Source organism: Pseudopedobacter beijingensis, assembly GCF_042678145.1.
Taxonomy (GTDB): Bacteria; Bacteroidota; Bacteroidia; order Sphingobacteriales; family Sphingobacteriaceae; genus Pseudopedobacter; species Pseudopedobacter beijingensis.
Window position 1 is genome coordinate 57,672 of sequence record NZ_JBHUDG010000048.1, and the last position, 57,671, is coordinate 115,342.

A 57,671-nucleotide genomic window follows, 5' to 3' on the forward strand; every position below is an offset into this window, starting at 1 on the left:
AAAATTTGCCGTGAAGAACATGTTCCTGTACTGATACATGTTACAGAAATGACCCAGCCTCAGGGACATTCTACTTCCGGATCTCACGAAAGATATAAATCAAAAGAAAGACTGGAGTGGGAAAGAGAGTACGATTGTATCGCACAGATGAGAAAATGGATGCTCGAATCAGCTATCGGTACAGAGGAAGAGCTTACAGGATTAGAAGAGGAGATTAAACGGGAAGTCAAAGTAATTATTAGAGAGGCTTGGGTTGAGTTTATTGAAGAGGTAAAAAAAGAACGTAACCGTGCCATAGATTTATTGGAAGATTTAGGGCAGGAAATCCCTGAGATCAAAAAAATAGCTTTGATCTTTAAATCCGAAATAGAACCCTTACGAAAAGAAATATTTAATGCAGTACGTAAAGCTCTGCGAGTAGCTAGAAGCCATGAGTCTCAGGCTAAAGAAAATCTGAAGAGCTGGTACGAAGAGCAAAAACAAATCAATACAGAGCGTTATAACTCTGGACTTTTTTCAAACACAGCCAATTCTCCTTTAAAGGTAGAACAGGTGAAGCCTGAATATTCTGAAAGTTCTAAAATGGTGGACGGTAAGGATGTTTTGAATGCTTGTTTTGAAGCAAACTTCGAGAAAAATCCATTGCTGGTAGCCTTTGGAGAAGATTTAGGGCTTATTGGTGATGTTAATCAGGGATTTGCCGGGTTACAGGCAAAGTTTGGAGAAATTCGTATATCCGATACGGGCATACGTGAAATGACCATTATGGGGCAAGGATTGGGATTAGCCTTAAGAGGATTCCGCCCAATTGCCGAAATTCAATACCTGGATTATCTTTTATTTGGCTTAAATGTTTTAAGTGATGATTTGGCTACGCTAAGTTACCGTACAAAAATTGGACAGATTGCCCCTATGATTGTTCGTACAAGAGGACATAGGTTAGAAGGTATTTGGCACTCGGGCTCACCCATGGGCATGATGTTGGGGTCTTTAAGGGGGGTGCATTTATGTGTGCCCCGAAATATGACACAGGCAGCAGGTATGTATAATACTTTATTGAAGGGCGATGAACCTGCGGTATTGGTAGAATCTTTAAATGGTTATCGTTTAAAAGAGAAACTACCTGATAATATAGGCGAATTTACTGTGTCTTTAGGTGAGGTGGAAGTTTTATCTGAAGGGAAAGACGTTACCCTGGTTTCGTATGGCTCTGTATTGAAACAGGTAATGGAAGCCGTAGAAGAATTAAAAGCAATGAACATTCATGTAGAGGTTTTAGATGCACAAACATTGATGCCTTTTGATATGGCAATGGATTGTGCTAAATCTCTTGAAAAAACGAATAAATTATTAGTAGTGGATGAGGATGTACCGGGAGGAGCTTCTGCTTATATTTTGCAAGATATTCTGGAAAGGCAAAAAGGTTATTATTTGTTAGATGCACAACCCCAAACGTTGACAGCTAAAAGCCATCGTACCTCATATGGTTCTGATGGCGATTATTTTGGCAAGCCAAGTACAGATGATATTATAGAAGCCGTTTATCAAATGATGAGCGAATCTAATCCTTCTCAATTCCCTCCATTGTAAAAATAAGTTGGTGCTATAGCTTTTAAAAACTATAGTACCAACCTATATTTAACCAGCCTAAATGAGTACTGGTTTTTTGAGTTACTTCTTCCATTCTGTAATCAATACCAGCCTCTACTTTATTGCTGTCGTTGATATAATAACCTAAAGAAGTTAAAGCTCTGATTTCTGTATCAAAAGTTTTTTTCTGTAAAGTTCCAAGTATCTCGCTGCTGAATTTCAGGTAAAACTCTTTAGGGTCAATGCTTTGTCCCTGTAAAGACTTATCAGTGCTTATTCGGTATCTAATTCTAAATCTGGGGTCGCTATGAGCAGAAAATGTTTGATCTGTTCTAAATCTATGTCCCAATCTTACCTTGTTTATATTTTGTATGATGGAGTATTGCTGTATCATTCTATGAGTAGTCTCTCCATCCTTTAACCTAATCAAATAGCCCAGGCCAACAGCATTTAAAGAATTTATTTTCTTAGATAGTACTAATTCTAGATCGCTGCGTTCATAATCGTATCCAAACAACATTTTTTCATTCGTTTGGCCCTGATAGAATATCTGTCTGGTTTCTAACTTCGCGTTCAGTTTATAGTTTTTTTGCAAAGACACATCGCTATTCAATTGCGATAGTATGCCTAGTTTATAGTCGTTTTGCGCCATAACCTGCTGCACCATAAAAAAGGCGCATATAACTAACGAAAAATAAATCTTCATTTTAAAAAATAAGGTTATTGGGGTTTCTTTGGATAATGGTGTATTCTTTTAATAACTCTCCTTTTGAGCTGAACAAAAATTCATAAAACTCAACTTGGGATTGATGCTTTCCTCTAACCTCAATTTCAAAGTTTGTTGTGAATTTTAAATCAGATACTTTTACTTTATCAATCAGCTTTTTTGTGGTGGTTTCGTCTGCCAACCATTGTACCTGTACCTTTTTTATAGAAAAAGAAGTGAATCTTTCCTTTAAATGGTTTTCTATTTTTAGACGGGCTTGATCAGGAATCTGATTAAAGCTGATAATATATTCTGTATCCAGGAGAGTCCCGTCTGTATTAAATTTTATGCTGTATAAATACCCTCCAAACCTTAGTTTTGCTTCTAAAAAATAGGTAGAGTTACCTTCTTCTTTATACCATTTTACCTTGGTGTCGGGAAAACATTCCTGTATAAAATCTACAGCCTGTTTGGGGACCATAGAGGCTTTTATCCGGTATTCCTTTTCTATCTTTTGCTGTGCAGAAGTTTGCAAACTCAAGGTTAAAGCAACCAGCAGGCAAAAGATTTTTATAGAGGTATTCATGTTAGCTTATTGCGAATCGTATATTATAACTTTTTCGAAAAAAATCTTGAATTGATCAAGAAAGGCCAAATGTATAGCGTGTGTTTGGTAAACATCGTGTCCTGCCAAATCATCAAATGTAGTTAATAACGAAAAAGTATAGGTATTGTCAACTACAGCTCTTTCAATAGGGGCCGGCACTCCGATATGTATAGATGTGACAGTTTCTATATTTTTTAAAGATTCTAGGCCTTTTCTGAAGGCTGTTCTTTGTTCTCCCGAAGTTTCGGGTTTAAGCCAAAATAATACGTGATGTGTTAGCATGTCTTTAAATTGTAATTTGATATTTCAAAGATAACTATTCTGCATGCAACAATAATGGTTAATTGTCATGACATTATACTAAGCGTTTTAGATACTTTTTATATTGCTTAGATAAGGTTATATTTATGGGAAATCTATTATTGAAGATTAATTGTTATTGGTGATATGATTAGCTTTAATGGTTTTTTAGAGTATTTAGCAACGGTTATTTCTAATGCTTTTTTATTTTACGATAGATTTAATCGTTTTAATTTTCCAACCGAGTATTCTTATCAGATAGCGTGTAAGGATTTTATACGTTAAGCCCCGGTTTTCCAAGATCGGGGGAAGTTCAGATTTTTAGAGAGGTATATAGGTGGCGTACTTACGTATAGCTACGGATTTAATGTGCTTTCAATTGTTTAATCATTTAAAATAATCAAAATTGTTATGGAAAACGTAGAATTGAAATTATCCAAAGGTGTTTACAGTATGTTGAAGGACTATTTGAAGTCTAACGTAAACAAGATGTCTGATTTTAACAAGCAAAAATTAACCAATGAACTAGGTGTTGCAGAGGTGCTTACAGAAAAAAGTATTCCGGAAGGCTTCGTTTCTGTGAATACGAAGTTGAAGGTGGTAGAAGAAGAGTCGGGAAAGGAGCTTGAATTTACGCTGGTAGAACCCAAAAAAGCGAAACAAAGCATTAATAAAATATCGGTATTATCTCCAATAGGAGTAGCACTTTTAGGATATAAAGTAGGAGATAAGGTTTCCTGGGAAATGCCGGATGGTATTAGAAATTATGCTATAAAAGAAGCCTCTTTTGTGAATTAACAGGCGGTAGGTTAATTTTTACAGAAAGAAGTAAGCGGAGTCGAAATGCATGATGAATAATATAGCAACTTCGACTTCGCTTATTTTATTTTAGTGATGGTGTTTTATTTTAATCCAGCTTTTTAAGTTCGCTCATTACAAAATTAGCGAGCTCACGAATGTAAGAGGCACTAAAATTAAATTCAATTCCGGCGGTTTGATATATTTCTTTAATAGATTTTGTGTAACCTAATTTTAAAGCATTCATATAATTCTCTAAACCTTGTTCCGGTTTTTCTTTATAATTTTTCCAGACTGCAATAGCGCCTAATTGAGCAATTCCGTATTCGATATAATAAAACGGTACTTCAAAAATATGTAACTGTTTTTGCCATAGGTTAGAAAAAGCTTCTTCATAGTCCGTCCAATCAACAAAGTTAGCTCCAAATTCAGAGAAAATCCTTCTCCATGCCGTTGTTCTTTCTTCAGAAGTATGTTCAGGGTTTTCGTAAATCCAATGTTGAAACTTATCTACTACAGCCACCCAGGGCAGAGTTTTTAAAATATCTTTTAATTGATACTGTTTAGCTCTTTTCAGATCTTCTGCGTTGTCAAAAAACTCATCCCAATAATCCATAGAAATTAATTCCATAGACATAGACGCCAGTTCTGCAACTTCCGAAGGGCAGTGTTTGAAATCATTAAGCTCCAGATTGGCAGTTAAAAAAGTATGCACCGCGTGGCCACCTTCGTGAACCATCGTTGTTAAATCACGGAAAGATCCTGCCGAGTTCATAAAAATAAACGGAGCTCCTGTTTCTGCTAACGGGTAGTTGTAACCGCCGGGAGCTTTGCCTTTTCTGCTTTCAACGTCAAATAAGTTGTTAGCCTTCATAATTTCCAGCCTTTCGCCCAGATACGGATTTAATTTACGAAAACAGTTTATAGATTTATTTATCAGTTCCTCACCGTTTTCAAAAGGTCGTAAAGCCGGTTTACCAGACGTGTCTACTTCTGTGTCCCATGGTCTTAAAGCATCAAGATTTAAAGCTTTTTTTCGTTCATCAGCTTGAGCTGCCAAAATAGGAACTATTTCCAATTGTACAGCTTTATGAAAATCAAAACAATCTTGTACCGTATAGTCAAACCTGCCCAAAGCAGCAAACATATAATCTCTGAAATTAGAAAAACCAGCATTAACAGCTACCTCATGTCTCAGTGTTTTGAGTTTGTTGAACAAGCTATCCAGTTCATTTTTGTCCTGAAGTCGTCTTATTGTAATACTCTCCCAGGCTGTTTTCCTCTTCTCTCTGTCTAAATCCTTTAAAAAGTTAGCGGCTTGTTCCAGAGTATATTCTTTGTCGTTGATAATAACAGACATTGCGCCAGTAATTCCCTGATATTTCTGTTGCTCAACCTGTATTTGTGTCTGTAAAGGAATATTCTCTTCCCTGAAAAGTTCCAAAGCTTTTTTTACACCTCTCAAATAAATAAAATACTTGCTTTGATCCAGTGCTTCAAGATAAGCGGAAGAAATTAGTTTTTTATTCAGTTCGTTTTGAAGAGGGGCAATCTTAGGCTCTATCTCCGTAGCAAAATATTGAAAACTTTTTACCAGTTCTTCGTTTGCCGTATCACAAGTCATTTTAATATATCTCCAGGCAAAATCCTCTTCTAAAGTAGCCTCAAGTTCACTTCTGTCTTGCAACCATTTTTCAAGTTCGGTAACAGAATTTAAAGGTCTGTTTACCAGTTCGGTAAATAAAGGTTCAAGATTTTCCCATTTAATTTCAATATTATGGGGAACAAAGGTTTTCTCTTTTTTCTTTATTATCATAATGATCTTATAAAAACGTCTAATAAAAAGCAAATGGCAAAGGCAACTGAAGCAATTCCATTAGTAGTCATAAATGCAAAATTCACTCTGGAAAGGTCGTTGGGTTTTACCAATCTATGCTGGTAGATTAACATACTGATGAATATAACCAGGCCAATATAATATATCCACGAAAGTGGAGTAATAAATACCGGAATAATTACAAATAGGGCTGACAGTACATGTAATATATTACTGACCCGAAGTGCATTTTTTGTTCCCAGATAGGAAGGAATCGAGTGTAGTTTAAGGTTCCGGTCAAAATCTTCGTCCTGAAGCGCATAAATAATGTCGAAACCACTTACCCAACACAATACTGCACAAGAAAATAGTACCGGAAGTATATTAAACTCTCCCGTAATTACCAAATAAGCGCCAATAGGAGCTAAGGAGAGACCTAATCCTAAAACTAAATGGCATAAAGCTGTAAATCTTTTGGTGGCACTGTAACCTAAAACAACTAACAGGGCAATTGGCGATAGCCAAAAGCATAGTTTATTAATAAACCAGGTAGCGGTTATAAATAGAACACAATTTATAATGGTAAAGATGAGGGCATTTGTTGCCGAAATTTTACCTGCAGGTATTTCTCTAACTTTGGTTCTGGGGTTAAGGGCATCAATATCCCTATCCAGATACCTGTTAAAAGCCATAGCTGCATTTCTGGCAAAAACCATACATAACACCATTAACAGTAGTTTTTGCCACGAGAATGAATGATCTGTTGTGCTTATTGCCAAAAAGAATCCAATAAATGCAAAAGGCATAGCAAATATGGTATGCGAAAAAGTGACTAACGATAAGTATTTTTTCATGTTAACTTAAGGGTGCTGTTCGTTTATCTTTAATCCGGCTTCGGGAATTTGAAAATGCGTATTTATTTCTGCTATAAGACCAAGTACTTTTTCTCTTCCAAATTTAGTTTCAGCAGAAGTCAGAATCATCTCTGGAACATCTTCAAAGTATTTAAGCAGCTCTTTTTTAAAGGTCGCCATGTTTTGTTGAGATTTAACAACGCCCTGCTTGTCTGACTTGGTGAAAACCAGGATAAAAGGAATCCCTTTTTCTCCAAGATTACAACAGAACTCTACGTCTATTTTCTGAGGCGGCAATCTGCTGTCTATCAATACAAAAACACATTGTAGGCTTTCTCTTTTCTCAAGATAGTTCTTAATAAATTTAGCCCATTGTACTCTGTTGGTTTTAGAACTTTGAGCATATCCATATCCGGGGAGATCTACCAGATACCATTCGTTATTAATTAAAAAATGGTTGATAAGCTGTGTTTTTCCCGGTTTTTGAGAGGTTTTGGCCAACCCCTTTACTTCAGTGAGCATATTGATCAAAGAAGATTTGCCAACGTTAGACCTGCCAATAAAGGCATATTCCGGTAATACACAAGGTGGTAATTTACTTATTTGCGTATTGCTGACTGTAAACTCTGCAGATTTGATAATCATCCTGCAAAGATAAGGTTTTAATAATTTATGGATATGGTTAAAACAAAAACATGAAATACGTGTAATTATACTAACTTAGCTATTTTTTAAACAATCTTTTTATGAGAAAAACAATTATTACAAGCGTATTTATGTTAGGATCTTTATTGGCGGTCGCACAAAATAAAGATGAAGTTAAAGAAGGGTGGAGCAAAAAAGGAAATATATCTCTGCTATTCAATCAATCAGCATTCAATAATTGGATTGCAGGGGGCGAGAATAATGTTTCTGGAACCCTGGGATTGAATTATGATTTCAATTATAAAAGAGGCCAGAATACGTGGGATAATAAAATTATTGGAGCCTACGGATTGGTAAGAACTAAAAATTCGGAATTTGCTAAAAAAACCGATGACCGTTTGGAATTAAACTCTTTGTATGGTAGACAAGCTTCTGGTAACTGGTATTATTCAGGGGTTTTAAACTTTAAAACACAGTTTGCAGAAGGCTACAACTACGGTACAGATAATAATGGTAAGGAAATCAGAACATCTTATACCAATTTCTTTTCTCCGGCTTACTTAACTTTTGGTCCCGGTATGCTGTGGAAAAAAAGTGATAATTTAAAAGTGAATTTAGCCCCTGCTACTTCTAGAATGGTGTTTGTTGATAAAAACAGAACATTGCCAAACGCCAAATATTTTGGGGTAGAAGAAGGTAAAGGAATGAGATATGAATTAGGTTTTTATACCTCAGCCTATTATAAATTAAATTTGATGGAGAATGTTTCTATGGAAAATATTCTTAGCCTTTATGCAGATTACCTGGATAAACCACAAAACGTAGATATTGATTATCAACTTAATTTAGTAATGAAAATCAATAAATATTTGTCAACTAATTTAGCCTTCCAAACTGTTTATGATGATAATGCTTTTGCAGGATTTCAGATCAGACAGGTATTTGGGGTAGGTGTTAACGTTGGTTTTTAGTATTTAAATATTAAATCAGGTTATTCAAAAGCCGCATCAATCCAGGTTGATGCGGCTTTTACTATTAAGAAGGTAATTGTTGAGAACTATTGTTAAGTAGAAAAGAGTCCTTGGTTTTTTTTTAAAGCGACATAAAATATCTGAGCGATATTTACAAAAGCATAACCGTAAATTGTTTTATCTTTGCTCACAATCATGGCAGAAAACATCACTCCTTATAAAAATCAGCAAGCTGCAAAAAAAGAGCAGGTAGCAAACATGTTCGATAATATTTCCAAGACATACGATTTTCTCAACCATTTTATGTCTCTGGGAATAGATATAATATGGCGGAAAAAGGCAATAAAAGAACTCAAAGAATTACAGCCTAAACTGATGCTGGATGTAGCAACAGGTACCGGAGACTTTGCTTTTGAAGCCATAGATGTATTGAAGCCAGAAAAAATAATAGGAGTCGATATTTCAGAAGGCATGTTGGAAGTAGCCAAACAAAAAATACAAAAAAGGCAAAAGCAGGATGTGTATGAGGTAAGAATGGGCGATTCGGAAAAGCTACTATTTGATAACGATACCTTTGATGCAATTACCGTAGCTTTTGGTGTAAGAAACTTTGAGCACCTTGAAAAAGGTATAGCAGATATGTATCGTGTTCTTAAACCCGGAGGAAAATTGGTCGTTCTCGAATTTTCAAAACCAACTGTTTTTCCTATAAAACAAGGTTATAATTTCTATTTCCATTATATATTACCTTTAATAGGACGGTTCTTTTCCAAAGATTCAAGCGCTTATACTTATTTACCAGAATCAGTAGAAGCTTTTCCAGACGGAACAAGGTTTACAGATCTGTTAGAAAAAGTAGGTTTTAAAAACAACAAATTTAGACCATTAACGTTTGGTATTTGTTCCATCTATACGGGAATTAAATGATCAAAACTGTAGCGCTGTTTCTAATAACGTTTATGCTTTCCGTGCCGGCATTTTCTCAGGGAAATTGGGGTGGAGGTGTAGATGATGAAACATTGCACTTTGGTTTTGCATTCCAGTACGTAAATGCCGAATACAAGATTATTAAAGTACCAAATTGGAACGCACCTATTGAGAATATAGATAGCCCGGGTAATTTTGAGAGTTTTACAGCTATAAAATCTCCTCCTAATCCTGGTTTTGGCCTAGGTTTTGTCTCTGATTTATACCTTAACAAAAACATGAACCTGAGGTTTACACCAACATTGGTGTTTGGAGACAGATTTATCAGGTATCGTTTCAACCGTACTTTAGATAATAAATTTGAAGATGTTGTTGAAGAACAAGATGGCACTTCGTGGGTTGAAAAAACCGTGAAATCAACCATGGTAGAATTTCCTTTATTGTTAAAGCTTAAGTCCGACAGACGAAATAATTTCAGAGCCTATTTAATAGGAGGTCTTAAATACGGGATAGATATTGCCTCAGAGCAAAAAACAAATGATGAAAAAAAAACTTATTTCAACAAAATGCTTAAAAACCATAAGAATTTTATGTCTTATGAGATGGGCATAGGTTTTGATCTTTATTTTGAGTTTTTTAAACTCTCACCAGAAATTAAGCTAAGTAATTCTTTTAAGAGCATAGTAGAAAGAAATGATACACCCTACTCCAATGCCCTGGAGAAGCTTTTTTTAAGAAATCTTATTATTAGTCTCTATTTCGAATAGGACATATATTAAAATAAGGTGCCTTATTTTAATAAACTATTCTTATTTTTTTGATGTTTAAAAAACCATCAACTAAAAATAAATTTCTAATTTCGTATATACATGGTAAAACAAAACAAAATTGCGTTAATAACCGGTGCAACAGCAGGAATAGGTGAAGCTTGTGCACATACTTTTGCCCAAAATGGCTATAATCTAATTCTTACCGGACGTAGACAAGAAAGATTAAATGCCCTTAAAGTAAATTTACAGGAAAAGTATAACGTAGAAGTTTGTACCTTGTGTTTTGATATCAGGCATAAAGAACAGGTTATCGAAAACTTGAATTCTCTTGCTGCGGAATGGCAAAAAGTAAATGTTTTGATTAATAATGCTGGCTTAAGTCAGGGATTAGAACCTATACAAGACGGGGATTTTTCAGATTGGGATACCATGATAGATACCAATTTGAAAGGGCTGTTATATGTTTCCAAGATAATTTCTAACTGGATGATTTTAAATAAAAAGGGACATATTGTAAATTTAGGATCTATAGCAGCGAAAGAGGTTTATGCTAATGGAAATGTGTATTGTGCAACAAAACACGCAGTAGATGCTTTAAGTAAAGCTATGCGTATAGATTTACTTCCGCATGGAATAAAAGTTACGGCAATACATCCGGGAGCAGTAGAAACTGAGTTTTCGGTCGTAAGGTTTCATGGGGATGAAGAAAAAGCTGCGAAAGTTTACGAAGGTTTTGAGCCACTTGTCGCTCAGGATATAGCCGAAACGATATGGTTTGTAGTCAGCAGGCCCAAACATGTAAATATAAATGATTTGTTGATTATGCCTGCATCACAGGCGGCCATCAATTACCATATAAAAGAGAAGAAATAATTAAATTGTTCACTAAACCCCTATAAGAAATGTCGTTAGAGAACACTATCAACCAAGATATAAAAACGGCCATGCTGGCTAAGAAAGAAGCTGATCTGCGAGCACTTAGAGCAATCAAATCGGCTCTGTTATTGGCTAAAACAGAAAAAGGAGCTGCAGAAGAGCTGACAGAAGAAGCAGGAATAAAGGTGCTTCAAAAGCTGGTAAAACAAAGAAAAGAATCTGCTGATATTTATAAACAGCAAAACAGAGAAGATCTTTACCAGATAGAAGCAGAAGAAGTAGAAGTTATAGAGAGATATTTGCCGAAACAAATGTCATACGATGAATTAGGAAGTTATTTAAAAGATCTGATGACCCGGTTAAATGTTACTTCTATAAAAGAAATAGGCAAAGTAATGGGTATTGCATCCAAAGAACTGGCAGGGAAAGCCGATGGTAAAGCTATATCCGAAATGATTAAAAGTATGCTGAACTAGAGATTGATACGTATAAGAATATCAGTTTAAAACAAGGCAATTAATTTTATCAGCTGCCCAAACAACAAGCATACTGTTGTTGTTTTTTAGGTAATAAAGTAAGCCCATAAGGTATTTATGATTTAGAAATAAATCATAAAAAAGTATTTTTATGGGGAAATAATTAGGTTTTTATACTCAAATTAAAAATAGACTATTAATTTAGCATTCAATATAGACGATTTATATTTTATATGGAGTTTACGCTAAGAGAAGAAAATGGATTTCAATATATAGAAGAGGGGGAGGGAGAGGTTCTGTTGTTACTCCATGGTTTAATGGGAGCGCTCAGTAATTGGGAGTGGGTTATTAACGAATGTAAGCATAACTATAAAGTAGTTATACCCATGTTACCTATTTACGATATGCCGCTACTAAATACAGGTGTTAAAGGACTCGCTAATTTTTTAAACAAGTTTATTAAGTTTAAAAAGTTCGAGAAAGTTACCCTATTGGGAAACTCGTTAGGCGGCCACGTAGCACTTATATTTACAGTACACCATCAGGAAAAAGTAAAAGCAATGCTACTTACGGGAAGTTCCGGGCTATACGAGAATTCTTTTGGAGGATCATTTCCTAAAAGAGAAAACTACCAATTCATCAAAGAAAAGGTAGAGTTTACTTTTTACGATCCTGCCACTGCAACAAAAGAGTTGGTAGACGATGTGTTTGCAACTGTAAATGACAGAGGAAAGGTTATTAAAATATTAGCGATGGCTAAATCAGCTATCAGGCATAATATGGCAAAAGACCTGCATAAAATCAAAATTCCCGTTTCTTTGGTATGGGGTAAGAATGATAAGGTAACACCGCCAGAAGTGGCAGAAGAGTTTAACGAACTACTTCCAAATTCAGAATTAACCTGGATAGACCATTGTGGGCATGCACCAATGATGGAGAAACCAGAAGAATTTATTGTAATCCTGAATAAATTTTTAGAGAAAATTAAAGACAAATGATAGCAGCAGAACTGGTTGCCAATACGATTTTACCTTTAAAGCCTTCAGACTCAGTTCAGAAAGCAGATAATCGTATGGCCGAGTTTTGCGTTACCCATTTACCCATTGTACAAAAACACCAGTTTATAGGTGTAATCTCAGAAGAAGATATTATGCAGGTAACAGATACTTCTGTAGAGGTGGGTGCCGTAAAATTATCTTTAATGAATGCTTTTGTTTACGAAGATCAACATGTGTATGATGTTATCAGAGCATTTTATGAACAAAAGCTGAGTATATTACCTGTATTAAGTTCTGATATGGAATATCTGGGACTGGTATCTCAGCAAGTATTAACAGAAAGTTTTGCTAAGATAGCATCAGTCGCAGAGCGTGGAGCAGTAATAGTGCTTGAAATTGGAAATAGAGATAATTCACTATCACATATAGCACAGATTGTAGAATCCAATAATGCGCAGATACTAAGTTCTTATATAAGTAGTATACCCGATTCTACAAAATTGGAAATCACCTTGAAAATAAACAAAGTAGAGATAAGCCATATAGTAGCTTCGTTCTTAAGATACGATTATACAATAAAAGCGACCTATAATTTCCTGGATAAGGATAATGGAGTAAAAGATCGTTACGATTCATTAATGAATTATCTTAGTTTTGATTAATAACAACAATCAGAAAAGCCTAAGCTAAAAATCATCAGAAATGACAATTGGTATTTACGGAAGACAATTTAATAACTCAGTTATACCCTATGTACAACAAGTTTTGGATTGTCTGGTTGAATATGATGACCTAGAAGTTCTCGTTTATGAAAGCTTCTTCGAGTTCATCAAAGATAAGTTATACTTCCCAAAGCAGTTTGGTACGTTTAATAGCCATGTGGAGCTAAAAAACAATGTAGATGTGATGATTAGTCTGGGAGGAGACGGGACTATGCTGGATACCGTAACGCTGGTACGTGATTCGGGAGTGCCAATGATTGGAATAAACTTTGGACGTTTAGGATTTCTGGCCAGCGTAAACAAAGAAGGTATAAAGTCTGCATTAAATACACTCGTAAATCGTCAATATAGCTTAGATGTTCGGAGATTGTTAAAAGTAGAAACCGAATCTAATTTATTTGGCGAACTAAACTTTGCTCTGAACGATTTTACCATACATAAACGTGATAACTCAGCAATGATGTTGACGCACTGCTATCTGGATGGCGAATTTTTGAACTCCTATTGGGCAGACGGATTAATTGTAGCAACACCAACAGGTTCAACAGCCTATTCATTAAGTTGCGGCGGACCAATTATGTTTCCGCGTTCAGGTAACTTTGTCATAACACCTATATCACCACATAACCTCAACGTGCGTCCGGTCATTCTCTCAGATGCACATGTATTAACCTTTGAAGTAGAAAGCAGAAGTTCAAAATATATAACCACCTGCGATTCAAGAACAGAAGTTATAGACTCTAATATAAGCTTAACGGTAAAAAGAGCAGATTTTGATATAAATCTTATACGTTTAAACAATGAAAGTTATTTGTCAACGTTAAGAAACAAATTGCTATGGGGAATTGATACCAGAAATTACTAGGAATGTTTTTAGCAAGCTAAAGAATTTCTATATTGGTAATTAATGCTGCCAATGCGAAAAAACTGCTTCTTGTTTGAAAGAATGAATTATCCATATCTGGTATTAATACTCTTCTGTACATTAATGACAGGAAAGGTGTATTCCCAAAATTGGGAAGCAGGGATTTCTGTTGGAGGAAGTGGCTATACGGGAGACCTCAATCCTACAGGGTATCTAAAACATTCGGGTATGGGATTTGGAGCACATGTTAAACGGAATTTTGACGGATACTGGGCGCTTAAATTAGCGGTAACGGGAGGTAAGATAGCTGCAGATGATCTTAAATCAAAATATGAGGATCAAAAGAACAGAGGGCTTAATTTTAGTTCTCCCATAACAGAAGGTAGCTTACAACTGGAGTTTAATTTCTTTGATTTTGGGATAGACTGGGGACAAAAAAGAGTAACCCCCTTTATTTATTCAGGGATTTCATATTTTGGATTTAACCCTAAAGCTACTTATGGCGGAAAAACGTATGAACTTAAAATATACGGAACAGAAGTAGATGATAGTCAGTTTGTGGCTGGAAATAATACCTATAAAACAACGGCATTTGCTGTCCCTGTAGGAGCAGGAGTGAAATTCAGATTAAATAACCATCTGAATGTTTCTGCAGATTTTGGGTTTAGAACTGCATTTACAGATTATTTAGATGATGTAAGTATGGATTATCCAGTAATAGACCCAAATAAAAATACATTTAACGGTACAAGAGCTGCACTATCAGACCCAACAGGCTACAGTAATAGCAAACAGACAGATGTGAAAATACAAAGAGGAGACTACAGACCAAGAGATACTTATTTTTTTTCGATGATTACCCTCTCTTATGTATTCAGAAATAAAGATTGTCCATTTTAATATAAAAAACAATCAGGTATGAACTATATATTTTTCTATTTGATAAAGAAAAAAACAAAGTAATTTCTACCTTCGCAATTAAAATAATTTTTGTTGCTATTTTAATGGTTTATAATGCAATAAGAGTTTAAAAAGAGGATAAGCTAAATTAATTGCTATTTTCCTAAGTAATAGCTGGTGTTGATTAAAAATGAGTTTTAAAGAACAGATAAATATCTCTAAACTGCCCAGGCATATAGCCGTAATTATGGATGGTAATGGCAGATGGGCAAAAGAGAAAGGTAAATTAAGGGTTTTTGGACACAAAAATGGAGTGGTTGCCGTAAGGGAAACAGTAGAAGCAGCTGCAGAACTTGGTGTAGAAAACCTCACATTATATGCTTTTTCAACCGAAAATTGGAATAGACCAAAACTAGAAGTCAGTGCGTTAATGGAACTTTTGGTTTCTACCATATCCAAAGAAACCAAAACATTAATGAAAAATAATGTCCGTTTGAATGCAATAGGCGATCTGAAGGCATTGCCCAGAAGATGTTACGAAGAGCTTCAGGAAGCGATGAATACCACAGCGGGTAATACCAGGTTAACATTAACATTAGCCTTGTCCTATAGTTCCAGATGGGAAATAACAGATGCTGTGAAGAAAATAACAGAAGAGGTTAAAGCAGGCAAATTAGATACTCAGGATATTAACGAAAAACTCTTTAGCAGCTATTTGTCTACCGGGGATTTACCAGACCCCGAGCTCATGATAAGAACCAGTGGAGAACACAGAATAAGTAACTATCTTTTATGGCAGTTGGCTTATGCCGAACTTTACTTTACCTCTACGTTATGGCCTGATTTCAGGAAAGAAGATTTATATGAAGCTATAGTGAACTATCAGCAAAGAGAACGCCGTTTTGGGCTAACCAGCGAACAGGTTGGTTGAAAAATACTTTTAACAAAAATTAACAAAGAATAAAGCTACTTTAGCTCTTATTAAATAGATAATGAAGAAATTACTTTTAGCACTTATACTAATTTCAGGGAGTTTAACCAGCTTCTCGCAGTTGAGAAATTCGAGATCTTTTCAAAATCAGCAAGGAGACGACGAGATAGATTACCTTAGCCCAAAAGAATATGTAATAGGTGGAATAAAAATGAATGGATTAAAAAATCTTGACGAATCCATCCTTTTAACCATTTCCAGACTTTCGGTAGGAGATAGAATTCTTGTACCCGGTGATGCTACTTCTGCGGCGGTAAAAAATCTATGGGATCAGCAACTGTTTGAAGATGTGGAGTTAGCTATATCAAAGGTTTCAGGAGATACGGTTTATTTCGAGTTCAATTTAAAAGAGATTCCACGCGTATCAAAAGTTAATATATTAGGATTGTCTAAAAGTGAGACAACAGATATTAAAGAAAAATTAGATAAGCAAAAAAGTAAGGTAGTTAACGAGAACCTGAACAAAACCATTACAGAAATTGTAAAGAAACATTTTTTTGAAAAAGGGTTTTTGAATACAGAAGTAAATATTACCTATGCTGCGGATACAACAGATGCCAATAGCAAAATTGTAAATGTAAAAGTAGATAAAAACAGTAAGGTAAAAGTACATGCCATCCATATAGAAGGAAACAAAGAGTTTACCACCGCCCGCCTTAAAAAGTTTATGAAAAAAACCAAAGAGCAAAAATGGTATAAGCTTTTTGGTTCAGGTAAATTTACCAACGAAAAATACGAAGGCGATAAAGAGAAAATGGTAGCCAAAATGAGAGATAAAGGCTATCGCGAAGCAGAAATAGTTTTTGATACCATTAGAAAATATAGCGATAAATCTATTGAAATAGATATGAAGGTACATGAAGGGCCAAAATACTATTTCGGTAATATTACCTTTGTTGGAAATGCTAAGTATCCAACAACACTATTAAATCAGATTCTGAGGATAGAAAAAGGAGACGTATTTAGCGAAGAAAAGCTTGAAAAAACATTAAGAAGCAGCCCATCCAGTGATGATGTATCTTCATTATATTTAAATGATGGTTACTTGACTTTTAACGTAGACCCTGTACAAACCAGAATCTATAAAGATACCATTGATTTAGAAATCAGGATTTTCGAAGGGCCGCAATACACTATCAACAAAATTATCTTAAAAGGGAACGAGCTGACTAACGATAAAGTAGTGTTAAGAGAGTTAAGAACCAAACCAGGGCAGAAATTCTCAAAAGATGCATTAATCCGTTCGCAAAGACAAATTACACAGTTAGGAAACTTTGATGAACAAAAGGTAGATATTAAACCTATTCCTAACCCTAACGATGGAACGGTAGATATACAATATACTGTAGCTGAAAAGCCATCAGATCAGATAGAACTCTCAGGTGGTTTTGGAGGTGGTAGGGTAATAGGAACCCTAGGGTTAACCTTTAATAACTTCTCTGCCAGAAATCTGTTCAATCTGAAAGCATACAAACCACTTCCAAAAGGAGACGGGCAAAAATTAAGTATCAGAGGGCAAACAAATGGTAAATATTATCAATCTTACAGTTTCTCTTTCTCAGAACCATGGTTAGGTGGTAAAAAACCAATTTATCTTGGAGTAAGCGCATTTACCTCATTACAAAGTAACGGTTTATCAAACTCAAATATTAATCAGCAAAAAATCAGGTTAAACGGAGTAACCTTCAGTTTAGGAAAGCAATTGAAATGGCCGGATGATTATTTTAGAATAGATTATTCAGCAAACCTGCAACAATTCAGATTGAAAAACTACGTAGGATATTTGTTTGAGAATGGAGATTCTTACGACTTAAGCTTATCTCAGGTGTTTTCAAGAAACTCGGTAGATGCACCTATTTATCCGACATCAGGTTCACACTTGCGTTTTACCGTACAGGCTACCTTACCTTATTCAGAATTTAACGGGAAAAACTATAATAACTTACCAACCTCTGAGAAATATAAATTCTCAGAATACCATAAGTGGAAATTTGATTCACAGTTCTACCAAAAAATCTATGGCAAGCTAATCCTTAAAGCACAGGCACAGTTTGGTTTCATAGGTTTCTATAACAAAGCAGTAGGACCGGCACCGTTCGGAAGGTTTAAATTAGGAGGAGACGGTATGCAGGGATTCGATTTCCTTCAAGGGTCAGAAATTATTGGCTTAAGAGGTTATGCTAATAATGCCGTAGTACCAGAAGGAGCTAAAACAACAGCAGGTAGTCCAATCTACAATAAGTATGTAATGGAGGTAAGATATCCGATTACACTTTCAGAATCAGCTCAGATTTATGGTCTGGTATTTGCCGAAGGAGGTAATACATGGAATAAGTTTAGCGAATTTAATCCGTTTAATATAAAAAGATCAGTAGGTGTTGGAGCTAGAATTTTCTTACCTATATTTGGATTGTTAGGAATAGATTACGGTTATGGATTTGATAGAATACCGGGACAAGCAGACGGAGGAAAGCAAGCTTTTACATTTAGTATAGCACAACAAATGGGAGGATTTTAATTTTTCTATCTATGAAAAAAATTATAATAATATTTGCATTATTTGCTATATCTAATGTAGTTTTAGCACAGCGTTTGGCTTATGTAGATTCGGAGTACATTATGAAACATATTCCCGAGTACGCATCGGCACAGAAACAATTAGATAATTTGTCTGTGCAATGGCAAAAAGACATCGAACGTAAGTTTAAAGATGTAGAAGCAATGCAGAAAACCTATGAAGCGGATAAGGTGCTTCTGACGGATGATATGAAAAAAAGAAGGGAGGAAGAAATTAATGCCAAAGAAAGTGAAGCAAGCGAATTACAACAAAAGAAGTTTGGCTATGAGGGAGATTTGTTTAAGGAAAAGATAAGATTGATAAAGCCCGTTCAGGATCGTATAGCTAAAGCCATACAGGAATATGCAGCCCGGGAAAGCTTAGATATAATTTTAGACAAGGCAAGTGTAACGTTTTTGTTTGCCCGTCCGAATTATGATAGAAGCAACGATATTATTACAAGAATGGGATATAAGCCCGGAACATTTGCTAAATAGTAAAAAATATTTTAAACTCGTAAAATAAAAAATAGAAATAGACACAATGAAAAAACTATTCAAGATTGCATTAGTAGCAGGATGTATGTTATTTGTGGGAAATGTTGCAAGCGCACAACAAAAAATAGCTCATATTAACTCTGCAGACTTAATTAAAGCTATGCCAGAAGTCGCTAATGCTGATAAACAACTAGAGGCATATAAAAATACTTTGGATAACGATGGTAAAACCATGTATACAGAGTATCAAAATAAAGTTCAGGATTACCAATCGAAAGAAAAAACCTTAAGCGATGCTATGAAGGAAATGAAGATTAAGGAAATCCAGGATCTTGAAAAAAGAATTCAGGAATTTCAGCAAAAAGCTGGCGATGATTTCGAAAAGAAAAGAGGCGAACTTTATGATCCTATTTTGAAAAAAGCAGAAGACGCTGTAAAAGCAGTTGCTAAAGAAAAAGGATATGCTTACGTATTAGACGTAACACAACCAGGTGTAGTTTACTTTGATGGCGGGATCAATATCCTAACAGACGTAAAAGCAAAATTAGGATTGAAATAATCATTCACACTGATAATAAAAATGAAGGGCAACGCATTATTTGCGTTGCCCTTCATTTTTATATAGCCCCTCAACATTCTTAGGCATAAGGGTAATAATTCCATTATCCTGATGATTTGACCGGCTTATTATGTGGTGCTAAATATGAACTCTTATCTTTGGAGGAGATGCCTAAAAACCTGACGAATAATAGTCCACTCAGGTTAAAATGTCTAACTATTATGTCATCATATTGACGGTAGCGGTGATATCTTAAGGGTATCTTTTTAAACCGCTTTTGACTCCACTGCATTCAATCAGAGTAGCGTTTATTAATATTCGATTTCCCTTGTGTTTGTCTAAAAGACTTGCCCTTTGTAATTTTGGTTTTTTTACTGTTCCATTAGCTTTTTATACCCCCATCATTTTTTATAGTCTATCTATCCGTTATTGATTAATTATATAGTTATTACTGTATACTTTTTTAAAGAGATATATTAGTGTAATAATAGAGGGTTTGTAGCGGGTTCATAGAGGTAGAGCTCTATAAAATCACTGTTTTAGCACTACTATATTTAACGTTAAATACTATGATTGATATTCTTATAGAGAACCTTTCAAAGTGTAGAATCCTGCACTTTCAGGAATGAGGTATATGCTGGCTAAAATGTACCCAATATCTCTCTGGAAAAGAGGTTGGTCTTTAGAGGTAAGTTGATGAAAGCTCTTCTTTGAGTAGTCATACGTGAAAAAAATAATGTCCAATGGGACAGTGTAATATTTTTTGTTGTGATCTACGTTTTTGAGGACGAGTAAGTTTGGTTTGATAAGGTGGTTCGAAAAATAAAACAATCTACCAAACGGATTACATCACGATCCTTTGGGAAGTAGGTGAGACATTTTAATATAGGGAAGAAATGAGGAATAATTCCCCGTCATCTTAACAACTTCAGTAGGAAAGATCTCCGTGTTTAGAAGCATAGACTGCTAATGTCTGTATTTAAATTCCTGCTAATTAACGTGGAGATTTTTCCTTTCCCTGAACAGTTTCATAATTTATCTAAATGACGAGTAGAGAACACTTACTTTTTCATTACTTTTTCTGTAATCGTATCATCATTGCCACTAAAGTGTAGTAAATAGATTCCTGCAGGATAATTACCCAAAGAGACTTTTATACTGCTTTCATCCGGTTTTATCTGCACCTGCTGTAATACTTTCCCACTTAAATCTGTTACGGTTAATAGGTCGTATTTACCGTTGTAGAAAGAGATGTTTACCACATCATCTGTAGGGTTGGGGTAAAGCTGAAGGCTCAAAGCGGTAAGCTCAAAGCTTACTATCCTTATGCCTAATTCTGTTTCTTTATTATCCAAATCTATTTGTACCAGTTTGTAATAATTGTTGCCGTTAAGCGGATTTTCATCATCGTAGTCATAGTTTTTTACCGCAGATGAATTTCCTGCTCCGGCTATTCTGGTAATTTCAGTGAACTGTTTGCTATCAGTGCTTCGGTAAATGATAAATTCTTTGTTATTGGCTTCCTGTGCAGTTTGCCATATTAATTTAGTTCTGTTTCCTTGTGCTGTTGCGGTAAAATCTGTAAGTATAACAGGTAAGGTGCCGTTTACTACCAGGGTTTGCTGTACACTGACAGCAGGTTCATAATCTCCATTCCCACTCTGAGATGCCGTAATAACAGCACTACCGGCTCCTATAAGGCTAATCGTATGATCACTTATGTTTATTACCTCAGTGTCGTTGCTGGTATAGCTTACTGTCAAACCGCTGCTGGCTGTGGCTGTCAAATCAAAATCAGTATCGTTTATACTTTTTGCTGGTAGCGCAGAGAAGTTAATGCTCTGAGGCAACAATCCCTGATATTCATAAGCTCCTATATCTATGGTTCCGCCATTGCTGTAATTGTATACTCGTGGGTTATCAGCAAGATCTTTGTCGTTATTAGGATTACCACCGTTTTGAGTATAATATACATTGCTGCCTTTAGCTATAGCGGGGCTACTTATCTTTAAGCTGTAATCGCCATCGGTGGTTGGGTTTTCTGCTATTGCAGGTTTATAATCTACAAATATGTCGGAAGCCAATAAACCTGTATAGTCTCCAGGAATATTACTGTCATCACCTCTTCCAATCAGGTTGTTGCCGGATTCGCTAAGGCCGTTGGATCCTAAATTTACAATATCCCCTCCTTTGTTACCCCAGATAATACTGTTGGTCAGAACAGGTAAAGAAGAAGAGTCACCAGAAGAAGTATTGTATATTCCGCCACCACCATCTTCCTTTGTCTGGTTTCCGCTAAGAGTGATATTGGTTAATACGGGTGAGGAATTGCTGTTATATATTCCTCCACCATTAGTAGTTGCTGTATTTCCAGTGATGGCGACATTCGTTAGTTTTGGGAAAGAAGTTATATTGGCTATCCCACCACCAAATTTGGCATTATTTCCTTTTATGGCGACGTTGGTGAGTAAGGGAGAAGAATTATCGTTGTATATCCCACCCCCAGCTATATCAGCTGTGTTATTATAGATTGCTACATTAATCAATTCTGGATTGGAATCAGCATTGTATATCCCGCCTCCTGAAAACTTAGCAGTATTCGCGCTAAAGATTACATTGAACAAAATTGGAGATGAAAAATGATTATACATTCCTCCACCTTGATTATGTGAAATTGTTTTTCCATTAATGGCTATCGAGCCTAAACCATCTGCCATACCGTGTGTAATGGTAAAACCGTTTAAAAGAGCAGTACCTACATTATCTACCGAAAGTACCACATGGAAGACCGGGGTTCCGTTAGGAGTTTCACCCTTTAAGATAGTTGTGTTGTTTTGCCAGTCACGATTTGCTATAGTAGGCTCTCCTGTATCAGGGAAACCACCATAAAGCTGTACGTTCTTTACCATCAGAAAGGTGGCATTTTTATCTTGTACAATATTGTTGGTTGTGGGATTAATACTTGGTTTGTACTCACCTTTGGCTACGTATATTTTTAAGGGATTACTACTATTCCAGAGGTTGTTGTGTTTGTTGTCCTCTGCCCATTGCAGGGCCGGGGCAAGGTCGGAGAGGGCATTTACCCAGCTGTCGCCGGAACCATTACCATCTTGTATGTTTTGGTTGACATAAAGAATATTTCCGGCGTCGGGCATAATAGGAAGTGTAGGTGCGCCCTGATACTCGTAAGCTCCCAAATCTACAACTTCACCAAATAAGCGCTTATTGCCGGACAAATCCCTTCCCCATGCTGGGGCTTCGGGGGAAGGTGCGGGGGTTGAGAATTTATCTCTCAGAGCTTCCCATAGTAGGAAATTGCTGCCGGCATTAAGAGCCGGACTTGTAGACTTAAGTGTAAAATCATTATTAGCCGGATTTGTAAATATATCGCGAGCTGTTATACCTATAGCATCGATATTTCCGTTTGCCGTGGTGCTTTTGTCTTTTATAAGGCAGTTTTGCGCACTATAGCTATTATCAACTATAATATCCCAAATAATACTGTTCTTAAGGCTAGGATTTCCATATCCGAAAAGACCTGAGGAACCAGAACCATTATTAACCATAGTGACATTGGTGAGAATTAAAGAACTTGTATAGTAAAGTCCTCCACCAGACTCATCAGCTGTATTTCCGTTGATTAGAACATTAGTGAGGGAAGGATTACCACCATGATTACGTATCCCGCCACCAATCTTACTAGCCTTATTTTCTCTTATAATAGCATTGGTGAACTTTGAAGAAGACCAAAGACAAGAAATTCCTGCACCATTAAGCGCCCTATTCCCGCTTATAATCACATTGGTAAAGGTAGGAGAAGAAGAATAATTCAAGATCCCTCCACCATTAATTGCAGATATCTTTTTGTCGTTAACGGTTATCTCTTGTGCGCTGGAGCCATTCGCATTGCCACCTGTGACGGTAAAGCCGTCTACAAGAGCCGTACCTACATCACCTGCAGAAACTATTACATGAAAGGCTTCGGATCCGTTAGGTGTTCGGCCTTTTAGGATAGTTTTGTGGATCTCCCAGTCACGATTTTCTATAGTAGGCTCTCCGCTATTTGGGAAACCTCCGTAAAGCTGTACGTTTTTTACCATCAGAAAGGTGGCATATTTTCCTTGTGCAGTGTTGTTTGTTCCGGGATGAATACTTGGCCTGTACTCGCCTTTGGCTACGTATATTTTCAGGGGGTTATTGTTATTCCAGAGGTTGTTATCTTTATTTGTCTGCGCCCATTGTAAAGCGATGGCTAAATCTGTCGCATTGCTCCATGATGAGCCATTACCGGTGGCGTTTTCTTTTACATATACAATGCTGTTGGTAGGTACTATTTGTGCCCTTGCTGAAAATAAGGTTAAAAGAATGTATAAAAAAACATTTAAAATCTTTTTAGGTCGGAGTGTTTTCATAATTAATTTGTAATTGATACAGGATGTTGGTTTTAGTTTTGTTGCAGCAGTAATGATGCTTTTAATACACCCGGCTGCAATGATACAAAGGTAGTTTACCGGGATCATCGGATACCTATACTAAAGTATAGTTTTGTATTTTTAAGAGAATTATAAAGCGTAGCTTGGTATTTAGAATCAAGTGTCAAACTAGGTGGATTAAAAGTCTCACCCTAGATAGTCGGAGTAAGCTCTGAATTTCGTTGAGGGTTTCTTATAGGTATATAGAGATTCTGAAACAAGTTCAGAATGATGGTTTTATGGATTTTGATGCAACTTCGAACGTATGGGGGATAATCTCTTACGAGCTGTATGTAGCCGCGTTATGCTTTTGGCCTTTAGCTTTCAACGTTGCTTTTTATTCAATATTCAATACTGAAAATTCAGCATTATCTTTGTTCTCTATGGTTAAACTAAATTGTTTTAAGAAAATCATCGATACAGCCTAACTATCTCTAGCCATACTGTTTGGGAAAAAACATTAGCTTTGTAAACTATTAGTTACAAACCTAACGATGATATGACCGGTAGTTTTCGCCGTATCTTTTTGTTTTCTTTACTGTGTATGGGAATGGTATTTTCTATCCCAGTCCGATCAGATACTATGTCGGTAGATATTCTTAGTAAATTATCATTTGCTCCAATGGCCGGTCACAAAGAGTTGATGACTGCCCGGGATAATAAAGGTAATACCTGGGTAAAGGGAACAATTCCCCCCTCTTTATTAAATAGTTCTGTTATTCTGCATGTTCCAACAATACATATTGTAGATTACGATGTGTATGTTAATAAAGAAAACCGCTTTGTGCAGCTATTTAAGAATGTAAGTAGCACAGGTGCCGAACTTCGTGGTCGTTATCCATTGTATTACTTTAAAGCGAATGCTCCGGTTTATTATCTTAATATAAAAAGGGGGCATATTAATAAGCTAGATGTCCGTATTAATCAACCTCAGCAATTTATAAAACAAGAATCGGCTAATCTTGTGTGGAACAGCTTGTATTACGGACTGTCTGCAATGGCTGTTGTTTTTAATTTTATTCTTTATCTGATATTTAAGGACAAGCGTTTTATGATATACTCTTTTTTACAGATAAGCTTGTTTCTAATCTTTTTGTATGAGGACGGTATGTTTTACTACTTCTTAGGAGAAGAATGGGTGAAACCTTATTTTTTACTTTGGAACATTGCTATATGTGCTATACTTTCCGGAGTTTTCTCTTATTATTTTCTGGATTTGAAGAACAAGGTTCCCAATTTTAGAAAAATTGCGTTTCCTGTTATTGGAGCTATATTTTGTATGGTATTGATTTATATATGGACAGATATCCGGTTGTTTCGTAACCTGGCAAGTGTGCTTTTTTACTTATTACCCGGCATTTGTCTTTATCATGCTGTTAAAATTTTTAAAGAAGATGTATATGCCAGGTTTTTGGTACTTACCTTTGGTTTTATACTACTTGTGGGGGCTTTTTATACTTTAGGGAAGTTTATTAATTCTGGTTTTCTATCGCTTTTTGGAATTAATACGTTTAGGTTCGCAAGCGCATTGGAAATTTTCGGGATTAGTTTTGCGCTTATCTTTAAGGTAAAAGGCTTACAGGAGGAGAATGAGAAGTATAGAAATGAATTGAATACATATCTTCAGGAATTAGAACATCATCACCGCTCGGTAATAGTTGTAGGCAACGGGAATGAAGATCGTGTACAAGAGCAAAGTAAAAAAGGGTTAACTGAAGAACTTAGAATACAATATGAGCTGACCGAGAGAGAAATAGAGGTGTTACTTTGTATTTGGGAAGGATTAACAAATCAGGAAATTGCAGATAAACTGTTCATTACCGTAAGTACTACTAAATATCATATAAGCAACCTGTATCTCAAGCTTGATGTAAAAAACCGAAATCAGGTACAGGTATTGCGTAATGGTATTCTGTCCTAAAGTATAAAAATACTGTATAATAAAATAATAAGAGACTATCTCCTAGATTTGTATCAAGAAAATCTAGGAGATAGCCTCCGTATTAAGTTTTTTATTTTCTTATTACTTTCTTTATAACAGAACCTTCATTGCCACTAAAGTGTAGTAAATAGATTCCTGCAGGATAATTACCCAAAGAAACTTTCATACTGCTTTCATCCGGTTTTATCTGCACCTGCTGTAATACTTTCCCACTTAAATCTGTTACGGTTAACAGGTTGTATTTACTGTTGCTGAAAGAGATATTTACAACATCATCTGTAGGGTTGGGGTAAAGCTGAAGGCTCAAAGCGGTAAGCTCAAAGCTTACTATCCTTATGTCTAATTCGGTTTCTTTATTATCCAAATCTATTTGTACCAGTTTGTAATAATTGTTGCCGTTAAGCGGATTTTCATCATCGTAGTAATAGTTTTTTACCGCAGATGAATTTCCTGCTCCGGCTATTCTGGTAATTTCTGTGAAATGTTGTCCGTCATTGCTGCGATAAACGATAAACTCTTTGTTATTGCTCTCCGATGCGGTTTGCCATATTAATTTTGTTCTGTTTCCTTGTGCTGTTGCGGTAAAATCTGTTAAAGAAATAGGCATTGTACCGGTATTTAGCAATACTGATACATTTTCGTTTTGGTAATTGGCTGTAGCCATGTCGTTTTTACCGTCTCCGTTGAAATCGGCAATGATTATGGAATAAGGCTGGCCATTGGGAGTTACAGAAGGCTGAGTGGTGAAATTACCATTACCATCGTTTAATAAGACAGAGATTTTGTCATCTTCAACGTTACTCACTACAATATCGGCTTTGCCGTCTCCGTTCAGGTCTCCAATTGCCGGGGTTGTTGGGTAGCTACCCACATTATAGACTAATTGAGGGGCAAATGTTCCACCGCCATTGTTTAGGAATATGGATATGGTTTTATCATTTCGATTGCTCACTACCACATCATTCAGACCATCGCTATTCAAATCACCAACGGTTACATAATGAGCATAATCACCGGTTGGATAGGTGGTTTGAGGAGCAAATGTGCCATTTCCATTATTCAGCAGTACAGAAATGTTATTAAAATGGCCATTGGTTGCTATAATATCTGTATAGCCATCGTTGTTAAGATCTCCAACAGCCAGTTGCCTGCCACCGTTTACCGGATAGTTGGCAGGGGGGAGGAGGTCACCGTTGCCTTTATTTAATAATACTGATATTTGGGAATTACCATTATCAGCAATAATTACATCACCGTTGCCATCGTTATTGATGTCACTGATGCGTACCCCTATTAGGGTGCCGCTAACAGAATAGGAGGTTGAAGGGGTAAAAGCTCCGGATCCATCATTTAATAATATAAGCAGTTTATTGTTAAGTCGGTCTACTCCTACCATATCCGGGTGACCATCACCATTCAGATCCCCCGAATGGATATCATCTATCGAATTGCCGGATAGGTATAGTGTAGGAGCTCCATAAGTTCCGTCTCCATTGTTCAGCAGAATGAGGATGCCATTGTTGGGTGTTTCAGACCAATCTTGGTTTCCTACCGCCAAATCAGCATGGCCATCGCCATTGAAGTCGTTTGAAACGATATAACAGGAAAAACCATTTGTAGGATAATTGGTCTCTGTAAATAAAACCTGTGCCGATGCTGAAGATATTGTTAGCATGAAGATAATAAGATACAGGGATATGTTTGTCAATTTTTCAGGTCGGAGTGTTTTCATCATATGTGTTTTTATCAAAATATTGTGACAAATTTAGATGTATCAACTCTTACCTAACCTATACTTTTAGTCTAGTTCTGGCAAAAAAACGGTATGTAAACGGGGGAATTTTAAGTTTTCTTACCGGGCTTTATCAAAGTCTGTAATCCGTTAGTGGCAACTAATCAAAAAAATATTAGGTTTGTGTCTTTAAATTATCTTTGTAACTTCTAACTATGCCATTTTCCTTTATACGCTGGCTTATCTGCCTTTTCTGCATTTTTTTGTTGGGAGGAAAACTTTATGCACACTCTATAGATAAAACAATTTCTGCTACCATTTCTGATTTGAAATTTAGCTCTATTTATGGCAAAGAAGGGTTGTTGACAGCGGAGGATAAACAAGGTAACACCTGGATAAAAGGGAATATTCCGTTGTCTTTATTGCCCGGACCAGTGATATTTCAAATCTCAAATATGCAGATAGTTGACTATGATATGTATTTGCAGCAAGACGGACAGCTTATACAGCAGCAAAGAAATATAGATCTTAAAGGACATTCAATTCAGACACGTTATCCGGTTTTTTATTTTACAGCCACAGACAGCGTATATTATCTTAATATAAAAAAGCAGCCTATTCAGCGTATAGAGATTACAGTAGATGAACCGGGGAGATTTGTGAAGCAGGCGAATATTAATTTTATGGTTAATAGCCTGTACTACGGCTTAGCTATTATGTCCATTATCTTTAACGTAGTGCTTTACCTTATTTTTCGGGATAAACGTTTCTGGCTTTATTCTTTGCTGCAATTGTCTTTATTTCTGATCTTTTTCTACCAGGATGGCATGTTTTACTTTTTCACGAAAGGCAAGTGGGTCAGTCCTCATTTTTTACTCTGGAATATTGCCATCTGTGCTGTGCTTTCCGGAATATTTGCTTATTATTTTCTTGATCTGAAAAAGAAGGTACCTCGTTTTAGACAAATAGCCATACCTATTATTGTTGCTATTTTTTGCACAGTATTGGTGTACACGTGGACAGATATACAACTATTTCGTAACCTGGCCAGTGTGCTCTTTTATTTGCTGCCTGTTGTTTGTATATATCATGGTATACGGATGTTTAGAGAAGACGTTTATGCCCGGTTTTTAATACTAAGTTTTGGCTTTATTGCTCTTGTATCGGTTTTTTATACTTTAAACAATTATATTGATTCTCCCTTTCTGTCATTCTTTGACATGGATATGATTCGTTTTGCGAGTACGCTCGAAATAATCAGTATCAGTTTTGCTATTATTTATAAGGTGAGAACTCTGCAGGATGAGAATGAAAGATATAGAGAGGAACTGAATAGATATCTTCTCGAGCTGGAAGAACTTAAGAATGTCGGACATGCCTTTCAAAAAAATGACAGTAAAAAGCAAAGAATTGGCAATACGGAAATTATGCAGGAATTGAAACTGCAATACAACCTCACAGAAAGGGAAACAGAAGTACTGATGTGTATCTTTAATAGGTTGACCAATCAGGAAATCTCAGAAAAATTATTTATTTCGTTAAGTACTACAAAATATCACGTTGGTAATCTTTATTTGAAATTGGATGTTAAAAATCGTAAGGAGATACAGCAGGTGTTTTGTAACCAGGTTTGATGTTGAAAGGTAATCTATATAGCTATCATAAAAACAAATTGCGATTAAATGATAAAGAATTGAAAAATAAATAGGAATTTCGACACAGATTAGACTAAATAAAAATTATGAGCAGCCCACAACCAATAGGCGTTTTTGATTCAGGTATAGGAGGTTTAACAGTGGCAAGTGCCATCAGAAAAGTTCTTCCTAACGAAAAAATCATCTATTTTGGAGATACAGCTCATATGCCCTATGGAGATAAATCTCCGGAAGCAATAAAATACTATAGTCTTAAAATTGGTAAGTTTCTTCAGGAAAAAGGGTGTAAAGTAATTGTGATAGCTTGTAATACAGCTTCTTCATTAGGTTACGATGATTTAAAACAGTTTTTAGGAGACAGCGTACCTGTATTTAACGTAATAGATCCGGTAGTGAAATCAGTAGCCGAAAGTAGCGGTTATGAGAAAGTAGGGGTTATTGGTACCAAAGCTACTATAGGTTCGGGTGTTTATGCCCGAAAAATTAATGAGCTAAATCCCGAATTGAAAGTAAGGTCTCTGGCTACGCCATTATTGGCCCCCATGATAGAAGAAGGTTTCTTTGAAAATAATATCAGTCAGGCCGTAATTAATTCGTATCTATCCGCTCCCAAGCTTAAAAATATAAATGCTTTGATATTGGCCTGTACACATTATCCATTAATCAAAAAAGAAATAGAGAGTTTTTATGGTAATCAGGTAGATATCCTGAATACTGCATCAATAGTAGCAGATGATGTTAAAATGCGGTTGGAGCAATTGCAACTAACCAATAAAGAAACAGTGCCGTATAAAGACGAGTTCTATGTTTCTGATCTGACACCATCGTTTGAGTTGAGTACTAAACTTTTTTTTGGAGATAAAATTGATTTAATTCAAAAAAACATTTGGGATAAATAGCTTATTTAAAGCCAAAATAATTAAGTTTGCACAAAAGACGACTAATTTACTAGGAATTGAATTTTTACATCACATATATCATCGTTGGAGTAATCATTTTTGGTTTTATAGCCGTGTTTGCCTTATATGGAGGAGTTTATGGCGAGCGTAAAATCTCTGCTTTTATACAGGATAGGCTGGGGCCTATGGAAACAGGTAAATATGGTTTGTTACAAACAGTAGCCGATATCCTTAAACTTATCCAGAAAGAAGCAATTTATCCTACAGCAGTAGATAAGATATTGTTTATGGCTGCACCGGTTGTTATTTTCGTTGCAGTATTTCTTGGTTTTGTAGCTATGCCCTGGGCTCCGGATCTGGTTCCAATGGCCAGTAATATTGGGGTTTTTTATGTGTTTGCTATTATTTCTATAGAAGCATTAGGGATATTGATGGCTGGATGGGGGTCCAATAATAAATATAGTTTATTAGGGGCTGTACGTTCAGTAGCTCAGATAGTTTCTTACGAAATACCTATTGGTTTTGCCATTATATCTGCCGTAATGATGGCTCAGACGCTAGATTTACAGTTAATAGGAATTAATCAGGGCATTCTGGCAGAAGATACTATCAAGTTTTTTGGTTTTTGGGATGTATCAGATATAGGAGGCATTTTTGCATGGAATGTTTTTCAGGCACCCCATTTAATTGTGGCTTTTGTTATTTATTTCATTGCTTCGCTGGCAGAATGTAACCGGGCGCCTTTTGATATTCCGGAAGCAGAATCAGAGTTAGTGGCAGGTTTCCATACCGAATACAGTGGCGTGGGCTTTGCTTTTATATTTTTAGCAGAATATGCTATGATGTTTCTGGTATCTATGCTGGCAGCTACTCTGTTTTTGGGAGCATGGAATACGCCTCTACCTAATATCGGAGGATTAAGACTGGCAGATTATACTACCGGTGCCGTATGGGGGATTTTCTGGATTTTATCCAAATCTCTTTTATTAGTAGCGGTACAGATGTGGGTAAGATGGACTTTACCACGTTTCAGGGTAGATCAGTTGATGGAGTTTTGCTGGAAAATATTAACTCCACTCGCATTTTTGTGTTTGGTTATATCAGGTTTATGGAGGCTTTTATTATTCTGATATGATTGTAAAAAAAGCATATAATGGATTGAAGACTTCCTGGAAAGGGTTGCTTATTACTTTGAAGCACTTTTTTGGAGCAAGAAAATCCAAAAAACTTCCGGGAATTCAGGATCCTGATTATTTTGCAGAAGATACAGGTGTGGTAACCCTGCAATATCCGCATCAGAAATTGCCCATTCCGGAGGTCGGAAGATACCAGCTTCATGTCGAAATAGATGATTGTATAGTATGTGATTTATGCGCCAAAATATGTCCTGTAAATTGTATAGAGATAGAATCAATCAAAGCTACAGATGTTATAGGAAAAACTTCTGACGGCTCTGTAAAAAGGTTATATGCGCCCAAGTTTGATATTGACATGGCTAAATGTATGTATTGCGGGCTGTGTACCACAGTATGTCCAACAGAATGCATTACCATGACTAACCAATACGATAAAACTGTATGGCAAGTAGCAGACCTGAATTATGAGTTTGCCACCATGACAGAGGAAGAAGCAGAACAAAAAAGATTAGAGTTAGAAAAGCAGCAGGAAGAAAGAAGATTGGCGAAATTGGCTGCTGCAACAAAAAAAGAAGAGGATAAATAATTTATAGAATTGCGAAATATTAAGGAGCAGGGAAATTGTGAGCTATAGAATAAGCTCTTTGTCTCTTTAACATTCGCTAAGTAATACAAATGGAACAGATTGTATTTTACATATTGGCAGGGGTAGCATTGTTAAGTGCCCTGTATGTGGTTACCGGTCAAAACCTGGTACGGTCTGTATTTATGTTTTTTGTGACTTTGTTTGCCGTAGCAGGCTTGTATGTTTTTGCACTGGCAGATTTTGTAGCATTAACACAAATAGTGATATATGTAGGGGGAGTTTTGGTGATGTTACTATTTGTATTTATGCTTTCCACCAAAAATTCCTTAGAAGGTTTGAGTAGCCTGAAAAAAGATAAATTATCTGAAAATAGATTGCCAGCTACGGTGCTTTGCCTGGCTTTGGCGGGAATTTTAATATATGCTATACTGTCTGTTGATTTTGGTTCGTTAAGCTGGATACAATCAGCTATAGCCAGTGGCGATGTTAAACAACCAACAGATAACAATATCACCAACATAGGTGTTAACCTTATGAGCAGGTATTTACTACCGTTCGAGGTAATATCTATATTTTTAATGATGGTTTTAATAGGTGCAGCCCATTTAGCAAGAAAGGAAAATAATTTATGATAACATTATACCATTTCTTAATTGTAGGGGCGCTTCTTTTTACCATGGGGATGTATGCTGTTATCACCAGAAAAAATGCCATTCAAGTACTTATTGGTGTAGAATTAATGCTGAATGCCTCGATCCTGAATATGGTTGCTTTTGGCAAATTTGATAAAATACATAATACAGGGCAGCTTTTTGCATTGTTTATTATTGTTTTAGCGGCGGCTTCTGTAGCAGTAGGTCTGGTTATTATTTTAAATTTTTACAATAGGGCAAAAACAATTGACCCTAATAAAGCAAATACTTTAAGAGGATAATGGGAGACTTTTTAAATATTTCTGAACAACAGATAGTTTTTCTGGTCTTAGCCACCATATTGGCACCTTTGGCAGCTTTTGTTTTTTCTTTTTCATTCAGAAAAATTGCCATATTATCTTCTGTAATAGGTATATCCATTAGTTTAATTGCTTCCCTTATTCTTTTTTTAGGAGTTTGGAATACTGGTATTACCCATCACTTTACACAGCAATGGATTAATTTCTCGGGATTTAGAATAGATGCTGGTCTATTGGTAAACAAGCTTACCGTTATTATGCTGTTGCTGGTCAGCTTTATTGCTTTATTGGTAAACATATATTCTGTAGAATATATGCGCTATGATAAAGATAAACCTAAATATTTTGCCTATTTAAGTTTGTTCTGTTTTGCTATGCTGGCTCTGGTTTCGGCAGATAACCTGTTCCTTATTTATGCTTTTTGGGAATTGGTGGGTTTTGCTTCCTATTTATTAATAGGATTTTGGTTTACCAGGGAAACTGCGGCTCAGGCAAATAAAAAAGCTTTTATTATGAACCGTATTGGTGATGTGGGCTTTTTGGTAGGTATACTTATTGTATACAGTCAGTTCAGAACCTTAGATATCAATACGCTTTTTGGAGAAGGTAACTTAATAGCATCGTCTTTTATACATCAGTCCAGTTGGGTAACGCCATTTGCATCTATGCCAGATTATTGGTCAACTATAGCCGGTTTATGTTTTTTTGCCGGAGCCATAGCCAAGTCAGCGCAATTCCCGTTGCACACTTGGTTGCCAGATGCTATGGAAGGGCCAACGGCAGTATCTTCACTCATACACGCAGCAACAATGGTAGCGGCAGGTGTATTTCTGTTAATCAGGATAGAACCTTTGTTTAATCAGACAGTTTTGGTTACCATAGCGGCAATAGGTTTATTTACCGCATTTATGGCTGCAACCATAGCCCTTACTCAGAATGATATAAAAAGGGTACTTGCATTCTCTACCATTTCGCAATTAGGATTTATGATGCTGGGTATTGGTGTAGGGGATAGTGCGGCAGCATTATTCCATTTGGTTACCCATGCGTTTTTTAAATGTTTATTATTCTTATCTGCAGGAATCGTGATACACGAAATGCAGCATATTAAAGAGAAGCTGACTTTAGATTTTGATGCACAGGATATGAACAATATGGGGGGATTGAGGAAAAAAATGCCGCTGACATTTATTGTTTTTCTGCTTGCAGCTTTAGCTCTTGCCGGATTGCCTTTAACATCCGGGTACCTGTCTAAAGATACCATCTTATTAAGTGTTTTTGATTGGGGTAATGCTAAAGGCGGTATTTATTGGATATTTCCCCTATTTATTTCTATCACCTCATGGTTAACCTCTTTCTATATTTTTAGGGTAATATTCAAAGTATTTTATGGCGAATTCAGATTGCCGAAATTGCTGAATACAGCTATTCAGGTTCCAATTCATGATCCCTCTAATTGGATGAAAATTCCTGTAACTATATTGGCGGTTTTTTCTTTGTCTTTTTTCTTTGCCATTAACCCCCTAAATCCAGAAGAAGCATGGATTTATAAAGCATTTGCCAACCATCACGGTCAGGAAAGCATTTTTCATGTACTGGTACCGGTTTACATTAATATACTTAGTATAATCTTAATATATCTGGCTTATAGAGCCTATGCGCAAGGGAAATTGAAAATTGGTATGGAAGGCACATGGTTATATCGTTTTTCGTACAACCAATGGTATTTCAATCAGTTTTATCAAGTGACTTTTGTAGAGCTAACTATGATGAAGGCCAGGTTTTGGTACTGGTTTGATAAAACTTTAGTAGACGGATTTGTGAATCAATTAGGACGATTAACACTGACACTTTCTCTTATAGCAGATTGGGTCGACAGAAATATAGTAGATGGTTTGGTAAACTTCTCTGCACTAATAGTAGAGCGGTTGGGCATTTGGTTCAGGGCAGTACATAATGGCAAAATTCAGCATTATGTAGTATGGATGCTCTTGGTTTTTATTACGTTCTTCATTTTTCAAATGATATTTTAAAATGGGTTTATTATCAGTCATTGTTTTTCTTCCATTATTTTTAGGTATTGTTATTCTGGCATTACCTAAAAAAACCGAAAAAAGTTTTAAATATATTTCGATAGCAGTATCGTTATTGCAGTTGATTTTAGCTACCTACGCCTATTTCCATTTCAATGCGGAGGCTGCAGGAGTAAATCAGATAAATACTTATCAATGGGTAGAAAAAGCCGATTGGATCCGATTGAACGCAGGAAACTTTGGTACGCTGCAAATAGATTATTTTATAGGTGTAGACGGTTTTTCTATTGCACTGGTTTGGTTAACGGCCTTAGTGATGCTTATAGCCAGTTTATCATCATGGGAAATTACAAAAAACCAAAAAGGTTACTATGCTTTGTTATTGCTGTTGAATACAGCAACGGTGGGCGTGTTTTGTGCGTTAGATATTTTCCTGTTCTATGTTTTTTACGAGCTCATGTTGCTTCCTTTATACTTTTTGATAGGAATGTGGGGAGGGCCCAGAAGAGAATATGCTGCCATTAAATTCTTTTTATACACCCTTATAGGGTCTGTATTTATGCTTTTGGTAATTGCCGGATTGTATTTTTCAGTTATAGACCCTGAAACCGGGAACCACACTTTTAATATGGTGTATATGATGGATCAGGCGAATTATCAGGCAGATTCCATTTTCTCGTTGGTGGCTAATGCTCAAATTTTTGGTGTACCTGCCAGAATGCTTGCATTTATTGTGGTATTTATTGCATTTGCCATTAAAGTACCGGTATTCCCTTTCCATACCTGGTTACCCGACGCTCACGTAGAAGCACCAACTCCTATTTCCATAGTACTTGCAGGAATTTTGTTGAAAGTAGGAGGGTATGGAATTATCAGAATTGCTTATAGTATATTTCCAGAAGTAGCTGTATCCATGTCGTTTTGGGTAGGCCTTTTAGGTGTTATCTCCATTCTTTATGGAGCTATGGTTGCTTTAGCACAGACAGATTTGAAACGCCTTATAGCCTATTCATCAGTATCGCACATGGGGTTTGTGTTATTGGGTTTAGCTTCTTTAACGCCAGAGGGAATTAGCGGCGCAATGATGCAAATGATTTCTCACGGATTTTTATCCGTAATGATGTTCTTTGCCGTAGGCGTTATTTATTCCAGAGTTCATGATAGGTATATTTATAACTTTAGAGGATTGGCTTCGCACATGCCCAAATTAACCTTCTTTGTAACTATCGCTTTCTTTGCATCTTTGGGCTTACCCGGTTTCTCTGCCTTTATAGCGGAGGTATTTACGCTAATAGGAGCGTTTAAATCTGAAAGTGTCAATGGTTTTATTCCAAGGTGGATGGCCGTTGGTGGAGCTTTAGGTATTTTACTGGGAGCAGCTTATTTACTTTGGACGCTACAAAGAATGTTCTTCGGGTCGTTGCGTTTAAAAGAAGAGTCATGGTATAAAGCTTTAACAGATATTAATGTGAGGGAGATTTTAACCTTTACACCATTAGCAGTTTTAGCACTTTTATTGGGTTTAATGCCCTCATTGGTTTTTGATGTAATCAACTCATCGGTAAACCAGTTTATTACAATGTTCAGATAATGATGCAGGCTTTCGATATATCAGTATTAATTCAAAATATACTAGACTCCGTACCGTTTCTATTACCGGAGTTTGCTCTGGTATTGGGTTTTTTGAGTGTTATACTTGTAGATCTGTTTATCAAAAAGTCAGAGAAAATTGTGCTGACCTTAACGTTCTTAGCCCTACTTTTTTCATTAATAACATTAGTTTTTCAGTATCCCCAAATTCCCGAACAAGGTCTAAACCTGTTCAATAATATGTTTTTGCTAAGTAAGAAATCTGTTCTTCTGAAAGGTTTGACATTATTGGGAGGCTTGCTGTCTTTAGTTTTTTTTAATCAGGATGCAAGGTTAAAAATACATAAAAAAGGAATTAACGACTTTTATTCTATTTATCTGGCGTCAGTATTATCTGCATTGATACTCATCTCGGCCTCCAATCTATTAATGGCATTTATTGCTATAGAAATGCTTTCATTAAGCTCATACCTTATTGTATCGTATACCGCAGAACAATCCAGACAAATGGAATCAGGGTTAAAATACATGTTGTTTGGAGTGACCAGTTCTGCCATTATGTTGTACGGTATTAGTTTTTTATATGGGTTTAGCGGATCTATAAGTCTGGCAGACCAAAGTATAGCCAATGGTTTAGTAGAAGTTTCTTCAACAGCAAGATTGCTGGTACTCATGTTTTTTGTAGCAGGAATAGCATTTAAATTATCGGCAGTTCCATTTCATTTCTGGGCACCCGATGTATATGAAGCAGCACCAACTTCGGTAACATCATACCTGTCTACCATACCAAAGGTAGCTGTTTTTGGCTGGCTGTTGAGTATTAATAACATGCTCCATTTAAGCAATAGCTATTATTTAGAGATTATTTTTGCACTCTCCTTATTTACATTGATTGTGGGGAATGTAATGGCGGTATTTCAAAAAGATATCAAAAGACTATTGTCATACTCTGCCATAGGTCATTCTGGTTTTATTTTAATGATATTTGTGCTTCCCGAAGCAGATGTTTTCCATTCTTTGTTTTATTATTTGTTAGTGTATGTGGTTACCAATATAGGTGCATTTGCAGTGGTAAATAATTATGAATGTATTTATGGAATAGCTACTTTAGAAAATATTAAGGGAAAAGGGAAAAATACTGTTGTGGCTTCTGCCGTATTTGTGGTTTTTCTGGTTTCCTTAATAGGTTTGCCACCAACCGGAGGTTTTGTCGCTAAGTTTATTGTATTCTCGGAACTTATTAGTCAGTTAAACCATAAATATTATGCAGTTTTATTGATAGTAGCAGTTTTAACTACGGTTATATCTTTGTTTTACTACTTTAAAATACCGTTGAATCTTTTCTTGAGGAAAAGTGAAACAGAAGATATCCCTGTGTCAGTAAATAAACAATTACTGATTTTACCTGTACTGCTTGGTATTGTAGTTTTAATATTAGGTTTATTCCCTGCATGGATTAAATTTTTCTAATGACTTTGTTTTTTTGCAATAGAAAAATAACTGAAGCTAACTTAAAACAATTCTTTTGGATTAATTTCCAGTGCTTCTGCTATTTTTAAAATAGTAGTTAGTTTCGGGTTTATTTTACCGGTTTCTATTCTGTATATCTGAGAAAGTTCTATTTCAGCAATATTAGCAAGCATTTCCATAGAAAGCTTTCTCTCTTTTCTTATCAGTCTAACCTTGTTACCAAAGGATTTAATTGCATCTTTTTCGCTAGATATAGGCATACTCAAAGTTGGAGTAGCTTTATATATAATTTTTAGGCATTTATGCCTAAAAATTATATATTTGTTTTTTATTCTTATTTAAAAAACCATAACCAAATGAAGAGAAACTATAACTTAAAGATTAAAAAATCAATCTTTGCAGCTTTATTAGCTGTATTAACTTTAAATGCTTGTCAAAAGGAAGCGTCAGAAGGACCTCAGGGAGAAAAAGGAGAACAGGGTATTGCTGGTGCAGACGGTTCAACGCTTTTAAGTGGAAATGGTGAGCCCACCGTTTCGCTAGGTAAAACAGGCGATTATTACCTGGATAAAACTGCAGTAACTATTTATGGACCGAAAACTTCGGCAGGTTGGGGAGAAGCTACCAGTCTGAAAGGAGGTACAGATGGCAAAGACGGAGCAAATGGCACCAATGGAAAAGATGGTTCTAAAATTTTGAGTGGGACAGATGTTCCTGCTCTATCTTTAGGTGCAGAAGGAGATTTCTATTTTGATACACAAAATGTTGCCATTTATGGGCCTAAAACCTCAACAGGGTGGGGAAATCCGGTAAGTTTAAAAGCTCAAGCTAATGGGGTTACGGTGTTGTTGTATAAAAATCATGCTTTTCAAAGTGTGGTGAGGAATGAGTATGGAAATTTTGAAGTAGAATCTATAATACCTATAGATGCCAAATATCATGAGGTATGTGAAAACGGAATGGTTATAGCTCAAGTCAGAAAATCGGATGATGCAAATGCGGGTTGGGGTAATGGTCTATATTACGAATATTCGACTGATAACAGTTTGTATTTATATTATGATATATCGATAGACGATTTTAATAAAATAAAAAATCAAATCAAGGTTTCAGGGAGTTTTTATCAGAATATATCGGAATCAGAAGTTAAAGCATTTAAAATAGACATTAAAATTATTCTCATTCCCGCAACAACGGTAGAAGTTATGTCCTCCAAAAAGATAAATACTAAAGATTTAAAAGCAGTGTCTAAGTATTTGGGGTTATAAAAGGCCTCACCCTGTGAGTGTTTATTGCAAAGGCAAATTACTACTGTCCCTCTCCGAAAGAGAGGGACGTTTTTGTTTCTGTGGTAATATGTTTTATGAGGGGGAATTTGTTTTTCTTGTTGGAAAGGTAAAAGCACAGCTCTTTGTTTCCCTCTCTTTTGGAGAGAAAAGTACAAAAGCAGACCCGCTCGCAGGTGAGGCTCCTACCGTATCTCCCTCTGTCACATTCCTCTTACAAACAAATGTGACGATTCTGACGTTTTTCCTTTTGCAATTATAATGTAATTCCTAATTTTGTGAGCTTATTAACAAGCTTCAATGAGCGATTCTATAAAACACGAGTGCGGCATAGCATTTATACGCCTACTAAAACCATTATCATATTATCAGGAAAAATATGGAACATCGTTATATGGCCTAAATAAGCTGTATTTATTGATGGAAAAGCAACATAACCGTGGGCAGGATGGAGCGGGTATTGCTACTATTAAGTTAAATGTTAAGCCAGGTCATAGGTATATCAGTCGTTACCGTTCTATGGAAAGGAACGCTGTACAGGATATCTTTACCTATGTAATGAAGAAATTTAGTGCAGTAGAGAAGGAAAATCCCGAATTATTGAAAGATGCACAATGGCTGAAAGATAACATTAGTTTTACGGGAGAAGTATTGTTAGGACATCTGCGTTACGGAACGCATGGAAAAAACAGTATAGAAGCCTGTCACCCGTTTTTACGCCAAAATAACTGGATGTCGCGTAATCTGGTTGTAGCAGGAAACTTTAACATGACCAATGTTGACGAACTGTTACAGCAATTGTATGACCTTGGTCAGCATCCTAAAGAACAAGCCGATACTGTAACTGTATTAGAGAAAATCGGACACTTTTTGGATAATGAAAATCAGGAGCTGTTCGATAAATTTAAGAAAGAAGGATACGATAACGTAGAAATATCTCAAAAAATAGCAGACAATCTGGATGTACTTAAAATCTTGAGACGCTCTGCAAAAACATGGGACGGAGGTTATACCATGTCTGGTATCTTTGGCCATGGCGATGCTTTTGTGATGAGAGATCCGGCGGGTATTCGTCCAGCGTTTTATTATCAGGACGATGAGGTGTTGGTAGCAGCATCAGAACGTCCGGCAATACAAACCGCATTCAACGTTAAAATTGGACAGGTAAAAGAAATTAAACCGGGACATGCTTTAATCATTAAAAAAGACGGAACTATTACCGAAGAAATGTTTCGCGAACCTTTAGAGAAAAAAGCCTGTTCTTTCGAAAGGATTTATTTCTCGAGAGGCAGTGATGCTTCCATCTATCAGGAAAGAAAAAATCTTGGTAAACTATTAACTCCAACCATTTTAGATCATGTAAACCATGATTTGGAAAAAACGGTATTTACCTATATCCCTAATACGGCAGAAGTTTCTTTTTACGGTTTAATGGAAGGCTTACATGCCTACAACCGTCACAGACAAAAAGAAGCATTGTTAAATAACGGTAATTTAACAGAAGAAGAACTGGATAAAATCCTTAATCTGGCACCCAGGGTAGAAAAACTGGCTATTAAAGATGCTAAACTGCGCACATTTATTACGCAGGATGCCGATCGTGGCGATATGGTGTCTCACGTTTACGATACTACTTATGGATTAATCAGAAGAGATATAGATACTTTGGTGGCTATAGACGACTCCATTGTGCGAGGAACTACATTAAAACAAAGTATTTTGAGGATTTTTGACAGGTTAGGTCCGGTTAAAATTATCATCGTTTCATCAGCACCTCAAATTCGTTATCCAGATTGTTATGGTATAGATATGAGCCGAATGGGCGAGTTTATAGCTTTTGAAGCAGCCATTACCATGTTGCGTGAAAGAGGTATGGGACATGTTATAGAAGAAGTTTATGAGAAGTGTAAAGCGCAGGTAGGGTTAGATAAAAGTGAGATAGTAAACTATGTGAAAGATATTTATGCTCCTTTTACAGATGAAGAAATCTCTCGTAAAATTGCCGAAATAATTACACCTAAAGGAATGGGGGCTAAAGTAGAACTCATTTATCAAACTTTGGATAACTTACATCAGGCCTGTCCGGATCATAAAGGAGATTGGTATTTCTCTGGAGATTATCCGACACCGGGTGGAAATAGAGTAGTCAATAAAGCATTTATGAACTGGGTTGAAGGAAAGAACGCCAGAGCATACATGTAGTAAAAATATCGTAATCAGAAAAATAGAAAAGCCGGTAAGCGAAAGTTTATCGGTTTTTTCTTTTGAAAGGACCAGATTAAAAAACTGTAATCTTTAAGAGAGATTAATTCATTGTTCCTCCTCGTAATGAACAAAATAGGAGTGTCATTGTAAGCCTGTGAAGCAATCTTTACCAGAAAAATGGTTATTAATCGGACTCAGACTAATAGAATTGCCTTCAGAAACGTGTAGGTTTAATTTCTATATTTTTAGCAATAGTTTCTAAAAGTTCAATAAGAGTTTTTACGCTATTTTCAGGGAAATACTTTTTAACTTTTCTCTGGATGTCACTACCCGGAGTTCGTTCAGGAGCTGATTGGTAACAATGAGTTGTATGTCTCCATTTATAATGTGCTGTTTAATTCTAGTTAAGCGTTTTCCAATCAGAAAGCTAATCCAAACATTTGTGTCAAAAATAACTCTAATGGTCTTTTTGCTTGTCATAAACCTCTTGTCTTACACTCTCACTTTCGGCATCTATAATGTTTAAATCTAGTTCATCATTTTTAAATACTTTTAACAATTGTGAAAGTTTTGAATCTATGATTTCTTTTTCCAGTTCTTTTGTTAGTTTAATTTTTTGTTGTTTAGATAATTGCTTCACCATTGAGAGAATCTGGTCGAATGATACATCTATTTGTAAGGCTGTTTTAATCTTAATTATAAATTGTTGTACTTGTTTAAATTTACAAAAAAAAGAATAAATACCTACAAGGTATCCTTCTGATTACATTTTTAGAAAGCAGTTTTTAAATTAAAGATTGAGTAAAGATAAGGTTGTAGATGAGTCTGAAAGCGAAAATGATAATAATAGTGCCCGCAATGCGATTGAGTCTTTGAATAGATTTTTCTGTAATTCTATAGCGCAGCCTATAGGCGAAATAGGCTTTTAATACATCCATTCCAAAAAGCGTTAACAAGATGGAGCCAAAGAAAGGAAGGAGCTCTGCATGCTTAACAGATCCGTTTAAAGAATAGATACCACTGGTAACACTAATCCAGTATAATAGAATAAAAGGATTAAATATACACATGAAAAAGCCCTTTAAGAAGTAACCCAGACTTTTCTTAGGGCAGGTAATCTCCTGATAGTTTATTTTTACCTTCTTAAAAAGGTAAAAACTACCGATGCCCAGTAAAATTAAGCTTCCTGTAATACCTATGGGAATCCGGTATTGATTTTCGAAATTTAAAAAAGAAGATCCAAATAAAGTAATAAACAGATATATGGCATCAGAAACTACTATACCTAAGGCCAAAAAAACACCAGCTCTAAATCCTTTTTCTATACTTATCTTGATAAGTGCAAAGAAAGCTGGTCCGGTTAAAAACGACAGCACAATTCCTAGCCCAATTCCGGAAAAAATAAGTTTTAGCATCTAAAATTCAATTTTCTTTTAATAACGCTTTATGCGAATATGCAATTTTTAGATAGAAAAATCATAGATATTATTGTGTTTCTTGAAAAATGAGGGCTTATAAACCATTCTTTTGACATTCATATTGGTTTATGAATAATTAGTATTTACCGGGTTACGAAAATAAAAGCCAATAAAAACATTAACTTCGCCCCATATTCATGCGCTTTAAAAAACACGTTGATGTCTTTAAGTTTTAATCAAATATTCATGAATCTGGCAACAGATTTAGCCCAAAAATCGCATTGCGTTAAAAACCATGTAGGAGCTGTTTTAACAAAAGATACCCGTATTATTTCTATCGGTTACAACGGACCGCCAGCCGGAACCCACAATTGTGACGAAGAGTGGCCGGAAGAGGGCTGTCCGCGAGATTCAAAAAATAGTTGTTCGCTAGCTCTGCATGCCGAAGAGAACGCTATTTTATATGCCGTAAAAAATGGGGCGCAAATACAAGGTTCAACATTATATACCACATTGTCGCCCTGCATAGCCTGCGCCAGGCTAGTTTATGCTTCCGGAATAAAGCAGGTATATTATAAATACTCCTATGCAGAATACAAAGGATTGGTATGTGATGAAGGAGTCGATTTCCTGAATAAGTTTGGTGTAAGTTGCGAAAAGCTACAAGAAGACTAACGATAGTCTTTTATAAGATGGTAGTAAAAACCAATACCTTCTTTATACTCTTGGGTGCTAATACGTTCGTTTACGCCGTGTAAGCCTTCTAAGTCTTTAAATGGGACAAAACGAAATACCTGAGGTGTAATCTCTCCGAAATATCTGCCGTCTGTAGCGCCAATCATTAAAAATGGAGCGACTATAATATCCTTTTTATAGGCAGCAATAGTTTTTTGTAAATATTTAAAAGTAGGATGCTCTACATCTGCAATTTGTTTAGGGCTTGTTTTATTGGGGCGTATTTCAATACTGATTGCAGGATTAGAGACAACATTACGTAAATGATCCAGAATAGCTTCGTCAGAAGTATGGGGTAAGGTTCTTAAATTAACAGTTGCAGTGGCTTCTCCCGGAATCAGGTTCTCTTTTACACCTGAATGAAACTGAGTAAAGGCATTTGTTGTTCTGATAGATGCATTCCCGGCAGGTGTTTTACTATATATACTCTTAATTAAGGTAGAGAAAACCCATCTGTTTGCCATAGCCATTTTATCTGTAAAAGGCATTTCCGGACCAACATAGTCTAAAAAAGAATTAACTACAGTGCCCAGTTCAGCAGGGAAAGGATGCCTTTTGATTTTAACAATAGCTTCTGCCAGCCCATCAATAGCCGTATTTCTTTCAGGCATAGAAGAATGACCACCTTCCATATTTAATTTCAGATCAACAGTTACATAGCCCTTTTCTGCAATACCAATAACAGCAGCAGTTTTCTTAAGATTAGGTATTTTGGTGTTCGTAATCATTCCACCCTCATCCAATACCATTTCAGGAGTAATATTTCGTTGCTTAAATACCTCTACTATTTTTTTTGCACCGTACTTTCCATTAATCTCTTCATCATGGCCAAACGCCAGATAAATATCCTTTTCAGGCACAAACCCATTGGCTAACAAAAGTTCTGTACTTTCAAGAATAGCCATTAAACTCCCTTTATCATCTATAGCACCTCTGCCATAAACAAAACCATCAATAAGGTTACCGCTAAATGGATCTGTTTTCCATTCGTTGCGGGTAGCATCTTCAACAGGTACCACATCCTGATGTGCCATTAATACAATAGGATTACCCATAGATTTACCCTTCCAATGAAGCAGTAGACTCAACTGGTTTATTTTTTCGACTTTAAGTTTTTCAAACACCAAAGGAAAGGTGTTTTTTAGAAAATCATGAAATTTAAAAAACGCTGAACTATCTGTTTTTAGCGAATCATCATAAGAAATTGTTTTAAAACGAATAGCTTGTTGCAAGTGAGAAATTACACTATCGCTAATTGCTATCTGTTCGAAACTCTCTGCCGATACTTGTTTGCTTTTAAAGGTGAATGTATTGAAAAGGCAAACTCCTATAAAGGCAATAAGCACAAAACCGAAAAATTTAAAGAGGTTTTTCATGGTTTAAATTGAATTGAATACAAAATATAAAAATACGAGCGTAATATCTAATGAATATTTAAAAAACATCTGCCCAAATGTGCCGTTAATTATTTACTTTTGCGGATGCAAGATAAAATTCTGATTCTAGACTTTGGTTCACAGTATACCCAACTGATAGCTCGCAGGGTAAGAGAACTTAACGTTTATTGTGAAATCCACCCATTCAATAAAATTCCGGCAATTGATCAATATACTAAAGGAGTAATATTATCAGGAAGTCCGTGTTCAGTAAGACAAGAAGATGCACCGCAGGTAGACTTTGCTCAATTTCATGGGAAATTACCATTATTGGGAGTTTGTTACGGCGCACAATATATAGCTCAGCATTCGGGCGGCAGTGTAGCCCCATCCGAAATCAGGGAATATGGAAGAGCAAACCTGGATTATATACATACCAATAATGCCTTATTGAAAGGTTTGGCAGAGAAGTCTCAGGTTTGGATGTCGCATGGCGATACCATTAAATCTGTAGCAGATAATTTTGAAATTATTGCCAGTACAGATACAGTAAAAGTTGCAGCTTATCGCATAAAAGGTACAGATACTTACGGAATACAATTCCACCCGGAAGTAACCCATTCACTAGATGGTAAGCAATTATTGCAGAATTTTATCGTTGATATTTGTAAATGTAACCAGGATTGGACTCCGCATGCTTTCGCAGATGAGACTATAGCAGACCTAAAACAACAATTAGGTAATGATAAAGTTGTTTTAGCATTGTCTGGAGGTGTAGATTCATCAGTAGCCGCATTACTTTTACATAAAGCAATTGGAAACAATTTGTACTGTGTTTTTGTTGATAATGGGTTGTTGCGTAAGAACGAGTTCGAATCTGTACTGGAATCCTATAAAACACTAGGCTTAAATGTTAAAGGTGTTGATGCTAAAGATCAGTTTTATGCAGCATTAAAAGGTTTAACAGATCCAGAGAAAAAGAGAAAAGCAATTGGAGGTAAGTTTATTGATATCTTTGATGCAGAAGCTCATTTGATTCAGGATGTAAAATGGTTAGCACAAGGAACAATTTATCCGGATGTTATAGAATCAGTTTCTGTAAATGGCGGGCCTTCGGCAACTATTAAATCGCACCATAACGTAGGTGGACTACCAGATTTTATGAAATTAAAAGTGGTAGAACCTTTAAGATCTTTATTTAAAGATGAGGTAAGAAGAGTAGGAAGAGCTTTAGGATTACCAGAAAATATTCTGGGAAGACATCCTTTCCCGGGACCTGGATTGGGAATAAGAATATTGGGAGAAGTGACACCGGAGAAAGTGGCTATCTTGCAGGAAGCAGACTATATCTACATCGAAAACCTGAGAAAAGCAGGTTTGTATGATCAGGTATGGCAGGCAGGAACAATTTTCTTACCTATACAGTCTGTTGGGGTGATGGGAGATGAGCGTACTTACGAACATGTAGTTAGTTTAAGAGCAGTAGAATCTGTGGATGGAATGACAGCAGATTGGTGTCATTTACCTTATGAGCTATTGGCTAAAATTTCTAATGAGATAATAAATAATGTTAAAGGGATTAACAGAGTTGTATACGATATCAGTTCAAAACCACCGGCAACTATTGAGTGGGAATAAATTATATTTTATAATCTTTATACTGTTGTTTTTGGCGGCTTGTTCGCCAAAAACAACACCAGTAAAAAAAACGCCATCTACCTCAGAAAAAGAACATAAAGATTCCGAAGGCGAATCGGCAAAAGAAAAAAAAGAAAAGCCCCCAATGGTGGTCTCTTTAGTTCTGCCATTCGAGTTGGATCTTATCAATTACAAAACAGTTCAGTTAAAAGATCTTAGTAAGGCAGAGTTGGCCCTTGATTTTTATCAGGGATATAAAATGGCTATAGATTCTATAGCAAGCAGATATCCTGCTAAATTTAAGTTTCAGATTTACGATTCAAAAGATAATGTAAGTCAGGCTAACGTTTTAGCCTCTAAACTGGGTATTATCAATTCGGATTTAATAGTAGGTCCGGTTTTTCCAAACGGTATCAGTGCTTTTTCTGTTCATAGTAAGGCTATGAAAAAACTCATGGTATCACCTTTGGCGGCAGCTTCAGCAGATACCTTTAATAATCCTTATCTGATAAGTATCAACAACTCATTAGAGCAGCATGTAGATAAAGCAGTTTCTTTTATCAGGCAAAATCTAAAACCTAAAAACGTAGTTCTGATCAGAAGCGGTCAGGCAGACGAATATAAATATGCCGTACCATTCAAAAAAGCCATTCAGCAAAATCCATATATTTCATTTTCCGAAATTGGAATTAAGGCAGTGGGCTATGAAAATGTTTTTAAAAGCTTAACACCAGTAGGATTAAATGTAATTGTGTTGCCATCTACAGACCGCAATTTTCTGTTGTCTATAAGCAGAGAGCTGGAAAAACTAACTTCTAATTTCCAGATAGCGGTAATAGGTCACCCATCCTGGGAAAAACTACAGTTTTTAGAGGCAAATACAATGCAAAACATTAATGCATACATTACATCAAGTTCTAAAATAGACTACAAGGATGCAAGAGCAGATGAGTTTGTAAAGCAATACCGGAAAAAGTTTACACTGGAACCCAGTGAGTATGCATTTAAAGGATTTGATATAGGCTATTTTTTCTCCAAACTCATGGCAGAAAAAGGAAAAGATTTCTCTAATTATCTGACCAAAGAAAAATATAATGGTCTGCATAATAACATCCATCTGGCTAAAGATGCCCAGTACGGTTATTATAATAAAGAATTATTAATACTTAAATATTCCGACTTTCAGCTGAAGAAAGTAGATTAAGATTTATAAAAACATGAAAGCTTTTCATCAGCTGGCAACAGTACAGAATATTCTGCAAACCTATCCGGAAGACCAGCCCCTGCACAGATTTTTAGCCCAGTTCTATAAAAAGAATAAGCAAATGGGGTCTAAAGACCGGAAATTAAGTAGCCAGTTACTATATAATTATTTCAGGTTAGGAAGAGCTTTAGAAACCGCACCATTGCAAGACAGGCTACTGGTAGCCGAGTTTTTGTGTAATACCCAAAAAAGTTCTTATGTAGATTATTACAAAGAAAACTGGTCAATAAAGATAGAGCTGCCGATTGTAGAAAAAGTAAAGCTTGTAAAAGAAGAATATCCAGATTTTGATCTTAAAGCTATATTTCCATTTACCGAATACTTGTCTGAGGATATAGATGCAGAAGCTTTTTTGTACAGCCAGTTTACACAACCTGATTTATTTGTACGTGTAAAAAGAGGATGTGCAGACCAGTTTAAAACAGAATTAGAGAAATCTGAAATAGGCTACCGAGAACTGACAGCAACAACCTTTGCATTTAAAAACGGAACAAAGTTAGATCAGCTGGTTAAGCAACATGGTATTTACGAAATACAGGATTTATCTTCCCAAAAGGTGGGTGAATTTTTTAAACCGCAAAAATGGGATAAATGGTGGGATTGTTGTGCAGCGTCGGGAGGTAAATCCCTGATGTTACTGGATGAGCAACCCAATATTAAATTGTTGGTTTCTGACCTTAGAGAATCTATTTTGGATAATCTGGACGAGCGTTTTAGTGTTGCAGGAATAAAAAGCTATCAGAAAAAACAATTGGATTTAACCAATAATCCGGCAATGTTTCTACATGGATATGAATTTGATGGGATCATTTTTGATGCCCCTTGCAGCGGGTCTGGAACATGGGGGAGAACACCGGAAATGATTGTACAGTTTGAAACGTCTAAAATTAAATTCTACCAGGAACTACAAAGAAAAATAGCACATAACATTATACCTTATCTGAAGTCAGGAAAACCATTGATTTATATAACCTGTTCTGTGTTTAGGCAAGAAAATGAGGAACAAGTAGACTGGCTTTGCCAAACATTTGGTTTAGTAATGGAAGAACAGGAATTGATAAAAGGTTATGGCTCTAAATCTGATTCTATGTTTGTAGCAAGACTGGTATTTCAAAATAAATTGGAATGAGTACCTGTACAGACTAACTCTATGAGCCATAGTATTTTTACTTGATTTTGCCTACACCTACTTTTATAGCTAATCCATATAATGGTCTTTTTAGGTTAACATTGCCAAATACATTTAGTGCTAGCTGTGCATATTTTATGGGTACCAAGGCCAGTTCTGCTTCTAAAGGGATAGAAAGCGTGGTGATTTTTTCATCATCATAAGTAGTTTGGCTGAACCAACCAGTTGTTTTTTTCAAAATACGTTCTCCTCTTAGATTTCCTGTGAAAACTCCTAAGCCTCCTGCTAGCCGAATGTATAAATCATCATTTGAAACAAATTGCTTGCCCATCAGTATATTAAATGAATGTAAGTTTTCTATGGGTAATTTTGAAGAGAGGATTTTGAGTTCATCATTATATTGATACTGGACTTTATATAAAGTGTTTTTTTGCACAAGATTTATATCTATGCTTTCATGAAGTCCACCGGAATATTTAAAGGTATTAAAACTACCTATTCCAATATTTAACCAATATTTATCGGTTTTGAAATTTACCAATTGCCCATAGCATTTTTGTAGAGGTAATAAGCTGTATGAAAAAACGACATAAATAACAATTGATTTATAGAACATAACTGATATATAGCTCTGTTCTAAAATAATACGCTATATAACAGCTTATTGCTACAATACTATAGCACGTAATTAAAGCCCCGTATTGCTTCTAAATAACTTTATGGCTATAGCTAAAAGTATTACCCCGAAAGCTTTTCTTAAGACCTGTAAGCCCACAACACCCAGTAGTTTTTCTATCTTCTCTGTGTTTTTAAGAACGGCATATACAAAACTCATATTTATAATAATACCTACCATAATGTTCTGTAATGCATACTCAGCCCTTAAAGAAAGCAAAGTAGTTAAAGATCCGGCACCTGCAATTAAAGGAAAAGCAAGTGGTACTATGGATACCGTTTCGGGAATGTCCTCTTTAAAAAAGTTGATGCCTAATATCATTTCCATAGCTATAAAGAAAATAACCAAAGAACCTGCAATTGCAAAGGACGATATATCCAGCCCAATAATTTTTAACATCTCTTCTCCAACAAATAAAAAAGAAAGCATAATGGCCAATGAAACAAGGCTGGCTTTTTTAGATTGGATATGGCCCCCGGCTTTTTTCCGTAATTCAATAATCACCGGGATAGAACCTAAAATGTCTATAATAGCAAATAGGATCATGGTAACCGATAATATTTCGTTGAAATTGAAGAAGTTTAACATAGGCTGTTCTAATTTCTTTATTAAAGATAAGGGGAATTACTAACAAAAACGGGATTGTATCAAAAATAAAATGTTGTCATTTCGATGAGTACAGCGAAGAGAAATCTCTTTTCTAATTACTTCAGGAAGAGATTCCTCGATTGGGCTCGGGACGATGACAAGATCATTTTGAGACAACCCCGTTTAGCGATAAAATTACTTAACCTTTCTTTTCGTTCCTTCTCACCTTGGAATGTATTTTTCCGTATGTGAAGTAGATTACAATACCTATAATCATCCAGATAATTAGTCTTTCCCAGGTATGCCATGGTAGTCCATACATCAGGTAAAAGCATACTAAAACGCCCAATATAGGTACAACCGGGAAAAGTGGTGTTTTAAAAGGTCTGTGTATATCCGGATTAGTGTATCTGAGTACCAATATACCTGCGCAAACTATAGCAAAAGCTAATAAAGTACCTATAGAAACTAGTTCGCCAAGTAAATTTATAGGAGCCAATCCACCAATAACCATAGCTACTACCCCTGTAATAATAGTGGTTACATAAGGAGTTTTAAATTTAGGGTGGACTTTGCCAAAAGAAGGAGGTAATAATCCGTCTTTAGACATCGCATAAAAAACGCGGGGTTGTCCCATAAGCATAACCAGTACCACAGAACTTAATCCTGCTATTGCCCCAATTTTGATAGGAAATCTTAACCAAAACAAATTTTCTCCGGCAGAATTTACGGCTACAGCCACCGGGTCAGGAACATCTAAATCTTTATAATTAACCATTCCGGTCATAACCCATCCTACCAATACATATATGATGGTACATAAAAAGAGCGAACCTAAGATGCCTTTAGGCATATCCCTTTGTGGATTTTTAGTTTCCTGAGCGGCTGTGGAAACAGCGTCAAAACCAATATAAGCAAAGAAAATAATGCCTGCTCCTCTCAAAATACCGTCAAAGCCAAATGCACCGGGACCTGTGTTTTCAGGGATAAATGGAGTAAGGTTCTCCGGTTGGATATAAGAAATACCAAATCCAATGAAAAGAAAAATAACAATCAGTTTAACCACCACAATGATGTTGTTAAACTTGGTAGATTCTTTTATTCCAATGGTAAGTAATACAGTTACCAAGGCAACAATAAACATTGCCGGTAGATTAATGAGTGCTCCTGTAGAGGTAAAAGCACCCGTTGTAGAGTCATAATTAAAGGGAGATTGGGTAATGTGGGAGGGGATGTGTATGCCGAAGTCTTTTAGAAAACTGACGACATATCCGGACCAGCTTACAGAAACGGTTGATGCCGCAAATAAATATTCCAATATCAGATCCCAACCAATAATCCAGGCAATAAATTCGCCCATGGTAGCGTATGCATAGGTATAGGCAGATCCGGCAACGGGAATCATAGAGGCAAACTCAGAGTAACAAAGCCCGGCAAGAGCACAGGCGAGTCCGGCAAGTAAAAATGATAATACAACCGCAGGACCTGCATGTAAAGCGGCTGCAGTACCGGTTAAGGTAAATATCCCCGCTCCAATAATGGCACCAATTCCTAAAGAAATAAGATTAGTTGCCGAGAGCGTTCTCTTAAGATCAGTATTTCCCTCGGTTTCTTTGACCAACTGAGATATTGGTTTTTTATGAAACATACTTTTTTGATTGTTTGGTTATAATTAAGACTAATATAAAACCTAAAATCAACTTATGTACTTTTTTTCTGAAATTTTATGCTTGTGAACAAATTTAGGGTAGTTGCAGTATGTTCGAGAAGGACAGGTACCAAACAGGAGACAGGTTAGACAATTGTTCGGGTTTCGTTCGGGTGTTGTTCGGGACAGCTTCTATAGCTGCCAAAGCTTAGTCGAACATTTCTCGAAGCATTGTCGGACAATATAGGAGCCAGATTCGAGTCAGGTATCTGCCAATCTCGAAGCAAGTATATAGTATACACGGAGTTTTTCGGACTTTCACGGACTTTAGCGGAGTTTTACAGACTTATATTACTGTATGATGGGAGGTTTGTTGTGGTGAGGAAGATATGATGAATTTAGTTGTAAGTAATTGATAATCAAAATTTATGATGAACTATTGGCTGATGTTAGTCAATGAGTTCCAGGTTGAAATTTAGAAAAGTAAGGGTGCGCTTAAACTCGTCCTGAATGGGGGCCTTTACAATGATGGTTGAGTTGGTTACAGGATGATTAAATTCAAGAGACAGTGCATGGAGCATCATGGTATCCATTTCCCATTTCTCTTTGAAGAGTTTATTCTGTTTATTACATCCATGAGGCCGGTCGCCGATAATAGGATGTAGGATATGGGCAAAATGACGTCTTAGTTGGTGCATTCTCCCGGTTTCTGGTTTGGCTTCTACCAAAGAATATCTTGAGGTAGGGTGTTTTCCTAAAGGAACGTCTATTTCCGTATGGGACAGTGTTTTAAAAAATGTGACGGCTTCCTGTAGTTTTCCGTTTTCTTTGGGCAAAGGGTAATCTATTTTCATAGTTTCGGGTGAATGCCCTCTTAATATGGCTAAGTACTTTTTTTTGATCAGATTTTCCTGAAACTGTGTTTGAAGCTTTATTTCTGATTCTTTATCTAATGCAAATAGGAGTACTCCACCCGTTTTTCTGTCTAGTCTGTGGCAAGGCCACACGGTTTGTCCAATCTGATCGCGTAAAATCTGTAAAGCAAATTCTTCGGCATCCCGCGCAATGGGAGATTGATGTACCAATAATCCGTGGGGTTTATTTATAGCAATAATATGTTCGTCCTTGTAAACGATGTCCAGCATATAGAAAATTGAGTTTTGACAAAGATGGGATTTCTGAAGACGTACTTCAACAAATTAAAGTAATTTCATAAAATCTATTTTGTTTATCCCAGAGATTTCTTTAATTGTTCTTTATCCAATTGTCCTTCCCATTTAGCTACTACTACTGTAGCGGTGGCATTACCAACTAGATTTGTTAAAGCTCTGCATTCGGACATAAATCTGTCAACTCCTAAAATTAAAGTCATCCCGGCAATAGGTACCTCAGGTACTACAGCTAATGTCGCTGCTAATGTAATAAATCCAGCTCCAGATACACCTGCTGCACCTTTAGAGCTTAGCATAGCTACTAATAATAATACAATTTGTTGTTGTAAGCTTAATTCTATATTACATGCTTGTGCTATAAAAAGTGCAGCCATGGTCATGTAAATGTTGGTCCCATCCAAATTGAAGGAATATCCGGTAGGAATCACTAACCCTACTACACTTTTGGCACAGCCTGCTTTTTCCATTTTACTCATTAAAGAAGGCAATGCGGCTTCAGAGGAACTTGTTCCTACAACCAATAGTAGTTCGTCTTTTATGTAGGCCATCAGTTTAAAGATGCTAAAACCGTTATATCTTGCTACTGCTCCCAATATTAAAACAATAAACAAAAAGGAGGTTACATAGAATGTAATGACTAAAAATGCAAGATTTATAATTGAACTGATGCCATATTTACCTATGGTAAAGGCCATGGCACCAAATGCGCCTATGGGGGCAAGTTTCATTAATAGCTCTACTATTTTAAATACGGGATAAGATAATGCTTGAAAAAAGTCTATAACAGGTTTACTTTTTTCGGAGGTTAATGCTAATCCAATCCCAAATAATATGGCGGCAAATAATACTTGTAAGATATTATCTCCGGTTAATGGGCTAATCAGGGTTTTAGGGATCACGTTCATAATGAAATGAACGAGTGAAGAATGTTCTGCTTCGGATATAAAGTGTGTTATCTGACTTTTATCTAGTGTAGAGGGATCTATATTTAATCCTTTTCCCGGTTGTACAAGATTACTTACTATTAAGCCTATTATTAGAGCCAGGGTAGAGAAGGTAAGAAAATAGGCGAAAGATTTTCCGGCTACACGGCCTACGCTTTTCAAATCATTCATTCCTGCAATACCCATAGATACGGTAAGGAAAATCACAGGGGCGATAATCATTTTTACCAGATAGATGAAACCGTCTCCAAAGGGTTTCATCATTTCTCCTGTTTCGGGATAAAAATAGCCCAGAGAAACACCAAATATGATGGCAATGATTACTTGTACATATAGAATCTGGTAGAATTTTTTTGGTTTCTTGATTGTTTCGTTTAAATCGTTTGTAATATGCATAATTGGTTATTTCTGTAAAAATACATTTTTCGGTGAAGTCTCCTAGACTATTTTTGTTTTTAGTATAAAAACGACTTGAAAATTAACTGAATTGATGTATGTTTGTTGTTTTGTTTATGTTTTAGGTTTTATTGTTAACTATTTTTATGATAAATAAAATGTTGTTGTTTATTGGTATAGGTATATTCTGCTCTTGTAGCCCCAAGGTGAGTACTAATTCTGTTACCAAATATGAGGCATTAAGCTATGATGAGCAGGTATTTATTTTGAATGTGAATGAAGAAGCTCCCCATGAGGCAGAAATTTTAGGGACAATTAAGATAGGAGATTCGGGATTTACCACTAAATGCGATTATGATCTTGTTATGGAGCAGGCGAAGTTAGAAGCTCGGAAAATAGGGGGGAATGTGGTTAAATTAACAAAATTTCAACCTCCATCCATGTCAAGTACCTGTTATAGAATATCTGCAAATATATTGCGGGTAGATTATAATGTGTTATCAGCAAAGTATGATAAATCTGAAGAGGTTTTAAATGTAGATTATGCGATTCTAAATATATACAGACATAAGGGAATGGGGGCTTGGGTTGGGTATGATTTATATCTTGGAGATTCTGTGATATGCAGGGTCAAGAATAATTTTAAAATTACTTTGCATATTAAAAAGGATGGTCTGAATACGCTTTGGACTAAAACGGAGGCTAAGACGGAGGTTCCTGTCGATCTGGTTTATGGGAAACAGTACTATTTACGGTGCGGAATAAATATGGGCGCTTTTGTTGGAAGGCCGACTCTGGAACTTGTAGATTATAGAACGGGAAAGTCTGAATTTGAATTAATAAAACCTAAAAATAATGAGTAAAATAATTGTATTTATTTCTTTTTTGATGTTATGTTTTAACTCTTTTTCTCAAGATTTGATTGTTACAGCGAAAGGAGATTCTTTAAACTGTAAAATTACAGGTGTAAAGAAATAAGGGATATTTATTTGCTTGACCCTTTGGGGAACTTTTTGGGCATGGGGAGATTAAAAGATAATATCACCGTAAACTTTATAGCGCCTTCATTTTCTACCAGATATATGAGCAATAATGAAAATCATGCTTTTTTATTTGATATAGCTATCGGGTATTTGGATTATAATAACAAAGCTACGCTAATAAATAAGTACCTGATGACAGGTAAAACGCTGGGTGCTGCGTTTGGTTTTGGTTATGATTATAAACTGTCGAAAAAACTGTCTGTAGGTGCGCAATTAACTTATTTGGGAGGGACCTTGACAAGTATGACGGTAGGGGGGCTTATAAGAAAGAATTAGAAAAAGGGGAGTATGAAAGTATGAATCGTTTAGATATATCGGCAGGGTTAAGGTTGGCGTTAAAAGGTAGATCTCAAAAGTAAAAGCTTTTAGGTGACTTTAATACGATAAGCGGGGAAAGGGAAATCTCTTTGCTTTATGTTGATGAAAGAGATTCTTCGACTTTTTACTATGGATGTTTTTGGGTTAAACTTTTTGATAATGAGATTGCTTCGTTCTTCGCAATAACTTTTGCTTTTTGCGAGCACCTGTCCCGATCTCCCGGAAAGGTCATGACGAAGCAATCTCTGGTAGTTTTATCCCTATTGATGTTTCCATGAACTTGGATTATCTCTCAGGATAAACTACTATTTAAAATACTTTCCAGTTTACTTATTTATAACTATGGCATTTTGTACTGGTTTCTGGAAAGGTATAGCTGATATTTCAATAGTTTTATGTGGCTGTTCCAGCATGGCTGTTTTTTGTTTAACTGCAATATGTGGTGCAATAATCAAAGATACTATAGACATCAACTTAATAAGGATATTCATAGAAGGGCCAGAGGTATCTTTAAAAGGATCTCCTACGGTATCTCCGGTAACTGATGCTTTATGGGGTTCGGATTTTTTGTAATAGGTTTCTCCATCGATAACTACACCTTTTTCGAAAGATTTCTTGGCATTGTCCCAGGCACCGCCTGCATTTGATTGAAACATACCCATTAATACACCGGATACCGTAACACCGGCTAATAAGCCTCCTAATACTTCCGGACCAAATACGAAACCAACAATAATTGGCGTAATTAAAGCTATAGCTCCGGGTAGCATCATTTCGCGAATAGAGGCCTGGGTAGATATGGCTACACATTTTTCATACTCGGGTCTGGCTTTGTATTCCATAATACCGGGGATTTCCCTAAATTGCCTTCTCACTTCGTTTACCATATCCATAGCAGCTCTTCCAACGGCAGATATACATAAAGATGAAAATATAAAAGGAATCATTCCTCCAATAAATAAACCTGCCAGTACATCGGCTTTATAGATATCAATTTTGTCGATTCCTGCCACGCCTACAAACGCAGCAAATAAAGCTAGGGAAGTTAATGCTGCAGAAGCAATGGCAAACCCTTTTCCTGTTGCGGCGGTAGTGTTTCCAACGGCATCCAGATTGTCTGTCCGCTCACGTACTCCTTCTGGTAATTGGCTCATCTCGGCAATACCTCCGGCATTGTCTGCAATAGGACCAAAAGCGTCAATAGCTAACTGCATTGCGGTTGTTGCCATCATGCCTGCTGCGGCTATAGCTACCCCATAAAGTCCGGCAAAATGGTAAGATCCATAAATTCCACCTGCTAATACAATCATAGGTAGCATGGTAGATTCCATTCCTACCGCTAATCCTGCGATAACATTGGTAGCATGTCCGGTAGATGATTGTTTAATGATAGATACTACTGGCCTTTTACCCATAGCGGTGTAGTATTCTGTAATAATGCTCATTAGAGCTCCTACAATTAATCCTACAATTATAGCCATAAACACATCTGTGGAGGTAAACTCATAGCCTCTTATATTCATAGTATCGGGTAAAAGCCATTTTACGGCAAAGAAAGAAGCAATAGCGGTAAGAATAATGGACGACCAGTTACCCAGATTTAATGCTGCCTGTACACTGTCTGATTCGTTTTTTATTTTAACAAACCAGGTTCCCACGATAGAGAATATTAAGCCTAGGCCTGCAATAAGCATGGGTAAAAGGATAGGAGCAATGCCTCCAAAGTTATCCGGAGATATGATTTCTCTTCCCAATACCATTGTTGCCAGTATAGTGGCTACATAGGAGCCAAATAAATCGGCGCCCATCCCCGCTACGTCGCCTACATTATCGCCTACATTGTCGGCAATGGTCGCCGGGTTTCTAACATCATCTTCAGGGATTCCTGCTTCAACTTTACCTACCAGGTCAGCACCTACGTCAGCAGCTTTGGTATATATACC

52 protein-coding genes (2 of these 52 cut by a window edge) are annotated in these 57,671 nt (G+C 36.2%); 33 read left to right on the forward strand and 19 right to left on the reverse strand.

The genetic code is table 11. The features are described from left to right. A protein-coding gene (locus ACFSAH_RS16690) for an alpha-ketoacid dehydrogenase subunit alpha/beta (protein WP_379663881.1) crosses the window boundary here: on the forward strand, nucleotides 1–1,590 show its 3' portion. 822 nt of this gene lie to the left of the window's left edge; 1,590 of the gene's 2,412 nt are visible here — the last part of the coding sequence; the start codon falls outside the window, past its left edge; its stop codon occupies nucleotides 1,588–1,590. A 22-nt stretch (nucleotides 1,591–1,612) separates the two neighbouring features. On the opposite strand, the gene ACFSAH_RS16695 is transcribed toward ACFSAH_RS16690, so the two are convergent. The 3 genes from ACFSAH_RS16695 to ACFSAH_RS16705 are packed head-to-tail and all read right to left on the reverse strand — an operon-like array spanning nucleotide 1,613 to nucleotide 3,185. Continuing rightward, the gene (locus tag ACFSAH_RS16695; protein ID WP_379663882.1) at nucleotides 1,613–2,296 is read right to left on the reverse strand and encodes a DUF2490 domain-containing protein; all 684 of its coding nucleotides are present in this window, start codon (nucleotides 2,294–2,296) and stop codon (nucleotides 1,613–1,615) included. A 1-nt stretch (nucleotide 2,297) separates the two neighbouring features. Next, nucleotides 2,298–2,882: a hypothetical protein gene (locus ACFSAH_RS16700; protein WP_379663883.1), complete on the reverse strand. Its 585-nt coding sequence runs from the start codon at nucleotides 2,880–2,882 to the stop codon at nucleotides 2,298–2,300. A 6-nt stretch (nucleotides 2,883–2,888) separates the two neighbouring features. Continuing rightward, nucleotides 2,889–3,185, reverse strand: coding sequence for a Dabb family protein (locus ACFSAH_RS16705; RefSeq protein WP_379663884.1), 297 nt, complete (start codon nucleotides 3,183–3,185; stop codon nucleotides 2,889–2,891). Between the two features lie 429 nt (nucleotides 3,186–3,614). Here ACFSAH_RS16705 and ACFSAH_RS16710 point away from each other — a divergent pair, with 429 nt between their 5' ends. Beyond that, the gene (locus ACFSAH_RS16710; protein ID WP_379663885.1) at nucleotides 3,615–4,001 is read left to right on the forward strand and encodes a GreA/GreB family elongation factor; all 387 of its coding nucleotides are present in this window, start codon (nucleotides 3,615–3,617) and stop codon (nucleotides 3,999–4,001) included. A gap of 109 nt (nucleotides 4,002–4,110) precedes the next feature. Here ACFSAH_RS16710 and ACFSAH_RS16715 read toward each other — a convergent pair whose 3' ends face one another. Genes ACFSAH_RS16715 through yihA form a run of 3 tightly spaced genes read right to left on the reverse strand, consistent with a single transcriptional unit; the run spans nucleotide 4,111 to nucleotide 7,316 of the window. Beyond that, the gene (locus ACFSAH_RS16715; protein ID WP_379663886.1) at nucleotides 4,111–5,817 is read right to left on the reverse strand and encodes a M3 family oligoendopeptidase; all 1,707 of its coding nucleotides are present in this window, start codon (nucleotides 5,815–5,817) and stop codon (nucleotides 4,111–4,113) included. Continuing rightward, nucleotides 5,814–6,671: a UbiA-like polyprenyltransferase gene (locus tag ACFSAH_RS16720; protein ID WP_379663887.1), complete on the reverse strand. Its 858-nt coding sequence runs from the start codon at nucleotides 6,669–6,671 to the stop codon at nucleotides 5,814–5,816. Before ACFSAH_RS16720 ends, ACFSAH_RS16715 begins: the two co-directional genes overlap by 4 nt. 6 nt (nucleotides 6,672–6,677) lie before the next feature. Further along, nucleotides 6,678–7,316, reverse strand: a complete 639-nt coding sequence (yihA, locus tag ACFSAH_RS16725; protein WP_379663888.1) for a ribosome biogenesis GTP-binding protein YihA/YsxC — start codon at nucleotides 7,314–7,316, stop codon at nucleotides 6,678–6,680. A gap of 101 nt (nucleotides 7,317–7,417) precedes the next feature. Between yihA and ACFSAH_RS16730 the strand changes: the two genes are divergently transcribed. The 13 genes from ACFSAH_RS16730 (at nucleotide 7,418) to ACFSAH_RS16790 (ending at nucleotide 19,425) form a co-directional block, all read left to right on the forward strand. Next, a complete protein-coding gene (locus ACFSAH_RS16730) occupies nucleotides 7,418–8,287 on the forward strand; it encodes a DUF3078 domain-containing protein (RefSeq protein WP_379663889.1) in 870 nt (289 codons plus the stop codon). 195 nt (nucleotides 8,288–8,482) lie between these two features. Further along, nucleotides 8,483–9,214, forward strand: coding sequence for a bifunctional demethylmenaquinone methyltransferase/2-methoxy-6-polyprenyl-1,4-benzoquinol methylase UbiE (gene ubiE, locus ACFSAH_RS16735; RefSeq protein WP_379663890.1), 732 nt, complete (start codon nucleotides 8,483–8,485; stop codon nucleotides 9,212–9,214). Further along, on the forward strand, nucleotides 9,211–9,981 hold the full coding sequence (porT, locus tag ACFSAH_RS16740) for a type IX secretion/gliding motility protein PorT/SprT (protein ID WP_379663891.1): 771 nt from the start codon (nucleotides 9,211–9,213) through the stop codon (nucleotides 9,979–9,981). The genes ubiE and porT overlap by 4 nt, the downstream gene beginning before the upstream one ends. A gap of 102 nt (nucleotides 9,982–10,083) precedes the next feature. Continuing rightward, nucleotides 10,084–10,857, forward strand: a complete 774-nt coding sequence (locus ACFSAH_RS16745) for an SDR family NAD(P)-dependent oxidoreductase (RefSeq protein ID WP_379663892.1) — start codon at nucleotides 10,084–10,086, stop codon at nucleotides 10,855–10,857. A 29-nt stretch (nucleotides 10,858–10,886) separates the two neighbouring features. Next, nucleotides 10,887–11,336, forward strand: a complete 450-nt coding sequence (locus ACFSAH_RS16750) for a GatB/YqeY domain-containing protein (RefSeq protein ID WP_379663893.1) — start codon at nucleotides 10,887–10,889, stop codon at nucleotides 11,334–11,336. 233 nt (nucleotides 11,337–11,569) lie between these two features. Further along, the gene (locus tag ACFSAH_RS16755; RefSeq protein ID WP_379663894.1) at nucleotides 11,570–12,334 is read left to right on the forward strand and encodes an alpha/beta fold hydrolase; all 765 of its coding nucleotides are present in this window, start codon (nucleotides 11,570–11,572) and stop codon (nucleotides 12,332–12,334) included. Further along, a complete protein-coding gene (locus ACFSAH_RS16760; RefSeq protein WP_379663895.1) occupies nucleotides 12,331–12,996 on the forward strand; it encodes a CBS domain-containing protein in 666 nt (221 codons plus the stop codon). Before ACFSAH_RS16755 ends, ACFSAH_RS16760 begins: the two co-directional genes overlap by 4 nt. 40 nt (nucleotides 12,997–13,036) lie before the next feature. Beyond that, a complete protein-coding gene (locus ACFSAH_RS16765) occupies nucleotides 13,037–13,921 on the forward strand; it encodes an NAD kinase (protein ID WP_379663896.1) in 885 nt (294 codons plus the stop codon). Nucleotides 13,922–13,972: 51 nt separating this feature from the next. Beyond that, nucleotides 13,973–14,821 carry a type IX secretion system protein PorG gene (gene porG, locus ACFSAH_RS16770; RefSeq protein WP_379663897.1) on the forward strand — a complete coding sequence of 283 codons (849 nt, stop codon included), beginning with the start codon at nucleotides 13,973–13,975 and terminating at the stop codon, nucleotides 14,819–14,821. Nucleotides 14,822–15,011: 190 nt separating this feature from the next. Next, the gene (locus ACFSAH_RS16775) at nucleotides 15,012–15,752 is read left to right on the forward strand and encodes an isoprenyl transferase (RefSeq protein ID WP_379663898.1); all 741 of its coding nucleotides are present in this window, start codon (nucleotides 15,012–15,014) and stop codon (nucleotides 15,750–15,752) included. 61 nt (nucleotides 15,753–15,813) lie between these two features. Continuing rightward, entirely contained in the window at nucleotides 15,814–18,330 is a 2,517-nt protein-coding gene (bamA, locus tag ACFSAH_RS16780) for an outer membrane protein assembly factor BamA (protein WP_379663899.1), read from the forward strand. Nucleotides 18,331–18,341: 11 nt separating this feature from the next. Beyond that, nucleotides 18,342–18,866, forward strand: coding sequence for an OmpH/Skp family outer membrane protein (locus tag ACFSAH_RS16785; RefSeq protein WP_379663900.1), 525 nt, complete (start codon nucleotides 18,342–18,344; stop codon nucleotides 18,864–18,866). Nucleotides 18,867–18,912: 46 nt separating this feature from the next. Next, on the forward strand, nucleotides 18,913–19,425 hold the full coding sequence (locus tag ACFSAH_RS16790) for an OmpH/Skp family outer membrane protein (RefSeq protein ID WP_379663901.1): 513 nt from the start codon (nucleotides 18,913–18,915) through the stop codon (nucleotides 19,423–19,425). A 1,061-nt stretch (nucleotides 19,426–20,486) separates the two neighbouring features. Here ACFSAH_RS16790 and ACFSAH_RS16795 read toward each other — a convergent pair. After that, a complete protein-coding gene (locus ACFSAH_RS16795; RefSeq protein ID WP_379663902.1) occupies nucleotides 20,487–23,837 on the reverse strand; it encodes a choice-of-anchor Q domain-containing protein in 3,351 nt (1,116 codons plus the stop codon). Between the two features lie 643 nt (nucleotides 23,838–24,480). Between ACFSAH_RS16795 and ACFSAH_RS16800 the strand changes: the two genes are divergently transcribed. Further along, nucleotides 24,481–25,818: a 7TM diverse intracellular signaling domain-containing protein gene (locus ACFSAH_RS16800; RefSeq protein ID WP_379663903.1), complete on the forward strand. Its 1,338-nt coding sequence runs from the start codon at nucleotides 24,481–24,483 to the stop codon at nucleotides 25,816–25,818. A 91-nt stretch (nucleotides 25,819–25,909) separates the two neighbouring features. On the opposite strand, the gene ACFSAH_RS16805 is transcribed toward ACFSAH_RS16800, so the two are convergent. Further along, entirely contained in the window at nucleotides 25,910–27,514 is a 1,605-nt protein-coding gene (locus ACFSAH_RS16805; RefSeq protein ID WP_379663904.1) for a T9SS type A sorting domain-containing protein, read from the reverse strand. A gap of 272 nt (nucleotides 27,515–27,786) precedes the next feature. On the opposite strand from ACFSAH_RS16805, the gene ACFSAH_RS16810 reads away from it, so the two are divergent. The 9 genes from ACFSAH_RS16810 to ACFSAH_RS16850 all read left to right on the forward strand — a co-directional run bounded on the left by ACFSAH_RS16810 (nucleotide 27,787) and on the right by ACFSAH_RS16850 (nucleotide 37,892). After that, a complete protein-coding gene (locus ACFSAH_RS16810) occupies nucleotides 27,787–29,205 on the forward strand; it encodes a 7TM diverse intracellular signaling domain-containing protein (RefSeq protein WP_379663905.1) in 1,419 nt (472 codons plus the stop codon). Nucleotides 29,206–29,312: 107 nt separating this feature from the next. Further along, nucleotides 29,313–30,125 carry a glutamate racemase gene (murI, locus tag ACFSAH_RS16815; protein WP_379663906.1) on the forward strand — a complete coding sequence of 271 codons (813 nt, stop codon included), beginning with the start codon at nucleotides 29,313–29,315 and terminating at the stop codon, nucleotides 30,123–30,125. A gap of 56 nt (nucleotides 30,126–30,181) precedes the next feature. Further along, nucleotides 30,182–31,255 (forward strand): complex I subunit 1/NuoH family protein, encoded by a 1,074-nt coding sequence (locus ACFSAH_RS16820; RefSeq protein ID WP_379663907.1) that lies wholly within the window; start codon nucleotides 30,182–30,184, stop codon nucleotides 31,253–31,255. Nucleotide 31,256: 1 nt separating this feature from the next. Next, nucleotides 31,257–31,847, forward strand: a complete 591-nt coding sequence (locus ACFSAH_RS16825) for a NuoI/complex I 23 kDa subunit family protein (RefSeq protein WP_379663908.1) — start codon at nucleotides 31,257–31,259, stop codon at nucleotides 31,845–31,847. An 89-nt stretch (nucleotides 31,848–31,936) separates the two neighbouring features. Further along, the gene (locus ACFSAH_RS16830; protein WP_379663909.1) at nucleotides 31,937–32,479 is read left to right on the forward strand and encodes an NADH-quinone oxidoreductase subunit J family protein; all 543 of its coding nucleotides are present in this window, start codon (nucleotides 31,937–31,939) and stop codon (nucleotides 32,477–32,479) included. Next, nucleotides 32,476–32,781: an NADH-quinone oxidoreductase subunit NuoK gene (gene nuoK / locus ACFSAH_RS16835; protein WP_379663910.1), complete on the forward strand. Its 306-nt coding sequence runs from the start codon at nucleotides 32,476–32,478 to the stop codon at nucleotides 32,779–32,781. Before ACFSAH_RS16830 ends, nuoK begins: the two co-directional genes overlap by 4 nt. Then, nucleotides 32,781–34,832 carry an NADH-quinone oxidoreductase subunit L gene (gene nuoL, locus ACFSAH_RS16840; protein ID WP_379663911.1) on the forward strand — a complete coding sequence of 684 codons (2,052 nt, stop codon included), beginning with the start codon at nucleotides 32,781–32,783 and terminating at the stop codon, nucleotides 34,830–34,832. The genes nuoK and nuoL overlap by 1 nt, the downstream gene beginning before the upstream one ends. 1 nt (nucleotide 34,833) lies before the next feature. Further along, complete coding sequence (locus tag ACFSAH_RS16845; protein ID WP_379663912.1) at nucleotides 34,834–36,423, forward strand: complex I subunit 4 family protein; 1,590 nt, start codon at nucleotides 34,834–34,836, stop codon at nucleotides 36,421–36,423. After that, on the forward strand, nucleotides 36,423–37,892 hold the full coding sequence (locus ACFSAH_RS16850) for an NADH-quinone oxidoreductase subunit N (protein ID WP_379663913.1): 1,470 nt from the start codon (nucleotides 36,423–36,425) through the stop codon (nucleotides 37,890–37,892). The genes ACFSAH_RS16845 and ACFSAH_RS16850 overlap by 1 nt, the downstream gene beginning before the upstream one ends. Before the next feature lie 41 nt (nucleotides 37,893–37,933). Here the strand turns inward: ACFSAH_RS16850 and ACFSAH_RS16855 are convergent, their stop codons facing one another. Next, the gene (locus tag ACFSAH_RS16855; protein ID WP_379663914.1) at nucleotides 37,934–38,152 is read right to left on the reverse strand and encodes a helix-turn-helix domain-containing protein; all 219 of its coding nucleotides are present in this window, start codon (nucleotides 38,150–38,152) and stop codon (nucleotides 37,934–37,936) included. Between the two features lie 96 nt (nucleotides 38,153–38,248). Between ACFSAH_RS16855 and ACFSAH_RS16860 the strand changes: the two genes are divergently transcribed. Both ACFSAH_RS16860 and ACFSAH_RS16865 read left to right on the forward strand, forming a co-directional pair. Then, the gene (locus tag ACFSAH_RS16860) at nucleotides 38,249–39,160 is read left to right on the forward strand and encodes a hypothetical protein (protein WP_379663915.1); all 912 of its coding nucleotides are present in this window, start codon (nucleotides 38,249–38,251) and stop codon (nucleotides 39,158–39,160) included. Nucleotides 39,161–39,478: 318 nt separating this feature from the next. Next, on the forward strand, nucleotides 39,479–41,380 hold the full coding sequence (locus tag ACFSAH_RS16865; protein ID WP_379663916.1) for an amidophosphoribosyltransferase: 1,902 nt from the start codon (nucleotides 39,479–39,481) through the stop codon (nucleotides 41,378–41,380). Nucleotides 41,381–41,662: 282 nt separating this feature from the next. On the opposite strand, the gene ACFSAH_RS16870 is transcribed toward ACFSAH_RS16865, so the two are convergent. The 3 genes from ACFSAH_RS16870 to ACFSAH_RS16880 are packed head-to-tail and all read right to left on the reverse strand — an operon-like array spanning nucleotide 41,663 to nucleotide 42,798. After that, nucleotides 41,663–41,863, reverse strand: a complete 201-nt coding sequence (locus ACFSAH_RS16870; protein WP_379663917.1) for a putative toxin-antitoxin system toxin component, PIN family — start codon at nucleotides 41,861–41,863, stop codon at nucleotides 41,663–41,665. Beyond that, nucleotides 41,841–42,125: a type II toxin-antitoxin system VapB15 family antitoxin gene (gene vap15 / locus ACFSAH_RS16875; RefSeq protein WP_379663944.1), complete on the reverse strand. Its 285-nt coding sequence runs from the start codon at nucleotides 42,123–42,125 to the stop codon at nucleotides 41,841–41,843. Before vap15 ends, ACFSAH_RS16870 begins: the two co-directional genes overlap by 23 nt. Before the next feature lie 43 nt (nucleotides 42,126–42,168). Continuing rightward, the gene (locus ACFSAH_RS16880; protein WP_379663918.1) at nucleotides 42,169–42,798 is read right to left on the reverse strand and encodes a LysE family translocator; all 630 of its coding nucleotides are present in this window, start codon (nucleotides 42,796–42,798) and stop codon (nucleotides 42,169–42,171) included. A 222-nt stretch (nucleotides 42,799–43,020) separates the two neighbouring features. Here ACFSAH_RS16880 and ACFSAH_RS16885 point away from each other — a divergent pair, with 222 nt between their 5' ends. Continuing rightward, complete coding sequence (locus ACFSAH_RS16885) at nucleotides 43,021–43,476, forward strand: deoxycytidylate deaminase (RefSeq protein ID WP_379663919.1); 456 nt, start codon at nucleotides 43,021–43,023, stop codon at nucleotides 43,474–43,476. On the opposite strand, the gene ACFSAH_RS16890 is transcribed toward ACFSAH_RS16885, so the two are convergent. Then, complete coding sequence (locus tag ACFSAH_RS16890) at nucleotides 43,473–44,912, reverse strand: M20 family peptidase (protein ID WP_379663920.1); 1,440 nt, start codon at nucleotides 44,910–44,912, stop codon at nucleotides 43,473–43,475. The genes ACFSAH_RS16885 and ACFSAH_RS16890 overlap by 4 nt on opposite strands. Nucleotides 44,913–45,017: 105 nt before the next feature. Here ACFSAH_RS16890 and guaA point away from each other — a divergent pair, with 105 nt between their 5' ends. From guaA to ACFSAH_RS16905, 3 genes are read left to right on the forward strand one after another with little or no spacing between them, the layout of a single operon-like run. Then, complete coding sequence (gene guaA, locus ACFSAH_RS16895; RefSeq protein WP_379663921.1) at nucleotides 45,018–46,550, forward strand: glutamine-hydrolyzing GMP synthase; 1,533 nt, start codon at nucleotides 45,018–45,020, stop codon at nucleotides 46,548–46,550. Nucleotides 46,551–46,581: 31 nt separating this feature from the next. Continuing rightward, nucleotides 46,582–47,754, forward strand: a complete 1,173-nt coding sequence (locus tag ACFSAH_RS16900; RefSeq protein WP_379663922.1) for an ABC transporter substrate-binding protein — start codon at nucleotides 46,582–46,584, stop codon at nucleotides 47,752–47,754. A gap of 13 nt (nucleotides 47,755–47,767) precedes the next feature. Further along, on the forward strand, nucleotides 47,768–48,943 hold the full coding sequence (locus tag ACFSAH_RS16905; protein WP_379663923.1) for an RsmB/NOP family class I SAM-dependent RNA methyltransferase: 1,176 nt from the start codon (nucleotides 47,768–47,770) through the stop codon (nucleotides 48,941–48,943). Between the two features lie 37 nt (nucleotides 48,944–48,980). Here the strand turns inward: ACFSAH_RS16905 and ACFSAH_RS16910 are convergent, their stop codons facing one another. The 5 genes from ACFSAH_RS16910 to ACFSAH_RS16930 all read right to left on the reverse strand — a co-directional run bounded on the left by ACFSAH_RS16910 (nucleotide 48,981) and on the right by ACFSAH_RS16930 (nucleotide 54,367). Then, a complete protein-coding gene (locus ACFSAH_RS16910) occupies nucleotides 48,981–49,484 on the reverse strand; it encodes a hypothetical protein (RefSeq protein WP_379663924.1) in 504 nt (167 codons plus the stop codon). A gap of 147 nt (nucleotides 49,485–49,631) precedes the next feature. Beyond that, nucleotides 49,632–50,207: a MarC family protein gene (locus ACFSAH_RS16915; RefSeq protein ID WP_379663925.1), complete on the reverse strand. Its 576-nt coding sequence runs from the start codon at nucleotides 50,205–50,207 to the stop codon at nucleotides 49,632–49,634. Nucleotides 50,208–50,406: 199 nt separating this feature from the next. Next, complete coding sequence (locus tag ACFSAH_RS16920) at nucleotides 50,407–51,855, reverse strand: amino acid permease (RefSeq protein WP_379663926.1); 1,449 nt, start codon at nucleotides 51,853–51,855, stop codon at nucleotides 50,407–50,409. Between the two features lie 449 nt (nucleotides 51,856–52,304). Next, nucleotides 52,305–53,000 carry a pseudouridine synthase gene (locus ACFSAH_RS16925; RefSeq protein ID WP_379663927.1) on the reverse strand — a complete coding sequence of 232 codons (696 nt, stop codon included), beginning with the start codon at nucleotides 52,998–53,000 and terminating at the stop codon, nucleotides 52,305–52,307. 83 nt (nucleotides 53,001–53,083) lie between these two features. After that, a complete protein-coding gene (locus ACFSAH_RS16930) occupies nucleotides 53,084–54,367 on the reverse strand; it encodes a dicarboxylate/amino acid:cation symporter (protein ID WP_379663928.1) in 1,284 nt (427 codons plus the stop codon). A gap of 146 nt (nucleotides 54,368–54,513) precedes the next feature. Between ACFSAH_RS16930 and ACFSAH_RS16935 the strand changes: the two genes are divergently transcribed. Together ACFSAH_RS16935 and ACFSAH_RS16940 are read left to right on the forward strand one after the other, a co-directional pair. Next, the gene (locus ACFSAH_RS16935) at nucleotides 54,514–55,230 is read left to right on the forward strand and encodes a hypothetical protein (RefSeq protein ID WP_379663929.1); all 717 of its coding nucleotides are present in this window, start codon (nucleotides 54,514–54,516) and stop codon (nucleotides 55,228–55,230) included. 156 nt (nucleotides 55,231–55,386) lie between these two features. After that, nucleotides 55,387–55,686, forward strand: coding sequence for a hypothetical protein (locus tag ACFSAH_RS16940; RefSeq protein ID WP_379663930.1), 300 nt, complete (start codon nucleotides 55,387–55,389; stop codon nucleotides 55,684–55,686). Between the two features lie 368 nt (nucleotides 55,687–56,054). On the opposite strand, the gene ACFSAH_RS16945 is transcribed toward ACFSAH_RS16940, so the two are convergent. After that, nucleotides 56,055–57,671, reverse strand: the 3' portion of a protein-coding gene (locus ACFSAH_RS16945) for a sodium-translocating pyrophosphatase (RefSeq protein WP_379663931.1). It continues 597 nt past the right edge of the window; only the last 1,617 of its 2,214 coding nucleotides appear in the window; its start codon lies off the right edge, out of view; it ends in the stop codon at nucleotides 56,055–56,057.

Coding starts and splice junctions, on each gene's coding strand:
- ACFSAH_RS16695 (WP_379663882.1), bottom strand. CDS start 2,296: ATGAAGATTTATTTTTCGTTAGTTATATGCGCCTTTTTTATGGTGCAG.
- ACFSAH_RS16700 (WP_379663883.1), bottom strand. CDS start 2,882: ATGAATACCTCTATAAAAATCTTTTGCCTGCTGGTTGCTTTAACCTTG.
- ACFSAH_RS16705 (WP_379663884.1), bottom strand. CDS start 3,185: ATGCTAACACATCACGTATTATTTTGGCTTAAACCCGAAACTTCGGGA.
- ACFSAH_RS16710 (WP_379663885.1), top strand. CDS start 3,615: ATGGAAAACGTAGAATTGAAATTATCCAAAGGTGTTTACAGTATGTTG.
- ACFSAH_RS16715 (WP_379663886.1), bottom strand. CDS start 5,817: ATGATAATAAAGAAAAAAGAGAAAACCTTTGTTCCCCATAATATTGAA.
- ACFSAH_RS16720 (WP_379663887.1), bottom strand. CDS start 6,671: ATGAAAAAATACTTATCGTTAGTCACTTTTTCGCATACCATATTTGCT.
- yihA (WP_379663888.1), bottom strand. CDS start 7,316: ATGATTATCAAATCTGCAGAGTTTACAGTCAGCAATACGCAAATAAGT.
- ACFSAH_RS16730 (WP_379663889.1), top strand. CDS start 7,418: ATGAGAAAAACAATTATTACAAGCGTATTTATGTTAGGATCTTTATTG.
- ubiE (WP_379663890.1), top strand. CDS start 8,483: ATGGCAGAAAACATCACTCCTTATAAAAATCAGCAAGCTGCAAAAAAA.
- porT (WP_379663891.1), top strand. CDS start 9,211: ATGATCAAAACTGTAGCGCTGTTTCTAATAACGTTTATGCTTTCCGTG.
- ACFSAH_RS16745 (WP_379663892.1), top strand. CDS start 10,084: ATGGTAAAACAAAACAAAATTGCGTTAATAACCGGTGCAACAGCAGGA.
- ACFSAH_RS16750 (WP_379663893.1), top strand. CDS start 10,887: ATGTCGTTAGAGAACACTATCAACCAAGATATAAAAACGGCCATGCTG.
- ACFSAH_RS16755 (WP_379663894.1), top strand. CDS start 11,570: ATGGAGTTTACGCTAAGAGAAGAAAATGGATTTCAATATATAGAAGAG.
- ACFSAH_RS16760 (WP_379663895.1), top strand. CDS start 12,331: ATGATAGCAGCAGAACTGGTTGCCAATACGATTTTACCTTTAAAGCCT.
- ACFSAH_RS16765 (WP_379663896.1), top strand. CDS start 13,037: ATGACAATTGGTATTTACGGAAGACAATTTAATAACTCAGTTATACCC.
- porG (WP_379663897.1), top strand. CDS start 13,973: ATGCGAAAAAACTGCTTCTTGTTTGAAAGAATGAATTATCCATATCTG.
- ACFSAH_RS16775 (WP_379663898.1), top strand. CDS start 15,012: ATGAGTTTTAAAGAACAGATAAATATCTCTAAACTGCCCAGGCATATA.
- bamA (WP_379663899.1), top strand. CDS start 15,814: ATGAAGAAATTACTTTTAGCACTTATACTAATTTCAGGGAGTTTAACC.
- ACFSAH_RS16785 (WP_379663900.1), top strand. CDS start 18,342: ATGAAAAAAATTATAATAATATTTGCATTATTTGCTATATCTAATGTA.
- ACFSAH_RS16790 (WP_379663901.1), top strand. CDS start 18,913: ATGAAAAAACTATTCAAGATTGCATTAGTAGCAGGATGTATGTTATTT.
- ACFSAH_RS16795 (WP_379663902.1), bottom strand. CDS start 23,837: ATGAAAACACTCCGACCTAAAAAGATTTTAAATGTTTTTTTATACATT.
- ACFSAH_RS16800 (WP_379663903.1), top strand. CDS start 24,481: ATGTCGGTAGATATTCTTAGTAAATTATCATTTGCTCCAATGGCCGGT.
- ACFSAH_RS16805 (WP_379663904.1), bottom strand. CDS start 27,514: ATGCTAACAATATCTTCAGCATCGGCACAGGTTTTATTTACAGAGACC.
- ACFSAH_RS16810 (WP_379663905.1), top strand. CDS start 27,787: ATGCCATTTTCCTTTATACGCTGGCTTATCTGCCTTTTCTGCATTTTT.
- murI (WP_379663906.1), top strand. CDS start 29,313: ATGAGCAGCCCACAACCAATAGGCGTTTTTGATTCAGGTATAGGAGGT.
- ACFSAH_RS16825 (WP_379663908.1), top strand. CDS start 31,257: ATGATTGTAAAAAAAGCATATAATGGATTGAAGACTTCCTGGAAAGGG.
- ACFSAH_RS16830 (WP_379663909.1), top strand. CDS start 31,937: ATGGAACAGATTGTATTTTACATATTGGCAGGGGTAGCATTGTTAAGT.
- nuoK (WP_379663910.1), top strand. CDS start 32,476: ATGATAACATTATACCATTTCTTAATTGTAGGGGCGCTTCTTTTTACC.
- nuoL (WP_379663911.1), top strand. CDS start 32,781: ATGGGAGACTTTTTAAATATTTCTGAACAACAGATAGTTTTTCTGGTC.
- ACFSAH_RS16845 (WP_379663912.1), top strand. CDS start 34,834: ATGGGTTTATTATCAGTCATTGTTTTTCTTCCATTATTTTTAGGTATT.
- ACFSAH_RS16850 (WP_379663913.1), top strand. CDS start 36,423: ATGATGCAGGCTTTCGATATATCAGTATTAATTCAAAATATACTAGAC.
- ACFSAH_RS16855 (WP_379663914.1), bottom strand. CDS start 38,152: ATGCCTATATCTAGCGAAAAAGATGCAATTAAATCCTTTGGTAACAAG.
- ACFSAH_RS16860 (WP_379663915.1), top strand. CDS start 38,249: ATGAAGAGAAACTATAACTTAAAGATTAAAAAATCAATCTTTGCAGCT.
- ACFSAH_RS16865 (WP_379663916.1), top strand. CDS start 39,479: ATGAGCGATTCTATAAAACACGAGTGCGGCATAGCATTTATACGCCTA.
- ACFSAH_RS16870 (WP_379663917.1), bottom strand. CDS start 41,863: ATGACAAGCAAAAAGACCATTAGAGTTATTTTTGACACAAATGTTTGG.
- ACFSAH_RS16880 (WP_379663918.1), bottom strand. CDS start 42,798: ATGCTAAAACTTATTTTTTCCGGAATTGGGCTAGGAATTGTGCTGTCG.
- ACFSAH_RS16885 (WP_379663919.1), top strand. CDS start 43,021: ATGTCTTTAAGTTTTAATCAAATATTCATGAATCTGGCAACAGATTTA.
- ACFSAH_RS16890 (WP_379663920.1), bottom strand. CDS start 44,912: ATGAAAAACCTCTTTAAATTTTTCGGTTTTGTGCTTATTGCCTTTATA.
- guaA (WP_379663921.1), top strand. CDS start 45,018: ATGCAAGATAAAATTCTGATTCTAGACTTTGGTTCACAGTATACCCAA.
- ACFSAH_RS16905 (WP_379663923.1), top strand. CDS start 47,768: ATGAAAGCTTTTCATCAGCTGGCAACAGTACAGAATATTCTGCAAACC.
- ACFSAH_RS16915 (WP_379663925.1), bottom strand. CDS start 50,207: ATGTTAAACTTCTTCAATTTCAACGAAATATTATCGGTTACCATGATC.
- ACFSAH_RS16920 (WP_379663926.1), bottom strand. CDS start 51,855: ATGTTTCATAAAAAACCAATATCTCAGTTGGTCAAAGAAACCGAGGGA.
- ACFSAH_RS16925 (WP_379663927.1), bottom strand. CDS start 53,000: ATGCTGGACATCGTTTACAAGGACGAACATATTATTGCTATAAATAAA.
- ACFSAH_RS16930 (WP_379663928.1), bottom strand. CDS start 54,367: ATGCATATTACAAACGATTTAAACGAAACAATCAAGAAACCAAAAAAA.
- ACFSAH_RS16935 (WP_379663929.1), top strand. CDS start 54,514: ATGATAAATAAAATGTTGTTGTTTATTGGTATAGGTATATTCTGCTCT.
- ACFSAH_RS16940 (WP_379663930.1), top strand. CDS start 55,387: ATGGGGAGATTAAAAGATAATATCACCGTAAACTTTATAGCGCCTTCA.